Genomic DNA, 57,671 nt, shown 5'->3' on the forward strand with positions numbered 1-57,671 from the left:
GACGGATCGTTGATTCGGTGGTGCACGAAAGAAATCGAAGGTCTCGGATTGCAGGTCACAAATAACCCTGTGCACGGGGACACCGACGCACTGATGGACGCCTGGATTGAAGATTTTCACCAAACGCCGAAGAAGACCAAATGGAGGATGGGCCGGTCTCGGTCGCACGACGGCAGTTGAGGGAAGTCACGACCATCGCGTAGACGCGCGCCGGCGTTGCAGCTGCCCGCAGGCCCTCGACCAGTCCTTTTCCGGTGCCCCCAGTCGGACTCGAACCGACACTGTGCGGATTTTAAGTCCGCTGCCTCTGCCAATTGGGCTATGGGGGCCTCGCATGATCGTAGAGACAAGCATCGCCGTGTCGAACCTGAGCTTGTGATCGAGATTTGGGCCGAAAGTCGCACACAAGACTCAGATTCGGCGCCGGATTCCGTAAAGACCCGGGCCGTCCCCGTCAAGAAACCGCTAAGGCCGGCATAACCACCCTGAGCTGGGGCGATTCTCCATTAGGCCCTCGAAATCCGGCGGCCGTAAACGTTGGAGACGGCAATGATCATCGTGGTGTTCCTCCTACTGACGCTGGCGATCTTCGCCCTGCTCGGCTTCCTCCAGAGGCTGGTCGAGCACCTGTGATCCAGAACCTCGTCGGCCTCGCGCTGGCCGTTCTCATCGCATTTTTCCTGTTCGCCGCCCTGCTCTTCCCCGAGAGGTTCTAGTGAGTTCTACGACCGCGGGGATCCTGTTCCTCGTCTCGTTGATCGTCGCCCTGGCCGCAGTACACGTGCCGCTCGGCGACTACATGTACCGCGTGTACAGCTCCGACAAGGACTCGCGCGCCGAACGCACCATCTACCGACTCATCGGCGCCGACCCCAAAGCCGAACAGACCTGGGGCGCCTACGCCCGCAGCGTGCTCGCCTTCTCGGCGGTCAGCATCCTGTTCCTCTTCATCTTCCAACTCGTCCAGGGCAAGCTGCCCCTGCACCTCAACGACCCCGGCACCCACATCACGCCCGCCCTCGCCTGGAACACCGCGGTCAGCTTCGTCACCAACACCAACTGGCAGGCCTACTCCGGTGAATCCACCCAAGGCCACCTCGTCCAGATGGCCGGCCTCGGCGTGCAGAACTTCCTCTCCGCCGCCGTCGGCATGGCCGTCGCCATCGCCTTCGTCCGCGGCCTGGCCCGCCGCAACACCGGCGACCTCGGCAACTTCTGGGTCGACCTCGTCCGCGGCAGTATCCGAATCCTGTTGCCGCTCTCCGTCATTGCCGCGATCGTGCTGATCGCCGGCGGCGCCATCCAGAACTTCCACCTCCACGACCAAATCGTCAACACGCTCGCCGGCGGCCGGCAGACCATTCCCGGTGGACCCGTCGCCAGCCAGGAGGCCATCAAGGAACTCGGCACCAACGGCGGCGGCTTCTACAACGCCAATTCCGCGCACCCCTTCGAAAACCCCAACACGTGGACCAACTGGGTCGAGATCTTCCTGCTGCTCGTCATCAGCTTCTCGCTGCCCCGCACCTTCGGCCGCATGGTGGAAAGCAAGAAGCAGGGCTACGCCATCGTCTCCGTCATGGGCGTCATCGCCACCGTCAGCGTCAGCCTCATGCTCCTCTTCCAGCTCCAGCATCACGGCACCGTCCCGACCGCGGTCGGCTCGGCCATGGAAGGCGTCGAACAGCGCTTCGGCGTGGCCAATTCGGCCGTCTTCGCCGACGCGACGACGCTGACCTCCACCGGCGCAGTCAACTCGTTCCACGACTCGTATACCAGCCTCGGCGGCCTGATCACGCTGTTCAACATGCAGCTCGGCGAGGTCGCGCCCGGCGGCACCGGCTCGGGCCTCTACGGCATGCTCGTGCTCGCAATCATCACCGTATTCGTCGCCGGCCTGATGGTCGGCCGCACACCGGAGTACCTCGGCAAGAAGATCACGCCGCGTGAAATCAAGCTCGCCGCAGCCTATTTCCTCATCACCCCGCTGATTGTGCTCACCGGCACCGCCGCGGCCATGGCGATGCCTGGACAGCGTGCCGGCATGCTCAACACCGGCCCGCACGGCCTGTCTGAAGTGCTCTACGCGTTCACGTCCGCGGGCAACAACAACGGCTCGGCCTTCGCCGGCATCAGCGTCAACACCGACTGGTACAACACAGCACTCGGCATGGCCATGGTGTTCGGCCGCTTCCTGCCGATCATCTTCGTGCTCGCCCTCGCCGGCTCGTTGGCCAAACAAGGCAAGACACCCGAATCGATCGGCACGCTGCCCACCCATCGTCCGCAGTTCGTCGGCATGGTCGCCGGAGTGACGCTGATCCTGGTCGCCCTGACCTTCCTGCCCGTGCTGGCGCTCGGCCCCCTCGCTGAAGGAATCCATCGATGACCACTGCCACACTCGAGCCCGCTCCCCCGAAACCCGCCAGCACCAAGAAGATCCAGGGTGGCCTGCTGGACCCCACGATGCTGTGGAGGTCGATGCCCGACGCGCTGCGCAAGCTCGACCCGCGCACCCTGTGGCGCAACCCGGTCATGTTCATCGTCGAGATCGGCGCCGCGTGGAGCACGGTGCTCGCCGTCATCGACCCGTCCTGGTTCGCCTGGCTCATCGTCGTATGGCTCTGGCTGACAGTCATTTTCGCCAATCTTGCCGAGGCCGTCGCCGAGGGCCGCGGCAAGGCGCAGGCCGAGACGCTACGCAAGACCAAGACGTCCACCGTGGCCCGTCGGCTCGTCGGCTGGCAGCCCGGAACACCCGGACGAGAAGAGGAAGTCGGCGCGCCGCTTCTGCAGCGGGGCGACATCGTCGTCGTCGAAGCCGGTCAAGTCATCCCCGGCGATGGCGACGTCGTGGAAGGCATTGCGTCGGTGGATGAATCGGCCATCACTGGCGAATCGGCGCCCGTCATTCGCGAATCCGGCGGCGACCGCTCGGCGGTCACCGGCGGCACCACCGTGCTGTCGGACCGCATCGTCGTCCAGATCACCCAGAAGCCTGGCGAAAGCTTCATCGACCGGATGATCGCGCTCGTCGAAGGCGCCAACCGGCAGAAGACGCCCAACGAGATCGCGCTCAACATCCTGCTTGCGTCGCTCACGATCATCTTCGTGTTCGCCGTCGCGACCCTGCAGCCGCTGGCCATCTTCTCCAAGATCAACAACCCCGGCGTCCCAGACAGTCAGGCGCTCACCAACAATGGCGTCACGGGCATCGTGATGGTGTCGCTGCTCGTCTGCCTGATCCCGACGACCATCGGCGCGCTGCTGTCCGCCATCGGCATCGCCGGTATGGACCGGTTGGTGCAGCGCAACGTGCTGGCCATGTCCGGTCGCGCCGTCGAGGCCGCCGGTGACGTCAACACCCTGCTGCTCGACAAGACCGGCACCATCACCCTCGGCAACCGCCAAGCCGCGGCTTTCGTTCCGCTGCAAGGCGTCACACCCGATCAGCTCGCCGACGCCGCCCAGCTGTCCAGCCTCGCCGACGAAACGCCCGAAGGCCGCTCGATCGTCGTCTTCGCCAAACAGGAATACGGCTTACGGGCACGCACCCCCGGCGAGCTGGCCCACGCCCACTGGGTCGAGTTCAGCGCCACGACACGAATGTCCGGCGTCGACCTCGACAACGGCCACCGGCTACGCAAGGGCGCCGCCGCGGCGGTCGCCGACTGGGTCCGGTCCGAAGGTGGCTCGGTGCCAACCGAACTGGGCGACATCGTCGACGGGATATCGGCGGCCGGCGGCACTCCCCTGGTCGTCGGCCAGGTCATCCAGGAGAACGGGGCCGGGACTGCCTCAATTCTCGGCGTCATCCACCTCAAGGACGTCGTGAAGCAGGGCATGCGCGAGCGGTTCGACGAGATGCGCCGGATGGGCATCCGCACGGTGATGATCACCGGCGACAACCCGTTGACCGCCAAGGCCATTGCCGACGAGGCCGGCGTGGACGACTTTCTCGCCGAGGCCACCCCCGAAGACAAGATGGCGCTGATCAAGCGCGAACAGGCCGGCGGCAAGCTGGTCGCGATGACCGGCGACGGCACCAACGACGCGCCAGCGCTGGCGCAGGCCGACGTCGGCGTCGCGATGAACACCGGCACGTCGGCGGCCAAAGAGGCCGGCAACATGGTCGATCTCGACTCCGACCCGACCAAGCTGATCGAGATCGTCGAGATCGGCAAGCAGCTGTTGATCACCCGTGGCGCGCTGACGACGTTCTCGATCGCCAACGACATCGCGAAGTATTTCGCGATCATCCCCGCGATGTTCGTCGTGCTATTCCCCGGCCTGGACCTGCTCAACGTGATGCGGCTGCACAGCCCGCAGTCGGCGATCCTGTCCGCCGTCATCTTCAACGCGATCATCATCGTCGCGCTCATCCCGTTGTCGCTACGGGGTGTGCGCTATACGCCGAGCAGCGCCTCAAAGCTGTTGAGCCGCAACCTCTATGTCTACGGCCTCGGCGGCATCATCGCACCGTTCATCGGCATCAAGCTGATCGATCTGGTCATCCAACTCCTCCCGGGAATGTGACATGAGACTTTCCACCATTGTTCGCCAACACTGGGCCGCCTTCCGGGCGCTGCTCGTGCTCACGGTCATCGTGGGTATCGCGTACCCGCTCGTCATCTGGCTGATCGCCCAACTTCCCGGCCTGCACGACAAGGCCAACGGGTCGACCATCGAGGTGAACGGAAAACCAGTCGGCAGCAGCCTGATTGGGCAGTCGTTCACAGACAAAGGCGGCAACCCGCTGCCGAAGTACTTCCAGAGCAGGCCATCCGCCGCGGGCGACGGCTACGACCCGCTGGCCACCAGCGCGAGCAACCTCGGTCCCGAGAGCATCGTCGACACTCCCGACAAGCCAAGCCTGCTCACACTCGTCTGTCAGCGCAGCGCAGCCGTCGGCAAGCTCGACGGCGTGAACGGGGCCCGCCCGTTCTGCACCGGCGACGGGGTCGGTGCGGTGTTGTCCGTCATCGGTCCACGCGACGCCACCGGCAACGTCGTCCACCCCACGCGGGTTATCAGCGTCAACGAACCCTGCGACACGGTGCCGACGCCGTTCCTCAACACCTACGGGGGCGTGCGCGTCGAGTGCGCCAAGGACGGCGAGGACTACAGCATCGGTCAGATCCTCCCGATCCGCGGCAGTGCACCCGCCGAGCCTCAGGTACCCGCCGACGCCGTCACCGCCAGCGGCAGCGGCCTGGACCCGCACATCTCGCTCGCCTACGCCGACCTGCAGGCGAACCGGGTGGCGAAGGCGCGCGGCGTCGGCGCAGGTCAGATCCGCCAGGCCGTGGCGGACAACACCGAGGGGCGGGGCCTGGGCTTCCTCGGCGAACCACGGGTCAACGTCCTGGCGCTGAATATCGAGCTCGATGAGAAGTTCCCGGGTGGATGATGATCATGTGAGCCCGGATCGGCCCGACTACAAGAAGAAGCGCGGCGAGCTGCGCATCTACTTGGGCGCGGCTCCCGGCGTAGGCAAGACGTTCGCGATGCTCGGCGAGGCGCATCGCCGGCTGGAACGCGGCACCGATCTGGTCGCGGCGATCGTCGAGACGCACGGCCGTCAGAAGACCGCCGACCTGATCGACGGCATCGAGATGGTGGCGCCCAAATACATCGAGTACCGCGGCAAGCGCTTCGGTGAGCTCGACGTCGACGCCGTGCTGCGACGCAAGCCGCAAGTGGTCCTGGTCGACGAGCTCGCCCACACCAACACGCCCGGCAGCAAGAATCCCAAACGCTGGCAGGACGTCCAGGAACTGCTCGACGCCGGCATCACGGTCATCTCGACCGTCAACGTCCAGCACCTGGAAAGCCTCAATGACGTCGTCACCCAGATCACCGGCATCGAGCAGCAGGAGAAGGTCCCCGACGAGGTCGTGCGCGCGGCCGACCAGATCGAGCTGGTCGACATCACACCGGAAGCGTTGCGGCGCAGACTTGCCCACGGCAACGTCTACGCCCCCGACCGCGTCGACGCGGCGCTGTCCAACTACTTTCGCCGTGGAAACCTGACGGCGTTAAGGGAACTGGCGCTGCTATGGCTCGCCGACCAAGTCGACGCAGCGCTGGAGAAGTACCGCGAAGAAAACAAGATCACCGATACCTGGGAAGCGCGCGAACGCGTCGTCGTCGCCGTCACTGGTGGGCCAGAATCGGAAACGTTGGTGCGCAGGGCATCTCGTATCGCGTCGAAGGCGAGCGCCGAACTGATGGTGGTTCACGTCGTTCGCGGTGACGGACTCGCCGGTGTTTCCGCGCCAGAGATGGGGAAGGTACGCGAGCTGGCCGTCAGCCTGGGCGCCACTGTGCATACGGTGGTGGGCGACGACGTGCCAAGCGCTCTACTGGATTTCGCGCGGGAGATCAATGCCACGCAGCTGGTGCTCGGCACGTCGCGACGGTCACGCTGGGCGCGCATATTCGACGAGGGCATCGGCGTCTCGGTCGTTCAGCAGTCCGGGAAGATCGACGTCCACATGGTCACCCACGAGGAAGCCGGGCGCGGCTCCGCGTGGTTGCGGTTCACGACGCGGCAGCAGCGCGTGACGTCCTGGCTCGCCGCAATCGTGGTGCCGTCCGCAATCTGTGCGCTAGTCGCGCTTCTGCTCGACCCGTACCTCGGCATCGGCGGCGAAAGCGCGATCTTTTTCATCGGTGTCGTGGTCGTGGCGCTTCTCGGCGGCGTCGCCCCGGCCATTTTGTCGGCCCTGCTGTCCGGGCTCCTGCTGAATTACTTCCTGATTGAACCGCGCTACACCTTCACCATCGCCGAACCGGACAGTGCCGTCACCATCGTCGTGCTGCTGCTGGTCGCCATCGCCGTCGCGGTACTCGTCGACGGTGCGGCGATCCGCGCGCGCGAAGCCAAACAGGCATCGCAGGAAGCCGAACTGCTCGCGCTGTTCGCCGGCTCGGTCCTGCGCGGTGCGGACCTCGACACGTTGTTGGAACGTGTCCGTGAAACCTATTCACAGCGCGCCGTCAGCCTGCTGCGGGAGGGGTCAGGCATCGTCGGGTGCGTGGGCAAGGACCCCTGCGTCGACGTCGATACCGCCGACACCGCCATAGAGGTCGGCGATGACGAATTCTGGCTGTTGATGGCCGGCGGCAAGCTGGCCGCCCGTGACCGACGAGTGCTTGGTGCGGTCGCCAAGCAAGCGGCGGGTCTGGTCAAGCAACGCGAGTTGACCGAAGAAGCCGGAAAGGCCGAAGCCATCGCGCAGGCCGACGAATTGCGGCGCTCACTATTATCGGCCGTCAGCCACGACCTGCGCACCCCGCTGGCCGCCGCCAAAGCCGCGGTATCGAGCCTGCGCAGCACCGACGTCGACTTCTCTGCAGAAGACACCGCCGAGTTGCTGGCCACCATCGAGGAGTCAATCGACGCACTCACCGCGCTCGTCGGTAACCTGCTCGACTCGTCGCGGCTGGCCGCTGGAGTGCTGCGGCCAGAACTGCGGCGGGTGTACCTGGAGGAGGCGGTACAGCGCGCGCTGCTTGGAATTAGCAAGGGGATCACCGGTTTTCGCCGTCAGGGCATCGACCGTGTCAAGGTCGACGTGGACGACGCCGTGGTCTTGGCTGACAGCGGCCTGCTCGAGCGGGTGCTCGCCAACCTCATCGACAACGCCCTGCGCTATGCACCGGACGGCCCGGTGCGGGTCACCGCGGGCCGCGTCGGCGATCGTGTGCTCATTGCGGTGGTCGACGAGGGACCCGGAATACCGCGCGGCGCAGAAGAACAGATGTTCGCACCGTTCCAGCGCCTCGGTGACCACGACACCAGCATCGGCGTCGGCCTCGGCCTTTCGGTCGCCCGCGGATTCGTCGAAGCGATGGGCGGCACCATCTCCGCGACCGATACTCCCGGCGGCGGACTCACCGTCGAAATCGACCTCGCCGCACCGAAGGACGGGTCGGCATGAACGCCTCGAAAACCAGGGTGCTCGTCATCGACGACGAACCGCAGATCCTGCGGGCATTGCGGATCAACCTGTCGGTGCGCGGCTACGAGGTGTTCACCGCCGCCAGCGGCGCCGAGGCTCTCCGAATCGCCGCCGACCACCGCCCGGACGTCATCGTGCTCGACCTGGGACTGCCCGACATGTCCGGCATCGAAGTCCTTGCCGGCCTTCGTGGCTGGTTGACCGCACCCGTGATCGTGCTGTCGGCGCGCACGGACTCGTCGGACAAGGTCGAAGCACTGGACGCCGGCGCGGACGACTATGTCACCAAACCCTTTGGGATGGATGAATTCCTGGCCCGCCTGCGGGCCGCCGTGCGCCGAGGAGCCGCGGCATCCGACACCGACGAACCGGTCATCGAAACATCGTCGTTCACCGTCGATCTGGCCGCCAAGAAGGTGACGAAGAACGGCACCGAGGTGCATCTGACGCCGACCGAATGGGGCATGCTGGAGATGCTGGTGCGCAACCGCGGCAAGCTCGTCGGCCGTGAAGAGTTGCTCAAGGAGGTGTGGGGGCCCGCCTACGCCAAGGAAACTCACTATCTACGGGTGTATTTGGCGCAGCTGCGGCGCAAGCTCGAAAACGACCCGTCACGCCCGGTTCACCTACTGACCGAAGCCGGGATGGGCTACCGATTCCAGGAATGATCCTTGGTCTTGTCGGTGTGGTCGTACATCGCAGTCCAGAGCGAGTAGCACGACAGGGCCTCGACAACCACGCGACCGAGGTCCGTGTGATGGTAGACGGTGCCAACCGGCCCGTCGATGTCCCAGCTTCCGTTGTCGTTCCTCGTTATCAGTCCACGCGCGCCGACAAGCCGCAACGCCGCGGCCAGTCCACGCCGGCCGGCGTGGATGTGAGTGGTCAAGTCAGCAAGGGTCATTGGCCCGCGGCTGAGCGCGTCGAGTATTTCCAGCACGTACGCGTGGCTGACTAGCTCGACCAGGTTCGGCACCGAGTCCGATTCACCGATAGCGGGCATTCGGGCACCGTAAGTGGCGAGGTCGCACCGCTAAAGGGCCGCTTACGGTATTCATACAACGGCTAGCTGGACTTTTACGAAATCTATACGGCCTGCGACGAGCGCTGCCGGGGATATCGAAACTAGGCTTCGGCCGTGTCGTCACCGACGTCGTTGGTTAAACGCCTGGTCGTCGGGCGGCCGTTCCGAAGCGACCGACTCGGCCATACCCTGCTGCCGAAACGGATCGCACTGCCGATCTTCGCCAGTGACCCGCTGTCCTCTGTCGCCTATGCGACTCAAGAAATCCTGCTGATCCTGACACTCGGCGGTCTGGCCTACCTCTACCTCACGCCGTGGATCGCTGCAGCCGTCGTGCTGCTGTTGGCGGTGGTCGTGCTGTCGTATCGGCAGGTGGTGCAGGCCTATCCGAGTGGCGGTGGTTCCTACGAAGTCGTTTCGCAGAACCTCGGGCCACGTGCCGGCCTAGTGGTCGCCGCGGCGCTGCTTGTCGATTACGTGATGACGGTGGCGGTTTCGGTCGCAGCGGGTGTGGACAACATCATCTCGGCGGTGCCCGAGCTGAACCCGTATCGTGTCGTGGTCAACATCGCCTTCGTCGTGCTGCTGACCGCGATGAACCTGCGCGGCGTGCGCGAATCCGGGCGAGCCTTCGCCGTCCCGACGTACGCCTTCATCGCCGGCGTGATGCTGATGATCGCAATCGGCTTGTTCCGCGCGCTCGTTGGTGATGCGCCACAAGCCGAGAGCGCTCACTACGGAATCCACGCCGAGCAGGCCGGACTGAACACCTTGGCGATCGCCTTGCTGGCGCTGCGCGCCTTCTCGTCGGGATGCACAGCGCTCACCGGCGTGGAAGCCATCTCGAACGGAGTGCCGGCATTCCGGAAACCCAAGGCGCTCAACGCCGCCCGGACGATGTCGGCGATGGGCGCGCTGGCGATCACGATGTTCGCCGGGGTCACCGCACTTGCGTTGATATCCCACGTCCGCGTCGTCGAACATGCCTGTGACCTGATTGGATTCCCCGGCGACTGCAACAACGACGCCCAGCGCACGGTCATCGCCCAGATCGCCGCCGCGGTGTTCGGCAACAACAGCATCCTGTTCTATTACATCCAAGCCGCGACCGCGCTGATCCTGATCCTGGCGGCGAACACCGCCTACAACGGATTCCCGCTTCTCAGCTCGATTCTCGCGCAAGACCGCTATCTGCCCCGGCAGCTGCATACCCGCGGCGACCGGCTGGCCTACTCGAACGGCATCATCCTGCTTGCCGTGATCGCCGGCGCGTTGATCTACGCGTTCGAGGGTTCGACGACCCGGTTGATCCAGCTGTACATCCTCGGCGTGTTCACGTCCTTCACGCTGTGTCAGATGGGCATGGTGGTGCACTGGAATCGGGCGTTGCAGGGTGCTGCGACTCCCGCAGAACGGATACGGATCCACCGCGCCCGGGCCATCAACGCGTTCGGCGCGTGTTTCACCGGCGTGGTGCTGGTGGTCGTCATGGTCACGAAGTTCACCCATGGCGCGTACTTGGTGGTCATCGCGATTCCAGTGCTCTGCATTCTCATGCAGGGCATTCACCGGCACTACGCGTCGGTGCGTGCCGAACTCCGAACCGAAGAGGACGAGCCGACGCTGCCTGCCAGGATTCACGCCATTGTGCTGATCTCGGGCTGGCACAAGGCAACTCAACGCGCACTGATGTTCGCCAAGGCGAACAGACCCGACACCCTCACCGCACTGACGGTCAACGTCGACGATGCCGAGACGCGGGCCCTGGTGCGCGAATGGGAGGAACTCGACATCAACATCCCGCTCAAGGTGATCGAGTCGCCGTACCGCGAGATCACCCGTCCGGTCGTCAACTACATCAAGAAACAACGACAGCGCGGTCCGCGCGATGCGGTCAACGTCTACATCCCGGAATATGTTGTCGGCCGGTGGTGGGAGAACGCACTGCACAACCAAAGTTCGTTGCGGCTCAAGGGCCGACTGCTGTTCGAGCCCGGCGTGATGGTCACCAGCGTGCCGTGGCAGCTGCACTCGTCGTCGCACCGCGACCTTGGCCGCGTGGAACACGTTCCCGGCGAGGTCCGTAGAGGCATCGACCACCCGGCAGCGAGCTGATTCGGCCCCGACTAGCCACTGCGTCGGAGTCGCGGTCGCAACCGCTCGGCGGATATGTCGGTACCCCGCTCCAGATCGTCAACGAGCGCACCTGCGAGCGCGATCAGCCCGTCGACATCGACATCATGCGGCGCGCTGTCGCGCCGTTCGCCGAGCCGGTCTGCCGCCCGCCGCACAACGGCGGCCGCGCCCGCAGCGTTGCCACGCTGGATGTGGGTGATCCCGACTGCGAGCTGCGCCAATCCCTGCCACATCCTGCGCTCATCATCGGGCGCATTCTTCCACGCCGCCTCGAGCACCTCGTGCGCGTTGAACGCCAGTCCGCGGTCCAGCAGCTCCTGCGCGTATCTCAGTGAATCCGCCGGAGGCAGATCCAAATCGTCGGGAATACGCGGAACTCCCTGGCTGCCGCGGGGTAGCGGGCGTCCGAGCGCGTCGCGCGGTCGACTGCTGCGCGCCTTACCCGACTCGTCGCGATCGCGTTCGGCCACATATCCATCCTGACAGGCTCCGCGGGGCGGCCGCTAGCGCGAGGTCTCCTCGGCGAGGGCAATCAGCTTCGCGCGCACCAGATCCGGTCGCTCGTCGATGATGAAGTGCGTCGTGTCCGCCGTCTCCAGCGTGTAGTCGTCGGCGTTCGCAGTTTCGGGCGCCGCCAGTGAGTGGTGAACGGCGTTGTCGCGCATTCCGAACAACGCGCGGATCGGCACCGTCGCCCGGCGCATCTCGGGATTCCTTGCACTGCGCGGTATCTCGCGCACCCAGAACGTCCGGTACGTGTCCCGACCGGCGCGTGCACACACCGGGTCGCGGAAGCGGTCGGCGTACACCCGGTAGGTCGCGCGATCCATTTCCGATCCGATCCGGAAGCCCAGGTTCAAGAACGGTGTATGCCGCTGCAGAAACACTCCGACCGCGGCCATCTGCGGCTGATACGTCAGCAGCCGCCAGAAGTGCGGCAGCAGTACGCGCGGGGTCACCCACGGATGGGACATGTTCAGCGGGATGAACCCGTCGAACCGCTCCGGTGCCCGCAAGACCATCAAATACCCGACGAACCCGCCCCAGTCGTGGCCGATCAGCAGGACGCGGCCGAGCCCAAGCGCATCAAAGAGCGCCAGCAGGTCGCTCGCGACGTCCTCCTTGGCCCATTTGTGCGGCGGCGGACCCGACCAGCCGTAGCCGGGCAGGTCGGGCGCAATGATGCGCAAACCCGGCGGCGGATCGGCGAGCAGATCGCGGTACGCCCAATGGTGCTGCGGCCATCCATGCAGCGCGACGACGGGACGCCCGTCTGGCGGGCCGGACTCCGTCACGTGAAACCGCACGCCGCGCGCCTCGACGAACCTGCGGCGCACACCGGCGATCGGCAGCGGATCGGCTGACATGAATCGGACTATAGGAACGTCTCGCGCGCTACCGTGCGGATATGGCTGGATATCGCGACCTGTTCACCGCCAGCATCGCCGATCCCGAGGCGTTCTGGGCCGACGCCGCGGGGGCGGTGACCTGGACCCGGGAACCGCAGCGCATCCTCGACGACTCCAATCCGCCCTTCTATCGCTGGTTCCCCGACGGGGAGATGAACACCTGCGCCAACGCGCTGGACCGCCACGTCGACAGCGGTCGCGGTGAGCAGCCTGCACTGATCTACGACTCACCCGTGACCGGCACGCAGCGCACCTACACGTATCGCGAATTGCTCGATGAAACAGCGCGATTCGCAGGCGTGCTTCGCGCGCTCGGTGTGGCCAAGGGCGACCGCGTCATCATCTACATGCCCATGATTCCCGAGGCCGTGATCGCGATGCTGGCGTGCGCCCGCCTTGGCGCTGTGCACTCGGTGGTGTTCGGGGGGTTCGCCGCACACGAGCTCGCCACCCGCATCGATGACGCCCAACCGACCGTCATCGTCTCGGCCTCATGCGGGATCGAGCCGTCACGGACCGTCGACTACAAGCCCATGCTCGACGCCGCCATCGAGGCGGCGTCGCACCCGCCGCGCTCCTGCGTCATCGTGCAGCGGGAGCGAAGCCGCTGCGAGCTGGCGCCCGACCGGGACCTGGACTGGGATGAGCTGATGGCCAACGCGGGGCCTGTCGGTCCGGTGCCCGTTGCGGCCACAGACCCGCTGTACGTCCTCTACACCTCGGGCACGACCGGGAAACCCAAGGGCATCGTCCGCGACAACGGCGGGCATGCCGTCGCGCTGCTGTGGAGCATGCGCAACATCTACGACATCGCTCCCGGTGAGGTGTTCTGGGCCGCGTCCGACGTCGGTTGGGTGGTCGGCCACTCATACATCGTTTACGGACCGCTGCTGCTCGGCGCCACGACAGTGCTCTACGAGGGCAAGCCGATCGGCACACCGGATCCCGGCGCGTTCTGGCGGGTGGCCTCCGACCATGACGTGAAGGCGCTCTTCACCGCTCCGACGGCTCTGCGAGCGATCCGCAAGGAGGACCCGGATGCCACATATCTGGCCAAGTACGACCTGTCCGGCCTGAAGTATCTGTTCCAGGCCGGTGAGCGCCTCGACCCGGACACCTACGCCTGGGCGTCGGAGAAGCTGGGCATCCCGGTGGTCGATCACTGGTGGCAGACCGAGACGGGTTGGGCGATCGCCGCCAATCCCATGGGAGTGCAACCCATGCCGATCAAACCCGGCTCACCAACGGTGCCGATGCCCGGCTACGACGTACGCATCATGCACATCGACGGAACGGGATGCGGACCCGGCGAGGAGGGTGCGATCTGCATCCGCTTGCCGCTGCCGCCCGGCACATTGCCCACGCTCTGGCACGACGACGACCGCTACGAGGCGTCCTATCTGTGCGAGCACCCCGGTTACTACCTCACCGGCGACGGCGGACACATCGACGAAGACGGCTACCTGTTTGTGATGGGCCGCATCGACGACGTCATCAACGTTGCAGGACACCGGCTTTCGACGGGCTCGATCGAGGAGGTGCTGGCCGCACATCCCGCCGTCGCCGAGTGTGCGGTCATCGGCGTCGCCGATGAGATCAGGGGACAGGTGCCCCGCGGCTTCGTCGTTCTCAAGGCCGGCGCTTCGGCGGAAGGCTTGGCCGACGAGCTTATTGCGTTGGTGCGCGACGAGATTGGGGCGGTGGCCTGCTTCAAACTGGTCGACGTCGTCCAGGCGCTGCCCAAGACGCGATCGGGCAAGATTCTGCGTAAGACGATGCGTGGCATCGCACACGGCAAGGACGAACCGCTGCCGTCGACGATCGAAGATCCGGCGGTGCTGGACGCGCTGAAACCGATTCTGCGCGGCTGAGACCCGCGCGAGCAGACGGAAAGTGCTCCAAAATCTCGGCGTGTCGGGGCCTTTTGCGTCTGCTCGCGCGTGGGCCCAGCTCGCGCGTCAGCGGAAGGCGGTGTTCAGTAGTTGTTTGAACACTTCGTCGAAACGGCGGTAGGCGTTGCGCAGCTCGGCGCCCGGCCACTCCCGCGGGACGAATTCCGCGGGTAAGACTGGATCGAGTTGAAGGTGCCTGACCACCGCGACGGAGAGTGCGAACCGATAGGCGAAGTCGTCGGCGCCGGACGCTTCGGCGCCGAGCTCGTCGCGCATGGCAAGGCTGAGTCTGCGCGCATCGGCGGCCCAATCATCAAGATTGAAAAGCGATCTCACGGTCTCGGTGGGGATGTCGGTCGCGGCGTCGTGGAAGTGAACACACTGTCGATCCAGGATGGCCCGTAACCCAGGCAAGCGGTCCGGGTCCAGATTGTCGGGCCGGATCCACACGCCTTCTCGAAGTTCGGCCAGATGCAACGCCGTCGCGGCTTTCCGTAGCGCGAGCCGGTCGGCCGCCGACCGGCGTTCCAGGGAGACGATCGCCAATTCCCATGTGCCATCCCACGGCCGAGCAGCGGCTGTCCTCGAAGCCTCGTCGACCCGTTCACGGCGTTCGAGCAAGCCTCCCGCAAGCGCATAGGTTCCGTCGTCGGCGGTGAGTTCGCCGTTGGAGACCATCCGCCATAGGCAGGTGCGGGCCGCGCCGTCGCTGATGCCGAACAGCGAGGCCATCGCCACGAGTTCACCCACCGTCAAGTGAGGTTGGTCGGCGCCCAGTAATGCCGTCGCGAGGACCGACCGCGCACTCAGCGGGCGGTCGCCGATCAAGTCTGCGACGCGGGCGCGTCTATCCGTGTTCTCACGAGACTGTTGACGCGTGACGACCATAGTGTGATACTCGCACAGTATGAGCATTCCGACAACGTCGTCGGTCGCCGACGACGTGGAGATCGTTCGCCGCATCTTTGCGCATATCGACTCGGGCACGACCGATGAAGGCGACGCCTGGCGCGAACCAGTCGAGAACTATTTGGAACCAGCACGATTCACCAAAGAACTCGAGGTTCTGCGCTCGTATCCGAGCGTGTTCTTACCGTCTGCGGCGATCCCCAAGGCCGGCGACCACGCCGAACGCGTCACCTTCGACGTTCCCTTGTTCGCGGTACGCGACCACGACGGCCGCGCTCGGGTGTTTCGCAACTCGTGCCGGCACCGCGGGATGGCCCTCGTCGAAGGGCCGGGCTGCACGCACGCGCTGGTATGCCGCTATCACGGCTGGACCTACCGTCTCGACGGCGCACTCTCGCATGTGCCGCACGCCGACGCATTTCCCGACCTCGACATGTCCACCCGCGGCCTGGTCGAGGTCGACAGCCGCGAAGTCGACGGGCTGATCGTCATCGGGCCCCTGGATGCACCTGATCCGCGCCGCGTCGACGCGGCGATGGCCTCCCTGGCCGACGGCAGCCCCTGGCGTGACAAGCTGCTGCCCGCTGATCGGCTGTTCACCGTGAGACCCGCTGCACGCGAGATGAACTGGAAGGTTCTGGTCGAGCAGTTCCTGGAGGGCTACCACATCCGCACGACGCACAAGAACACCTTCTATCCGATCCAATACGACGACCTCAACGTCATCGAGGCGTTTGGTCCGAACACCCGAATCACGTTCCCCTACCAAAACATTGAACGACTGCGCGACCGCCCCGAATCCACCTGGAACGTCGGCCACCGGGTGACCTACGTGTATCACCTGTTCCCGAACGTCATGGTTGCGACGTTCCCCAATCAAGTGCTGGTGATCACGATCGACCCGATCGACGTCGACCACACCACCGTCACGATCTACGCCATGGTCACGCCCGACGTGGCCAAGCGCGTGTCGGCCAACCCCGAAGACGCCACGGGGGCGCGCAACCTTCTCAACGAGGGCGGCGTCGAAGACAACGAGATGTCGGAAGGGGTCCAGCGCGGTCTGCATGCGGGGGCGAACACGTTTGTGGAGTTCGGCAGGCACGAAAGCGCGATCGGGCGCTTCCACGCCACGCTCGACGAGCGGTTGGCATGCGCCCGATGAGCGACTACGAACATCTGATCTACGAGCAGCGCGGCCTCGTCACGATCATCACGATCAACCGGCCCGAACGCATGAATGCCATTGGGCCGTAGACGCATCGGGAGCTGGTCGACGCGTGGGACCGTTTCCGCGCCGACGACGACGCGCTCGTCGGAGTCCCGACCGGAGCGGGCGATCATGCCTTCTGCGCAGGCGGTGACCTGAAGGCGGCATTCGCCGGCGAGCTCGAGGTCGACGCCAGCCCGGCCGACGGCGTGCTGGGCCCGTCGCGATGGATCGACATCTACAAACCCACCATCGCGGCGATCAATGGCGTCGCGTACGCAGGCGGGTTGGAGTGGGCGTGCTGGACCGACCTGGCCATCGCTGACGAGCGTGCGACCTTCGGGGTGACATGCCGACGGTGGAACATCGGCCTCGTCAACGACGTCGTACCCGAAGGCACCTGCCTACCGCGGGCGGTCGAGCTCGCGCAAACCATCGCCCAACTCCCCCAGCCGGCGCTGCGCACCGACATCGAAGCCGCCCGCACCGGCCAGGGCCGGCCACTGGAGGACGGGCTGCGCATCGAAGCGCAATGCTTCAACCGGTCGATCGCCGCGTCGGAAACCTTCGAAGGCCTACGCCAGTTCAACGAGCGCGACCACCCGGACCGTCGCGCCGATGCAGAGCCGCTCACTCCAGGCCTCGCCCGCTCGGTCTGAGCCGCCCGAGGGCACCTCCGGTCGTCCTAGCATCGAGATTGCACACACGGTCGTTCAGCGACGAACAGCCCTGTACGCAATCTCGCTCCTAGCTACTCGGCAATGGCTTTCCTCCGACCGGCGACACCACTTCCCAGCGAGTCGTCGTTACGCGATGGACGCGTAGCGTTCGTTTGCTGCTCGCCTGCCGGTGGTAGTTGCTCTGACACGCTTGACCCGTCGAAAGGGTCTGCTGTGAGCGATAATTCGCGTGCATATAACAGTGTCTGGCAATTGCGGAGCGACGCCTGGTGCAGGCTGGAGGAGGCCGCCGACCGGCTCACCAAGCCGACGACGAACGCCGAGCTCAAGGAAACCTACGCCGCGATCTGCAGGGATCTGCTGGCCAGCCTGACGCCGCTCGAACCGTATTGGGCGTATCCGGGCACGCCGCAGTTCTCGCGCGTGTCACGACTTTTCTCTGCGGGCAGCTACGACAAGTTCGCCAACGCGGTCACGCGGATCAATCGCGCGCTGACCGCCGAGTCCTACCGCACGGGTGATGTCCAGAATGCGGGCCTCGACGACCACGACATGTTCGGAACCGACCCGCGCCAACTCGAACACCAGCCGGTGACCCAGCGCGATCAGCCGTACTTCGAGGTGCTGGTCGTCGAGTCGATGACCGAAGCCCAGGAACGCGCGCTGCGCAAGGAAGTTCGCAGCTGGCGACGCCCCGACGACGAGTTCGTCTACGAGCTGGTTGTGGTGTCCAGCGGCGACGAGGCGCTGATCGCCGCGCGCCTGAATGTCAACCTTCAGGCCGTCGTCATCCGCCGCCGCTTCTCCCATCAGTCCACCCGCGACCTTTCGACGCTGGCGGAGTTCGTCGACACCAAGATCTCCGACGAACTCGACGACCACAAGTCACCCGACGAGCGCGCGGAGATCCTCGCGACATCTTTGGCGCAGCTGCGGCCCGAGTTGGACCTGTATCTGATGACCGAGATCGAGGTCGAGGACATCGCGGGCCGGCTGGGTCAGCAGTTCCGCCGGGTATTCCATGCGCGCGAGGGCGTGCTCGAGCTGCACCTGTCGATCCTGCACGGTGTGGCGGCGCGCTACCGCACCCCGTTCTTCAGTGCGCTCAAGCAGTACAGCCACCGCCCGACCGGTGTCTTCCACGCGCTGCCGATCTCGCAGGGCAAATCGATCGTCAATTCGCACTGGATCAAGGACATGGTCGGCTTCTACGGCCTCGACGTGTTCATGGCCGAGACGTCGGCCACCTGCGGTGGTTTGGACTCCCTGCTCGAACCGACCGGACCGTTACGCGAGGCCCAAGACCTGGCCGCCGAGGCGTACGGGTCAAGGCACACGTACTTCGTCACCAATGGGACCTCGACGGCCAACAAGATCGTCACCCAGTCTCTGGTGGCACCCGGCGACATCGTGCTGCTCGACCGCAACTGCCATCAGTCCCACCACTACGGAATGATGCTGGCGGGCGCACAGGTCATCTACCTCGAGGCCTATCCGCTGCCCAACTACTCCATGTACGGCGCGGTTCCGCTGCAGGAGATCAAGTCAAAGCTGTTGGCGCTCAAGCGCGCAGGGAAGCTTGACCGCGTCAAGATGATCTCGCTGACCAACTGCACGTTCGACGGCATCGTCTACGACGTCAGCCGGGTGATGGAAGAGTGCCTGGCCATCAAACCCGATCTGGTCTTCCTGTGGGATGAGGCATGGTTCGCGTTCGCACGCTTCCATCCGGTGTACCGCAACCGGACCGCGATGGCAGCGGCGCGGGCGCTACGAGAGAAGTTGGCCGACAAGGATTACAAGCAACAGTTCGAGGCGACGCTCGAGGCCGACGCGAACCGACCGCCGACCGACGACGAGCTGATGAACCGCCGGCTGATGCCGGACCCGGCCAAGGCGCGCGTGCGCGTCTACGCCACCCAGTCGACGCACAAGACGCTGACGTCGCTGCGGCAGGGCTCGATGATCCACGTCTTCGACCAGGACTTCGACCAGAAGGTCGCCGAGCCGTTCCACGAGGCCTACATGGCACACACGTCGACTTCGCCGAACTACCAGATCCTGGCCTCCCTCGACCTTGGCCGCCGACAGGTCGCCCTGGAAGGCGTCGAATTGGTGCAGCGGCAGATCGAGAACGCGATGCAACTGCGGGACGCGATCGACAACCACCCGCTGCTGAGCCGCTACATGACCTGCCTGCGCACCTCGGACCTGATCCCCGACGAGTTCCGGCCGTCGGGCATCGCACAGCCGCTGCGGTCCGGTCTGCGCAACATGATGGCGGCGTGGGACCGCGACGAGTTCGTACTCGATCCGTCGCGGATCACATTGTCGATCGGCCGCACTGGTTACGACGGGGATACCTTCAAGCGCGAGCAGTTGATGGACCGCCACGGCGTGCAGATCAACAAGACGTCACGCAACACCGTGCTGTTCATGACGAACATCGGGACCACCCGCAGCTCGGTGGCGTTCCTGGTGGAGGTGCTGGTCAAGATCGCCCGTGAGCTCGACGAACACATCTCGGAGATGGGGCTGGGCGAACGGGGCCGGTTCGAGCAGCGGGTGCGGCGACTGACCGCCTCGTCGGCGTCACAACCAGACTTCAGCGGATTCCACGATGTGTTCCGGGACCACACCGGTGCCGAGGCCACGCCCGAGGGCGATGTGCGGCGCGCCTTCTACCTGTCGTACAACGACGCCAACTGTGAGTACCTGACCGGCGACGAGATCTTCGACAAACTCGACGCCGGGATCGACGTGGTGTCGGCGACGTTCGTGACTCCGTATCCGCCCGGCTTCCCGGTGCTGGTGCCCGGTCAGGTGTTCAGCCGCGAGATCCTGACATTCCTCCGCGATCTGGACACGCCAGAAATCCACGGCTACCAACCGGATTTCGGCTTCCGGGTGTACACCGAAAAGGCGATCGAAGCGTGCATGCCCGTCAGCGCTCTCGTCATCAATGGGCATCACCCGCTGCCCGCAGAACCGCCGGAGCCTGCACCGGTCCAGACATAGCCCCCGAGTCGCCCGCCGCCGGTAGCTCGGTTACCGTGTTCGCGATGGCAACTCTCAGCGTTTCCACAGACGATGCGTCCGCGCGAGCGTCCGACGCGCTGCAGGCCGCGTATTTCCGCAGCGCACTCGCCGACTACCGCGCGGTGCTCGTCGCCAAGATTTCACGGCAAGGCGCCAAGCTGAACGCGATGTCAGGCAAGGCCGACCCAATGGCGATCAGCCGGATGCGGCGTCAGATGCGGGAAAACGAAGCCGAACATCAGCGCCTCGACAGCATGATCGCGGCCATCGATCGCCGCTTCTCGGCATCGTGGGCTAGCCGGTAAGAGCGCCGAGCCGGTCAAGCTCGAGCTTGGCGTGGCGTTCGACCAGCAACGGAATGAAGTCGCGCAGCGGCCTGCCCTCGAATTTGGAGTGCACGTCTTGGACCACTGCCGCCACCGTGGTCTCCGAAATCGTCGGATAACGATTCGTCAGACGCACGACAACTTGGTCAATGATCGTCTGTTCGCTCAACTCGATCACCCCAGTAGTTTCTCGCCCGTTCACCAAACCGTCAACTTATGCAGACGACGCCAAATGGCAGCGGCAGACATCAAGCCTGTCGCGGTGATCGGGTGGGGCCCAAGCGATTCCGAATCGCCAGTAACTTAGGGCGTGCCCGGCGAACAGTCTTTATTTCCAAAGTGAATGGAACCATCGTCATGCGGGCATATGTTGATATGCGTCCAGTCGGGCGGTCAGAGCAACAGAGGGAGTTGATCTGAGATGCGAGTTTCAGAAGCCAAGGCGGGTTCGGGTTGTACCTGTCATTGCAATGCCTGCGATAACGGTCACCACTGCGGAAACCCGCCCAACTGCAACGTTAAGAAGTAACTGCGCGGCGGCACGGCCGCCTGTCAGCAGCAAATAGCACCGCGGGCCTTGGCGCCGCGGGTTCAGTCGTGTTTACGCACCGTTCTCTTGGGTACTTGATCGTCCCGTACTCGAGAAGGGGCGACGATGGCAACCGCCGACAACTGGCTGCAATTCGGCCACGCCACGACGCCGGTGTCGGTGACCCGGAACACGGCCCGACGACCGCCAGCCCGGTTAACCGCGCGACGGCCGGGGTATTTCTCTTGCGTCAATAGGCCAGGGAGGTGAGGCGAAGGTGACAGCTCCCAAGTACATGGCGGTGCAGGGCGCCGCGATGATCGTCGGTGCCGGCTTCATCCTGGTCGGCATCCTCGGTTTCATCCCGGGTGTGACGACCGACTTCGACCACCTGGACTGGGCCGGACACCATTCCGGCGCCATGCTGTTCGGGGTCTTCGCCGTCTCCGGCCTCCACAACGTGATGCATTTGGCCCTCGGCGTCCTGGGACTCGCGATGGCCCGAACGTATGCGGCTGCACGTGCATACTTCCTCGGCGGAGGGCTGCTCTACCTGGGTCTATGGGTGTACGGCATCGTCATCGACGGCGGCAGCAGCGCCAACTTCATGCCTGTCAACGCGGCCGACAACTGGCTGCATTTCGGCCTTGGTGCGGGCATGGTGCTGCTGGGCGTGACCCTTGCCGGACAGCACGACCCGACGAAGCGGCGCGCGAAGGTGCGGACCTAGGCGATCGACAGCGCGATGCCGTCGAGGATGTCGTGCTCGCTGACCACCAGCCGATCGATCCCGGCCCGCTGGCCCAGCGCATACGCCAGCTCCTCGACGATGATCGCGCCGCCACCGATGACGTCGACGCGCCCCTCATGCATCGGCCCGAGCGCCGCGCGTTGTTGCCGCGTCATCCCGATCAGCTCGTCGCATACCCGCAACAGGTCGTCGAACCCGACCTTCGACAGGTGGATCGCCTCCGAGTCGTAGGTCGTCATCTGCTGCGCCAGGGCAGAAATCGTGGTCATCGTGCCGGCCACCCCCACCCACGTGTGAGCCCGCTCGACGGGCACCGTACGCAGCGCCTCCCCCAGCCGTTCCCGGACGACCTCACGCGCGGCGGCGATCTCGACCGCGGTCGGCGGGTCGGAATGCAGGCATCGCTCGGTCAGCCGCACGCAGCCGATGTCGGCGGAGAAACTGGCCTGCACATCGCGCTCGCCGAGCACCACTTCGGTCGAGCCGCCGCCGAGGTCCACGACCACGAAAGGCGCTGACGCAGGGTCTAGTTCGTCGACCGCGCCGTGGAAGGACAGCGCCGCCTCCTCGGTGCCGGTGATCACCTCGGCCACCGTGCCCGCGATGACGGTGCCGAGCACCTCTGCCGTCATCGCGAAGAACTCGTCGCGGTTACCGGCGTCCCGGGCGGCCGACGTCGCCACCATCCGCACCTTGGACACCTCATAACTGCGCATCAACTCCGCGTAATCGCACAGCGCCGACTTTGTGCGCGCGATCGCATCGGGCGCGAATTGCCCTGTGGCGTCGACACCTTGGCCCAACCGGACGATGCGCATTTCGCGATGTACGTCGCCCAGCCGGCCGTCGACCTTGTCGGCGATCAACAGCCGGATCGAGTTCGTTCCACAATCGACGGCGCCGACCCTGCTCACGTCCACCTCTTTCTGTCCAAGATGCCCGCCATCGCCGGCTCTTCCGCCAACACCGCCAGCGCCTCGTCCCCCAAAGGATTCACACCCGGCCCCTTGGCCAGCGAATGCGCGATCAGCACATGCAGACACTTGACCCGGTCGGGCATGCCGCCGCCGGAAAACGTTGTGCCAAGCGGTTCTATCGCGTCGCGCTCGGCCAGATACGACTCGTGCGCCCGCCGATATGCCGCGGCCAGTTCCTGGTCCTGACCCAGCCGTTCGGTCATGTCGCGCATCAGACCTTCCGATTCCAGTCTGCTGGCCGCTGCGGTGAGCCCCGGATGGGTCAGGTAGTACAGCGTCGGAAACGGTGTTCCGTCGGGCAGTCTCGGCGCCGTCTTCACGACGCCGGGCTGGCCGTTCGGGCACCGGTAAGCGATCTCGAGCACGCCGCGGGGCTCGCGACCCAATTGCCGCGCCACGGCGTCCAGATCGGCCGCGTCAACCACCGGGGGCAGGCGCACTTGGCGGCACAGCGGGTGGCGCGTCGGGCGCGATGGTGGGCGAAACACCATGCGGCGCATCGGCGATCGTGTGCCACAGCGACGTGTACCACGGCTCGTCGGGGTTCTTCGCCGGTGCATCGGCGCCTGGCGTACCCGGTATCGCGCCGTTGGCCGGCAGCTGGACCTGGTACGGAATGTCGCCGGGCATCACGAAGCCCAGCCGCTCCCGTGCCTGCGCCGCGATGAACACCGGATCGCCGAGCTTGACCTTCTGCTGTTCGAGATCGGCGATCTGCCCGCGCAGCTGCGCCTCGGTGGCCTCGAGCTGCTTCATCTCCGTACGCTGCGCGAAATACGTGCGCACCGGACCTGCGATGGTCAGGGTCAGCACACAGATGAGTGCGGCAAGGATCGCGGCCCGCCGCGCCGCCGAGCCGAATCGCTGCTCGGACTGCTGCTCGGCCGACACCACGATCGATTCCCGGATGGCGTCCGGCGTCCTGGTCTCCTGGGTCTCCTGCGTCGGCTTCGACTCGGCCGCGCGCGGCTGCCGACGCGCCGGTGCCGCTCCTCGCGGCCGGGGCGCCGGGGACCGTCGCTTCGGATCGGGCCGTTTCGCTTCGGGCACAGGCTATTTGGCCTCGCTGTCCGCTCTTCGCGCAAGCGGCTCATCGCCGACCGAAAAGCGCGGGAACGCCAGGTCGCCCGCGTACCGGGCGGCGTCACCGAGGGTCTCCTCGATGCGCAGCAGCTGGTTGTACTTGGCTACCCGCTCGCTACGAGCCGGTGCGCCGGTCTTGATCTGGCCGCTGCCCACCGCGACGGCAAGGTCGGCGATCGTGGTGTCCTCGGTCTCGCCGCTGCGGTGGCTCATCATCGTGCGGTAGCCGCTGTTGTGCGCCAGGGCCACCGCGTCCAGTGTCTCGGTGAGCGTGCCGATCTGGTTTACCTTCACCAAAAGTGCGTTGGCGGCGCCCTTGTCGATGCCCTCTTCGAGACGCTCAGGGTTCGTGACGAACAGGTCGTCGCCGACCAGCTGGACGCGGTCACCGATCGCGGTCGTCAGCGCCACCCAGCCGTCCCAGTCGTCCTCCGAGAGTGGGTCCTCGATCGACACCAGCGGATACGAATCGATCAAGCCGGCGTAGAACTCCGACATCTGCTCGGCGGTGCGGGTCTCCTGCTCGAAGCTGTAACCCGTTCCCGCGGTGAAGAATTCGGTGGCGGCGACGTCGAGCGCCAGGGCGACGTCGGAGCCCGGCTTCAAACCGGTGGCCTCGATGGCGCTCAGGATCAGGTCCAATGCGGCCTTGGTGCCGGCAACGTCGGGCGCGAACCCTCCCTCGTCGCCAAGTCCGGTGGCCAGCCCCTGCTGCTTGAGCACCGACTTCAGCGAGTGATACACCTCGGCGCCCCACCGCAGCGACTCCTTGAAGTTGGGCGCACCGATCGGCGCGACCATGAACTCCTGTACGTCGACGCCGGTGTCGGCGTGCGCGCCGCCGTTGAGGATGTTCAGCATCGGCACCGGCAGGATGTGGGCGTTGGGCCCGCCGAGGTAGCGGAACAACGGCAGCGCGGCCGACTCCGCGGCGGCCTTGGCCACCGCGAGCGAAACTCCGAGGATCGAGTTGGCGCCCAGCCGAGACTTGTCCGGGGTGCCGTCGAGGTCGACGAGCGCCTGGTCGACCAGCCGCTGATCATCGGCGCTGAGCCCGATGACGGCCGGCGCGATCTCGTCGAGCACGGCCTGCACAGCCTTGTCGACGCCCTTGCCGCCGTAGCGGGCCCCGCCGTCGCGCAGTTCGACGGCCTCATGCTCGCCGGTGGACGCGCCCGACGGCACGGCGGCGCGCGCGAATGTGCCGTCCAGCAGGGCCACCTCGACCTCGACCGTCGGGTTGCCACGCGAGTCGAGGATCTCTCGGGCTCCGACCTGCTCGATGATGGGCACTGGCGCCTCCTTGGTCTTGAACTGCACGGGCCTGGGACTCGACGTTGAGCCTAGAGCGTGGGCGTAGGCGCGGCGTGTTTAGAGGGGGTGTCCGTCGGCGTAGGCCGTCGCCCAGTCCCGCACGGTGCGGGCGTACTGGTCGGACAGGTTGTAGGCGCGCAGCGCGTTCATCCAGCCGCGCGGTGTGGCCATGTCCTTGCCGCGCCAGCACAGATAGCCGGCAGCCGACAGCGCCGCGTCGTCGAAATTGTCCGGGCTGATGATGCCGTCGTTGTTGGCGTCGACGCCGTAGAGCCGCCACGTCTCGGGGATGAACTGCATCGGCCCCATCGCGCGGGCGTACTCCGGGTCGCCGTCGAGGTGGCCGCCGTCGTTGTCGACGATCTCCAGGTTGCCGTTCGTACCGTCGAGGCGAACTCCGCGGATGGGCGGGGTCACGTCGCCATTCCGGGCGATGACCGCGCCGCGATAGGTGCCACTGTGGCTTTCCACCTGACCGATTCCGGCCAGCGTTGTCCACGCGAGATGACAGTTCGGGTTCTCCACCTCGGCGACGCGCGCAGCGTACGCGTAGGCCTCCAGCGCCTCGACTGGCATGCCGAGCGCCGGCGCGCGTTCAGCGGCCCATTCGTGCAGCTGATCGGCGGGCCTGCCCTTGGCGTGGGTGTCGATCTTGGGCACCGGAGCGCCCGCGGGCGGCGGCACACCGTCAGGGATCGGGGTGCCCAATTGCCACGAACAACTCGAAGCCATCAGCAGCGCTGTCGCCCCGATCACCGCGACAGCCCGCAGCCAACGCACTGGCGACACCGGACTCCCTCAAACCCACTCTGGTCATTGCCATCGTCCCACGCGTTTCGACTGGATCGACAACCTCCGCCGGGCGTGTACCGTGCCGACCCGAGCACTGCTAAGGTGAGCCACACCTTGGTTTGGCAAGCCAAAGCAAACAGTGCAGATCTGGCGTAGCGAGGACAAGTTGATGACTACCGGTACGGACTTCGGTGTCAGCGTTCAGGCCGCTGCACCCAACGTGACGTCGCAGCTGTTCGGGAGCGGTTTGATTGGTCTGCGCGAGGGCCTCGAGGCGGCCATCGTCGTCACGATCCTGGTGGCCTTTCTGGTCAAGGCGCAGCGCCGCGATGCACTCAAGTGGGTCTGGCTCGGGGTCGCCGCAGCAATCGTCATGACGGTCGCGGTGTTCCTCACAATTCAATTTTCCGCCTACACGATCAGCGGGCTGGGCGCCGAAGCCATCGCCGGTATTGCGTCTGTGATTGCCGTGGCGATCGTGACGACGATGGTGCTCTGGATGAGGACGGCCGCCGCGGGGTTGTCCGGCGAACTGCGCACCGGCATGGCGCGCGCACTGGAGACCGGCTCGCTGGCCGTACTGGCCCTGGCGTTTCTTGCGGTCGGACGCGAGGGCGTGGAGACCGCGCTGTTCATGGTCGGCTACGCCGAGGCCGAAACCGCTTGGCCCTTGGTCGGTTTGGTGATCGGTGTGCTGGTGGCCGCGGCGATCGCCTACGGCATGTACGTCGGCGCAGTGCGGATCAACCTGGGCAAGTTCTTCAAGTACACCGGGATCTTCCTCATCGTCGTCGCCGCGGGAATCCTCTCCTACGGCGTCGGCGCGCTGCAGACCGTCGGCTGGTTGCCGGGGCTGGGCAGCAAGGCATTCGACCTCAGCTCGTGGTTCAACTGGTCGTCCTGGTACGGCCAGATCATCCAGGGCGCTTTCAACGTCACGCCCACTCCGACAGTGCTGCAGCTGACGGTATGGCTCGCGTACCTCGTCATCGTGCTGGCGATCTTCGTGCGCCCGATCAAGGCGCCGGCCAAACCCGAGACTTCACCCGAACCCACCACCACACCCGAAAGGTCCACTACGTGAAGTTCCATACCTCGCTCGCCGCGCTGACGGCCGCGCTGGCCGCGTTCGCGCTGACGAGCTGTCAGGCCAAAGAAGACAAGTCCGCCGGCGACAGCAAGGGCCCCGCGGAGATCACCGTCAACGCGTCGGACAACGCGTGCGAGCTGTCGGGCACCGAAAACTCCACGGGACCAGCCACTTTCGTGATTACCAACAATGGCACCAAGGTCACGGAGTTCTACGTCTACGGCGAGGGCGAGCGGGTGATGGGCGAGGTGGAGAACATCTCCCCCGGCCTGCAGCGCAAGCTGATCGTGCAGCTGGCCGAGCCCGGCACGTACCAGACCGCGTGCAAGCCGGGCATGGTCGGCGACGGCATCCGCTCGGACTTCAAGGTCACCGGCGAAGCCGTGAAGGTCGACGACGAGGGCAAATTCAAAGAGGCGTCCGACAGCTACAAGCGCTACGTGAACAGCCAGACCGACACGCTCATCGCGGCGACCCAGGTGTTCGTCGATGCGGTCAAGAAGGGCGACGTCGCCGGCGCAAAGGCGCAGTACCCGATCGCCCGCACCTACTACGAGCGCATTGAGCCGGTGGCCGAGTCGTTCCCCAATGACCTCGATCCCCGTATCGACCAGCGCGAGGCCGACCTGGAGCCCGGGCAGAAGTGGACCGGCTTCCACCGGTTGGAGAAAGACCTGTGGGTCACGGGACTGCAGCCCGACAGCAACGCGATGGCCGACCAGCTGATGGCCGATGTCAAAGAACTGAACGACGGCGTAAAGGCCCCCGACTACAAGATCGACTCCACCCAGATCGCCGGCGGTGCGCAGGGCCTGCTCGACGAGGTCTCGTCCAGCAAGATCAGCGGCGAAGAGGACATCTTCAGCCACACCGACCTGTGGGACTTCAAGGCCAACGTCGAGGGTTCGCAGACGGCGGTCGCCTCGGTGCGGCCGATCCTCGATGAGCGCAACGCCGAACTCGGCAAGAAGGTGGACCAGCGGTTCGCCGAGGTCGAGGCGCTGCTCGAAAAATACCGTCAGGGTGACGGTTTCGTGTCCTATGACAAGGTGACCGAGCCGCAGCGCCAGGAGCTGTCGCGTGCCATCGACGGCCTGTCGAAGGAAGTAAGTCAGGTGCAAGGTGTCATCGCTCCCCAATGATCCTGTGACGGAACCGGATCCGCCGCGCGCAGGCCTGTCGCGTCGCAAGCTGTTCGGCGCGGCGGGAGTGACCGCCGCGGTGGTCGGTGCTGCGGGTGCGGGCGCACTTGCCGGCCGGGCGTCGGCGGCCAGCGCGGAGTTCGGCGGACTGGACCAACCGGTTCCGTTCCGCGGCGAGCGCCAGGCGGGCATCACTACGCCGCAGCAGGACCGGATGCACTTCTGCTCCTTCGACGTCACCACTGACAACCGCGACGACGTCATCGCTTTACTCAAGCAGTGGACCGAGATGGCCGAGCGGATGACGCAGGGCCATGATGCGGTGCCGGACGGTGCTATCGGGGGCAATCCCTATGCGCCGCCGGACGATACGGGCGAGGCACTCGGGTTGCCTGCGTCGGCGTTGACGCTGACGATCGGGTTTGGTCCGTCGTTCTTCGTCAAGGACGGCAAGGACAGGTTCGGGATCGCTTCTCAGCGCCCCGCCGGGTTGGCCGATCTGCCGAAGTTCACCAACGAGATCCTCGATCCCGCCAAGTGCGGGGGCGACATCTGCGTGCAGGCGTGCGCGCATGACCCTCAGGTCGCCGTGCACGCCATCCGCAACCTGGCCCGCGTCGGGTTCGGCACAGTCGCGGTGCGGTATTCGCAACTCGGGTTCGGTCGGACATCCTCAACCACACGTGCACAGTCCACCCCGCGAAACATGCTCGGGTTCAAGGACGGAACGAACAACATCAAGGCCGAGGACACCGAAGTCCTGGACAAGAATGTCTGGGTTCAGAAGGGTGACGGGCCTGACTGGCTGGCCGGCGGTACCTACCTGGTGACGCGGCGCATCCGAAATCGCATCGAGGCGTGGGACCGCACCACGCTGCTCGAGCAGGAGCGGGTGATCGGCAGGCACAAGGGCAGCGGCGCGCCCAACGGTTACGACGATGAGTTCGCACAAGTGGACTTCGATATCAAGGACGCCAAGGGCACACCGCTGGTCGATGTCGACGCGCATATCCGGTTGGTGGCACCCGAACATGTCGGCGGGGTGAAGATGCTGCGCCGCGGCTACAACTTCACCGACGGTTCCGACGGCTTCGGGCACCTCGATGCCGGGCTGTTCTTCATCGCGTTCGTGCGGAGCCCCACCACGAACTTCATTCCGGTGCTTGCGCAGATGTCGGGCGACGCGCTCAACGAGTACATCTTCCATACGGGCACAGCTGTTTTCGCGTGCCCGCCGGGGCTGCGGGAGGGTGACTCGTCGGCCTACTGGGGTTCGACGCTGTTCGACTGAGGGTGTTTCCGCTGCCTAAGCGGTGAACTTCGCGTCGGGCGTCTCGCGCGACTCGCCCTCGGCGTCCTCGACCGAATCCTCTTCGGTCGAGGCCTCCCCGGTCGAATCGTCTTCGGGCGACTGCTCGGGCACTTCGACCGGCGAGGGTTCGGGCACGTCCACCGGACCTGGCTCCGGAACATCAGCCGGCGTCGGCTCCGGGATGCGATCGGGCGCAGGCGCGGTGTCTTCGGCCTGGGCATCGTCGGCTTCGGGCGCGGCGGCAGACGGCCAGTACGCTCGCCACTCATCCTCGGTGACCTGACCGAGCTGCGCGACGTCCAGTTCCTCGGGGACGTCCTCGCCGCGACGTCCCGCCGCGATCACATGCTCGACGCGACGCACGGTGTCCATGAACTCCAAAACCGATGACCGCAAGGCATTCTCCGCGTCAAAGTGCGCGGCCACACTGACCGACGTCATCGATTCCGGGATCAGATCCGCCGGCAACCCGGCAGCCGACACTCGCTCAATAACCTTCTGCGCCAATGCCAATGCGGGCTGCGCGGTCGGTACATCGTCGATCGACGAGTTCCTCGACTTCTCTAAGGCCTTGCGCTCCTCCCACTGAGCCAGCTGCTCATCCAGTGAGATCGGCTCCCCCGCAAGCACGGCGGGCACCCTGTTACCGAGCTTTCGCACCAGCGAGTCGGCGACGTCGTCAATGGTGAACGGGTGCTGCGGCGCGTCCTCGGCGATGCGCGCGTGAAACAGCACCTGCAGCAACACGTCTCCGAGCTCCTCACGCAGCTCGTCGGCGTTCCCGCTGTGCACGGCGTCGAACACCTCGTAGGTCTCCTCCAGCAGATAGCGGCGCAGCGAGTCATGCGTTTGCTCGCTTTCCCACGGCCCAGAGGTACGCAGCTTGTCCATCATCGCCACCGCGTCGACCAGTCGCTCGCCCGGCGCAGCCTCGGGCGCCGCGATCAGTCGGTCGCCGGCGGCCAGACGTGACTTCACTGCAGGATGATCAGGATCGGACGACAGCAACACCGGGGCGTCATCACCGTCATATGCCGGGCGGGCCGCGGGTAGCGACCACGGCACCTTGACTGGCATCTCCTCGGTGTATTGAACGTCACCGGTCAGCAAGTCAATCGCCTCGACGGGAACCAGCGAAGGGCGGCGAGGATCGACCAGGACGACTGTCATGTCGCCCGTCGCTTGTCACTCATTTCCCCACCTCCGAATTTCGTTATATCAACACCTTCCAGGGGTTTCCCATCGAGGGCCAACACCAACCCGGCCACCATTGCCAGGAGTTCAAGATCACGAATCCGCGGTGCCCCAACGCCGGAACCCGCGCGAGGGATCGGCACCTGTACCGTCGTCGTCGTCGCCCGGTAGTTCGCACCCGGGTACATCCGCTTGAGGCGTAGTTGCTGCGAATCGGCCAACGGCAGCGGCGACAGCCGCAGTGTCGACTCGGATATCGCGCTGATTTCGGTGATCCCGTAGTGGCGGAGCAGCAATCGCAGCCGCGCTACAGCAACCAATCGCTGCGCCGCCGAAGGCAGCGGCCCATATCGGTCGATCAGCTCTTCGATGACGGCGTCCACCGCGGCGTCGTCCGCAGCCGCGGCCAACCGCCGATACCCCTCCAGCCGCAGCCGGTCGCTGGCAATGTAGTCCGGTGGCAGATGCGCGTCGACCGGAAGGTCGATTCGTACATCCTTCGGTTCCTCAACGGACGTAACGGTTTTCCCGTCGGCCGCCGCGCGATACGCCTCGACGGCCTCGCCGACCAGCCGGACGTACAGGTCGAATCCGACGCCTGCGACGTGGCCGGATTGCTCAGCGCCGAGGACGTTGCCTGCGCCTCGGATCTCGAGATCTTTCATCGCGACGGCCATGCCCGCGCCGAGCTCGTTGTTTTGGGCGATCGTCGCGAGCCGGTCGTAAGCCGTCTCTGTCAACGGCGCCTCGGGTGGATACAGGAAATAGGCGTAGCCACGCTCGCGGCTGCGGCCGACGCGGCCACGCAACTGATGTAGCTGCGAGAGGCCGAAGGTGTCGGCGCGCTCGACGATCAACGTGTTCGCGTTGGAGATGTCCAGACCCGTCTCGACGATCGTCGTGCACACCAAAATGTCGTATTCACGGTTCCAGAAGCCCTCGACCGTGCGCTCCAGCTGCTCCTCGGGCATCTGCCCGTGCGCGACGACGACGCGCGCCTCCGGCACCAGCTGGCGCACCTTGGCGGCGGCCTGGTCGATCGACCGCACCCGGTTGTGGATGTAGAAGGCCTGCCCGTCGCGCAGCATTTCCCGTCGCAAGGCCGCTGCGACCTGCTTGTCGTCGTGCGGCCCGACGTAGGTGAGCACCGGGTAGCGCTCCTCGGGCGGAGTCAGGATCGTCGACATCTCGCGAATCCCGGCCAGGCTCATCTCCAGCGTGCGCGGAATCGGGGTGGCGCTCATCGTCAGCACGTCGACATGGGTGCGCATCGACTTGATGTGCTCCTTGTGCTCGACGCCGAACCGCTGCTCCTCGTCGACCACGACCAGGCCGAGGTCTTTCCAGGTCACACCGGTCTGCAGCAGCCGGTGCGTGCCGATCACGATGTCGACGCTGCCATCCTTCATGCCGTCGAGCGCGGCACGCGACTCGGCCGGGTCGGTGAACCGCGAGAGCCCCTTGACCGTGATCGGGAAGCCGGCCATCCGCTCGGAGAAGGTTTGCAGATGCTGGTCGGCCAGCAGTGTCGTCGGCACCAGCACCGCCACCTGTTTGCCGTCCTGCACCGCCTTGAACGCCGCCCGCACCGCGATCTCGGTCTTGCCGTAGCCGACGTCGCCGCAGATCACCCGGTCCATCGGGACCGGCTTTTCCATGTCGGACTTGACCTCGGTGATCGCGGTCATCTGGTCGACGGTCTCGGTGAAGCCGAACGCGTCCTCCATCTCGGCCTGCCACGGGGTGTCGGGGCCGAACGCGTGGCCCGCCGACGCCTGCCGCTTGGCGTACAGCGACACCAGCTCCGCGGCGATCTCCCTGACGGCACTGCGCGCGCGGCTTTTCGTGTTGGTCCAGTCGCTGCCGCCGAGGCGGCTCAAGGTCGGTGACTCACCGCCGACATATCGGGACAGCTGGTCCAGGGAGTCCATCGGGACGTAGAGCCGGTCCGACCCGCCGCCGCGTTTGGCCGACGCGTATTCCAGCACCAGGTATTCGCGGCGGGCACCGCCGACCACCCGCTCGGTCATTTCGACGAACCGGCCGATGCCGTGCTGGTCGTGCACCACCAGATCGCCCGCGGTCAGCGCCAGCGGGTCGACGACGTTGCGGCGCTTGGCGGCCAGCCGCTTGCCTTCAGTGGCGGTGGCACGATTGCCGGTCAGGTCGGTTTCGGTGATCACGACGAGGTTGGCTCCACCGATCACCACGCCGTCGTGCAGCGGGCCCTTGAGCACACCGACGACGCCCTCCTTAGGCGTTGCGCCGCCCTCCAAAAAGGTTGCGGGAATGTCGGATTCACCCAGTTGCTCGATGACGCGGTGCGCGGTGCCGGTGCCGGGGGTGACGACGGCGGCATAGCCACCGGTAGCGACGTGGGCGCGCAGCATCGCGAAGATCTCGGCTTGAAAGTCTGGGTTGGGCTGCGCCCTGCGCGCCGACGGCGCGGGCCGGATGTTCAGCTCCAGCGCCGACTCATCGCTCAACTGCGACAGCGTCCACCACGGGTGACCGCCCTCGCGGGCCGAGGCGCGGGCGTCGTCGAGGTCGACGAATCCTGACGCGCCAAGCGCCTCGATGTCGATCGGCACGTCGCCACCGACTGCCGCCGTCGACCACGAGGCTTCGAGGAATTCACGGCCGGTCTTGATCAGGTCGGCGGCGCGGGTGCGGACCTTCTCCGGGTCGCAGATCAGCAGCGGGGTTCCGTCAGGCAGGTGGGCCGACAGGGTCGTCAAGTCGGTGGGCCGAAGCAGCGGCAGCAGGGCCTCCATACCGTCGACCGGGATGCCCTCGGCCAGCTTGGCCAGCATGTCGGGCACGCTGCCCGGCACGCTGTTCTCCTGCACCGGGTGCTCGGCGGCCAGCTTGGCGGCCACGTCGCGGACGTCGTCGGTGAGCAGCACTTCGCGGCACGGCACCGCAATAAGATGGTCGACGGCGATCTCGGCGATGGAGCGCTGATCGGCCACGGAGAACATCCGCATTTCGGAGACTTCGTCGCCCCAGAACTCGACGCGCACCGGATGCTCGGCGGTCGGGGGGAAGACATCGAGGATGCCGCCGCGGACCGCGAATTCGCCGCGCTTGCCGACCATATCGACGCGGGTGTAGGCCAGATGGACGAGCCGCGCGATGACGGCATCGAATGTCGCCTCCGCGCCGAGGGCCAGTGTCACCGGCTCGATATCCGCCACGTCGGGGGCCATCGGCTGCAGCAGCGACCGCGTCGTCGTGACCACGACCCGCAGTGGCGGCCCGAGGCGTTCGTCGTCGGGTTGGGCGAGCCGGCGCAGCAGCATCAGCCGTGCGCCAACGGTGTCGACGCCTGGCGAGAGCCGCTCGTGCGGCAGCGTCTCCCACGACGGGAACATCGCGACGGCGTCCCCGAACACGCCGCGCAATTCGGCGGTCAGGTCGTCGGCTTCGCGCCCGGTCGCGGTGACCACGAGCAGCGGACCGGCCTGCGCCAGCGCGGCCGCGACGAAGACCCGGGCGGCAGCCGGGCCGACGAGGGCAAGGTCGACGAGTCTGTCGGCGGCCCGGCGCGCGGCGTCTTGTAAAGAGGGATCTCGCAGCGCCAGGTCAACCAGCCCCGCGATCGGGGTCTGGACATGGGCGATCCCCGATGCGGTCATGATGCGTCCATCCTAGGCAGGAGACGAATCGGCGGCTCGCCGCCGGCTACCGAAGTGGTTGTCGGAGCGGGCAAATCACTCGTCGAGCAGCTGCGGGTCGTCCTCGAGGTGCATCAGCCCGTTCCAACACAGATTCACCAGATGCGCGGCCACCACTTCTTTCTTCGGCTCGCGCACGTCGAGCCACCACTGTGCGGTCATCGACACCGAACCCACGAGCGCCTGGGCGTACAGCGGCGCCATATCGGGGTCGAGGCCGCGGCGGGAGAAGTCACCGGCCAGGATCGACGACACCTGGTTGACGGCCTCGTTGAGCAGCGTGGAGTAGGTGCTGCCCGACGTGATGGCCGCCGGGGAGTCACGAATAAGGATGCGGAAACCGTCGGTGCGTTCATCGACGTAGGTCAGCAGCGCCAGCGCGACCCGCTCGATACGCAGCCGCGACCGATTGTTGGTCATCCTGGTCAGCGAGGATGTGATGCCGTCGAGCAACGCCGACATCTCGCGGTCGACCACGACGGCGTAGAGCCCTTCCTTGCCGCCGAAATGCTCGTAGACGACGGGTTTGGACACATTGGCGCGCTGGGCGATCTCCTCGATCGACGTGCCCTCGTATCCGCGCTCCGCGAACAGCGTCCGTGCGACGTCGATGAGCTGGTGGCGCCGCTCCGTGCCGGTCATCCTGGCTCGGGGCGCACGCACTTCCTTCTCGGGCGCTGGCACGCCCTTCAGCGTATCTTTCGGCGTTGCCGCTGCGGTGGCGGCGCGAAGTACTCGCACTTTTGCGCCCAGGGCGCAGAGTGAACGGCGGATCGGGCCCATCGGCGCATTCGACTAGCATCACGAGTTGATCAGTCCGTCGTGGTGTAATCGGCAGCACCTCTGATTTTGGTTCAGATAGTTCAGGTTCGAGTCCTGGCGACGGAGCGTGACCAACCAGCGTGGCGAGGCCGCGGTCCTGGTCCTGGCGGCCGGGGCCGGCACCCGCATGCGATCGGATACCCCCAAGGTGCTGCACACCTTGGCGGGGCGCAGCATGCTGGCGCACGCACTGCACGCGGTCGCCGAAGTGGCGCCGCAGCACCTTGTCGTGATCGTCGGTAAGGACCGGGAACGCGTCGCTCCGGCGGTCGAGCAGCTGGCCGGTGACCTTGGCCGCAGCATCGACATCGCGGTGCAGGACCAACAGCTCGGCACCGGGCACGCCGTCGGCTGCGGACTGTCGGCCCTGCCCGACGACTTTGCCGGCCTTGTCGTCGTGACCTCGGGCGACGTCCCGCTGCTGGACGCCGACACGCTGGCCGACCTGATCGCCACCCATGCCGCCGCGCCGGCCGCAGCGACCGTGCTCACCACCACGCTGGCCGACCCGACCGGCTACGGCCGCGTCCTACGCACCCAGGACGGTGAGGTCATCGGCATCGTCGAGCAGGCCGACGCCAGCCCGTCGCAGCAGGCCATCACAGAGGTCAACGCTGGTGTCTACGCGTTCGACATCGCGGCGCTGCGCTCGGCGCTGAGCCGGCTGCGGTCGGACAACGCCCAGCAGGAGCTCTACCTCACCGACGTGATCGCGATCGTGCGCTCCGACGGCCACATCGTGCGGGCACAGCACGTCGACGACTCCGCACTGGTCGCCGGTGTCAACGACCGGGTCCAGCTGGCCGAGTTGGGCGCCGAGCTCAACCGCCGCATCGTCGCCGCGCATCAGCGGGCCGGTGTGACGATCACCGACCCGGCGACTACCTGGATCGACGTCGACGTGACCATCGGGCGCGACACCGTCGTCCATCCCGGCACGCAGCTGCTGGGCACCACTGCGGTCGGGAGACGCTGCCAGATCGGCCCGGACACCACGCTGACCGACGTCGTCGTCGGCGACGAGGCGGCGGTGGTACGCACCCACGGCGGCCAGTCGACGATCGGTGACGGCGCGGCCGTCGGGCCGTTCGCTTATCTGCGCCCGGGCACCGTGCTGGGCGCCGACGGCAAGCTCGGCGCGTTCGTCGAGACGAAGAACTCCACCATCGGCACCGGCACGAAGGTGCCGCACCTGACCTACGTCGGCGACGCGGATATCGGCGAGCACAGCAACATCGGCGCGTCGAGCGTGTTCGTCAACTACGACGGAGAGAACAAGAGCCGCACCACGATCGGCTCGCATGTGCGAACCGGGTCCGACACCATGTTCGTCGCGCCGGTCAATGTCGGCGACGGCGCGTATACCGGCGCGGGCACAGTGGTGCGTGAGGACGTGCCGCCGGGAGCGTTGGCCGTATCGGCGGGGCCGCAGCGCAACGTCGAGGGCTGGGTTTCGCGCAAGCGGCCCGGATCCGAAGCCGATAAAGCTGCCCGCCGCGCCGCTGGCGAACAAGCGGAGTCCGAAGACGATCGCAAGTCGTGAGCCGGTTGCCCGTTGTTGGCATTCCGGCAACCCGTACGATTAGGCCGTATCGATCCCCGAGCAATGAGGGCACCGTGGGCACCGAGTGGACCGACAACCGCAAGAATTTGATGCTCTTCTCGGGTCGCGCGCACCCTGAGTTGGCCGAGCAGGTGGCCAAGGAGCTCGACGTCCCGGTCACCGCGCAAACCGCTCGCGACTTTGCGAACGGCGAGATCTTCGTCCGTTTCGATGAATCGGTCCGTGGCTGCGACGCTTTCGTGCTGCAGTCGCATCCTTGGCCACTGAACCAGTGGCTGATGGAACAGCTGATCATGATCGACGCGCTCAAACGCGGCAGCGCCAAGCGGATCACCGCGATCCTGCCGTTCTATCCGTATGCCCGGCAGGACAAGAAGCACCGCGGCCGCGAGCCGATCTCGGCGCGGCTGGTCGCCGACCTGCTCAAGACCGCCGGCGTCGACCGCATCGTGACGGTGGACCTGCACACCGACCAGATCCAGGGCTTCTTCGACGGGCCGGTGGATCACATGCGGGCGCAGAACCTGCTGTGCGGCCACATCGCCGAGAACTACGCCGACCACGACATGGTCGTCGTCTCCCCCGACTCCGGCCGTGTCCGGGTCGCCGAGAAGTGGGCCGACGCGTTGGGCGGAGTACCGCTGGCCTTCATCCACAAGACGCGTGACCCGCTGGTGCCCAACCAGGTGAAGTCCAACCGTGTCGTCGGCGACGTCAAGGGCAAGACCTGCATCCTCACCGACGACATGATCGACACCGGCGGCACGATTGCGGGCGCGGTCAAGTTGCTGAAGGACGACGGTGCGGGCGACGTCATCATCGCCGCGACACACGGTGTGCTGTCGGACCCGGCCCCGCAGCGGCTGGCCGAGTGCGGTGCGCGCGAGGTCATCGTCACGAACACCCTGCCGATCGGTGAGGACAAGCAGTTCCCGCAGCTGACCGTGCTGTCGATTGCGCCGCTGCTGGCCAGCACGATTCGTGCCGTGTTCGAAAACGGCTCGGTGACAGGCCTTTTCGACGGGTCGGCGTAGTGGCGGACAGCGTCATCTATCACAATCCGCGCTGTTCGACGTCGCGTAAGACGCTGGACTTGTTGCGGGACAACGGCATCGAACCCACCGTCATCCAGTACTTGAAGACGCCGCCATCGCGCGATGAGCTGGTCAAGATGATCAAGGACGCCGGTATCGATGTCCGCACCGCGGTGCGCAAGCGTGAGCCGCTGTACGCAGAACTGAACCTCGCCGACGCCGGCGACGACGAACTGCTCGATGCGATGGCCGAGAATCCAATCCTGATCGAGCGACCGTTCGTCGTGACCCCCAAAGGCACCCGGCTGGCCCGGCCGATAGACGCGGTCCGAGAGATTTTGTGAGATTGCGCCGAGGCGCGGTGGTCGCGCTGGTGCTTCTCGCCGCGACGGGTTGCGGCGCGGAAAGCCCTGACTACCAATCAGTTTGGTCGACGTCGGCGACCACGACGGCTCCCTCGACGAGCGCCGAGGCGCCGGTGCCCATCGCGCAGTACCTCGAGAGCGTCGGCGTCACCGGTGACCCCATCGCACCCGACAAGCTCACCGATCTGACGGTGACGATGCCGCAGCCGAAGGGCTGGCAGGGTTACAGCAACCCGAATCTGTCGCCGGGCACGCGCGTGGTCGCCAAGGGCGACACCTACCCCACCGCGATGCTGATGGTGTTCAAACTGAACGGCAACTTCGACGTGAACGAGGCCATCAAGCATGGCTACGCCGACGCCGAACTATCGCAGAACTTCAAGCGGCTCAACGCCTCGACTGACAACTGGCACGGCTTCCCGTCATCGATGATCGAGGGCAGCTACGACCTCAATGGCCGTCGCATGCACAGCTACAACCGCGTCGTCATCCCGACGGGCGCGCCGCCGGCGAATCAGCGGTATCTCGTTCAGTTCACGGTGACGGGGTATGCGGAGAAGGCCGCCGAGGAGGCGTCCGACATCGAAGCCGTCATCGGCGGATTCAACGTCGCGCTGCCAGGCGCACCGCCCAAGTAGTTATGCCGAGCAGACGCAAAACTGCCCATTTTCCGGCGGATTGGGTCAGTTTTGCGTCTGCTCGCGGTCATCTAGGGTAAGCGTCATGAGCGAGTGGACCGCTGCCGATCTGCCGTCGTTCGCCGGACGCACCGTCGTCGTCACCGGCGCCAACAGCGGCCTGGGCTTGGTGACCGCGAGCGAACTGGCCCGCGTCGGTGCCAAGACAATCCTCGCGGTGCGCAACGTGGACAAGGGAACCCAAGCCGCCGCCACCATGACCGGCGACGTCGAGGTCCGCAAGCTCGACCTACAGGACCTGTCCTCGGTGCGTGAATTCGCGGCCGGCGTCGACGGTCTCGACGTGCTTGTCAACAACGCCGGCATCATGGCCGTGCCGTACGCACAAACGGTCGACGGGTTCGAAAGCCAGATCGGCACCAACCACCTCGGCCACTTCGCGCTGACCAATCTGCTGCTGCCGAAGATCACCGACCGGGTGGTGACGGTGTCGTCGATGATGCACCTGCTGGGCTACATCAGCCTCAACGACCTGAACTGGAAGTCGCGGCCGTATTTCGCCTGGCCGGCCTACGGGCAGTCGAAGCTGGCCAACCTGTTGTTCACCAGCGAGCTGCAGCGCCGGCTGAACGCGGCCGGCTCGAAGATCAGGGCACTCGTCGCCCATCCCGGCTACTCGGCGACCAACCTGCAGGGCCAGACCGGCAACCGGATGGGCACCAAAATCTGGGATGCCGGCAACCAGTTCTTCGCCACCACGGCCGACTTCGGCGCGCGCCAAACGCTGTACGCGGTGTCGCAAGATCTGCCGGGCAACAGCTTCGTCGGCCCGCGGTTCGCCATGCGGGGATCGACGGGGCTCACTGCATTTCGCAGCCCGCTGGCCCGCAGCGCGAAGAAAGCGACCGCGCTGTGGGAACTATCTGAGCAGCTCACGGACACCAAATTTCCGCTGTAGGTGCTGACTGCGCTACCCTTGCGGGCGCGTCACGGCGAGGGTGGTCACAGCCACCGTTATCGACGGGATCCCGCATCTGATGGTTTGCGACCCTGGCCGTGCCCGAAACAACGACCGGCACAGGAGCAACACCCATGGCTAAGACTTCCACCGCGAACAAGCTGACCGCTGCAGTCCGCAGCGAGACCGGCAAGGGCGCGTCGCGCCGCGCCCGCCGCGAGGGCAAGGTCCCCGCTGTCCTCTACGGCCACGGCACCGACCCGCAGCACCTCGAACTCGACGCCCGCGACTTCTCGGCCGTGCTCCGCCACTCCGGCACCAACGCGGTGCTGACCCTCGATATCGAGGGCAAGGAGCAGCTGGCGCTGACCAAGGCGCTCGAAATCCACCCGATCCGCCGCAACATCCAGCACGCCGACCTGCTCGTCGTGCGCCGCGGCGAGAAGGTCACCGTCGAGGTCAACGTCGTCATCGAGGGTGAGGCCGTTTCGGGTTCGCTGGTCACCCAGGACACCAACACCATCACGATCGAGTCGGATGTGCAGTCGATCCCCGAGCAGTTGAGTGTTTCCATCGAGGGCGCCGAGATCGGCACCCAGTTCACCGCGAGCTCGATCCCGCTGCCGAGCGGCGTCTCGCTGGTGTCGGATCCCGAGATGCTGGTGGTCAACGTCGTCTCTGCGCCGACAGCAGAGGACCTGGAGGGCGAGGGTGCAGGCGAGGCCGCAGAGGCCGAGGGCGTAGCGGTTGCCGAGGGCGAAGGCGAGGCTGCCGGAGAGGCACCCGCCGCGGAATCCGAGTAGTTCCGCATGGCCGAACCCGTTTTGGTGGTCGGCCTCGGCAATCCTGGACCGCGATACGCCACGACCCGGCACAACCTCGGTTTCGTCGTCGCCGACATCCTGGCCGCGCGGATCGGGGCCGGCTTCAAGGCGCACAAGAAGTCGGGCGCGGAAACGGCCACCGGAAAACTGGGCGGCCGCTCCGTGGTGTTGGCCAAGCCCCGGTGCTACATGAACGAGTCGGGGCGCCAGGTCGGGCCGCTGGCGAAGTTCTATTCGGTGCCGCCTGCCGATATTGTGGTGATCCACGACGAACTCGACATCGACTTCGGCCGCATCCGGCTGAAGTTCGGTGGCGGCGTCGCGGGCCACAACGGGCTGCGGTCGGTGGCGTCGGGCTTGGGCACCAACGACTTTCAGCGGGTGCGCATCGGTATCGGACGCCCGCCGGGCCGCATGGACGGCGCGGCGTTCGTGCTCGGAAACTTCACCAGCGCCGAGCAGCGGGAGGTGCCCACGATCTGCGAGCAGGCCGCTGACGCCACCGAGCTGCTCGTCAAGGACGGTTTGGAGCCGGCCCAGAACATCGTGCACGCCTGGTAATCGAGCGCGAACAGACGCAAAGGTCCCCGACACGCCGAGGTTTTGGCGCACTTTGCGTCTGCTCGCGAAGGGTCAGCGCCCCCGGATCCCGCTGTCGACGACCTCGACTTGCTTGTGCGGGTAGCGGCGTTCGGCGTGCGCCTTGGCCGCCGAATTCGGTAGCACGTAAAGGGTTTCGCGCTTGTCCTGCAGCGGCTTGAGTACCAGATCCATGAAGCCCTTGCGGTCGTCGAGGTAGGGCTCGATGACGTCCTCACCGGCCGGGCAGACAGCTAGGCAGTAGGCCGCCTTGTAGTTGGCCTTGAACGACAAGCTCTGCCACATCGACGCGTTTTCCGAATCGCTGACCCGCGAACGGAAGTCCTCTGCAGATGCGCTGTCCGCGATGGTCTGCGCCCAGTCGGTGAACCCGCCCATGAACTCGCGATAGTTGTGCACCGAACACGCGATGAAGTCGAAGTCACCATCCTTCTTGATCGCGCCGACCGGACAGGCGGCGACGCACAGCTTGCACTCCAGACACGGCGAATAGTCCAGCGGCTCACCGTAACTGGTGACCTCTGCGGCCACCAGGATCGTGCCGAGCAGGATGAAGTTGCCGAATTTCGGATGGATCACGTTGCGATGGATGCCCATCACGCCGAGGCCGGCAGCGACCGCGACGGGTTTGTGCGCGACCACCCAGATGCGGCCGGGAAACCTGTCCATTTCCATCGGGAAGGACATTGACGGGTTGATCGCGCGGTAGCCGGCGTCCTGCAGAGCGCGGGTGATTCGGTGGGCGGCCTCGTTCATGATCTCGCCGCTGCGGTGGAACTCCTGATTGGCCACGCTGCGCGCGGTCGACCGGACGTTGTCCCGGTTCATCTTCACCACCAGCGAGATGTAGCTCTGCGTCCCGGGCAGCGCGGCGTCGACGTGTTCTCGCTCGGAGGCGAGGTCCGGGTTGTCGACGCTGGCGAAGGCGACGTCGTCGGCACCGGCATCGAGGCACACCTGCCGCAGCCAGTCGGCGTCGATAACGCTCGATTGGACCCTCTTCCGTGACATCACCGCGCGGACCGTCGGGTGGTCGGCGAGCCGCGCGGGAATCTTGTCCATGCTGGGTATAGTACACACAACTCAGCTACGAACCCACACCGGCGTAAAGAATGCGTTCGGAGCCCGCGCTTCGCACAGAAATGCGGGTACACCGGAGTTATGGACGGAACACCGGGCTCCGGCCTGCTGCGCCACAGCTGGCAGCGGCTGCTCGACGGTGACCGTCGATGGGGATCGATCGACATCCGGCTGGATCGCTTCGGCGTCACCCGGTACCGGCTGGTGGTCTATCCGCCGGGCATCACCGAGTCCGAGCGCCGACGTGTGCGCATCGCACGTGGCTGGCCGCTTTGGGGGGCGCTGGCGTGGGTCGTCTGCGAAATCGTGCTCAGCCACGCGACCGCGCCATGGGCTGCATTCGCCATGTCGACGGCCGTGTACATCGGCTTGGGAATGGTGGCGGTTTGGATGGCCGGCGCGCCACGCACCCGCGTGCGCACCATGGCCGCGATGGTGATGGCCGGTCACCATGATCCGGCCTCGGGCGCAGTGCGTGACCGGCTGGAAGACCTCGCGGGCACGCTGATAACCGCCGATGAACGCCTTGCGGCAGGGCAGATCTCGCCGGCCGAGCACGAGATGGTGTGGTGGCGGATCTACGACCGGTTGGACTCCGGCCAGTCCACCACCACGACCTAGCCTGCGGTTCGGCGGGCGTAGGCGCGCAGGGCGAACGGTGCGAATACGGCCGTCAACGCCAGCGACCACAAAATGGTCGCCAGCACCGGGTGATGCAGCGGCAGCTGGGCGCTCTCCGGCGCGGGTCCGCCGTTGCCCCACAGCTCACGCATCGCCTGCGCCAGCGACGACACCGGGTTCCACTCCGCCATCACTCGCAGCCAATGCTGCATCGGCTCGGTAGGCGCAAAGGTGTTGGCCAGGAACGTGATCGGGAACAGGACGGTGAACATTACTCCATTGACGGCTTCAACAGACCGCATCACCGAACCGATGAGGATGCCGAACCAGATCATCGCGAAGCCGAACAGAAGGATCAAAGCGAATGCGAGCACGGCCTCGGCGACGCTGCCGCGAATCCGCCAGCCGATGGCCAGCCCCGTCACCGCCATCACCACCACACCGATCGTCGAGTGCAGCAGGCTGGCCACACTGCGGCCGATCAACACCGACGAGCGGGAGATCGGCAGCGACCGGAAGCGATCGATGATGCCCTTCTCCACGTCGGCGGTGATCCCCGACGCCACCACGAACGCGGTGAACACAATGGTCTGCGCCTGGATGCCCGGCAGCAGGAACTCCCGGTACGACGCGCCGCCCCCGGTGGCGATCGAGGCACCGAACACGAACGCGAACAGCAGCACGAACATGATCGGCTGCACTGTGACGTCGCTGAGCATCTCGGGCATGCGCTTGGTGTGGATCATGTTGCGTTTCACCATGATCCACGACTGCTGCGCGATATTGGTGCGGTGGGTCCGCGCAGGTTGCAGCTTGACGTGCGGCGTGGTCTCGACGGCCGTCACGCTTTCACCTCTTCCTCTTCGGTGCGGTGGCCGGTGAGCGATAGAAACACATCGTCGAGGCTGGGCCGGGACAGCCCGATGTCGTCGACGTCGATATCGCTGTCGCGCAGCCAGCCCGCGACCCGGACCATGTCGGCCAGCCCGTCGGCGGCCGCTGTCAGCTGGCGGGCGGCCGTGTCCACGAACACTTCGGCACCAGTCTTGCCCAGCAGCGCCTGCGCGGCAGGCAGATCGTCGGCGTTGGTGACGGTGACGATCAGGCTGGCGTTGCCCGCCTGCTGCTTGAGCTGCAGCGGCGAGCCCTCGGCGATGATCCGGCCCTTGTCGATCACCACGATGTTGTCGGCAAGCTGGTCGGCTTCCTCGAGATACTGCGTGGTCAACAACAGCGTCGTGCCCTGCTCGACCAGCCCGCGCAGCACGTCCCACAGATCGCTGCGGCTGCGGGGATCCAGGCCCGTGGTCGGCTCGTCGAGGAACAGCACCGGCGGCGACGCGAGCAGGCTGACGGCCAGGTCGAGCCGACGGCGCATACCGCCCGAATACGACTTGACCACCCGATCGGCGGCGTCGGCGATCGAAAACTGTTCCAGCAGTTGATTTCCCAGCCGCGCGAGCTCCTTGCGGCGGATACCGTATAGACCGCCGATCATCCGGATGTTCTCGCGGCCGGTGAGCAGTTCGTCGACGGTGGCCACCTGGCCGGTGAGGCCCATGCTGCGCCGCACCTTGTCAGGCTCGCGGCAGACGTCGTACCCGGCCACCCGCGCGGTGCCGCTGGTGGGCTCGGTGAGCGTGGCCATCATCCGCACCGTGGTGGTCTTGCCTGCGCCGTTGGGGCCAAGCAAGCCCAGCACGGTGCCTGGAGGGACCGCGAAGCTGACATGGTCGACGGCGGCGGTGTCGCCGAAGCGCTTCACGAGGTCGATCGCCTCGATCGCCGGTGTGGACATGGCACCGACCGTATCGGCGCCGACCGACATCAAGCCACCGAATTCTGCCGACGCAGACTAAACGGCCCGCGTGCGGGGTACAACCGGTGGTATGTCGATCCATCGTCCGAGGAGTTACGGGCATGGAATGGTTTGCCGCACCCGATTATTGGCTGGCTAGAGAAGTCCTGCAGCGCGGCGTCGCGGCGATTTATCTGGTCGCGTTTGTCGCGGCAGCCCGCCAATTCCGGGCGCTGATGGGTGAACACGGGATGCTGCCCATCCCGCGGTTTGTGGCGCGGCAGAAATTCGGGACGACGCCAAGCATCTTCCATTTCCACTACTCCGACCGGTTCTTCGCGGCGGTCTGTTGGTTCGGAGCTGCGCTGTCGGCGGCCATCCTTGCCGGTGCAATCGATCTGGTACCGCTGTGGGCGGCGATGCTCGCATGGCTGGCGCTCTGGGTCCTGTACCTGTCGATCGTCAACGTCGGGCAGAGGTGGTACGGATTCGGCTGGGAGTCTTTGCTGTTGGAAGCAGGCTTTCTGGCGATCTTCCTCGGCAACGACGAGACGGCGCCGCCGCTGCTGGTGCTGTTCCTGGCACGCTGGCTGCTGTTCCGTGTCGAGTTCGGCGCCGGGCTGATCAAATTGCGCGGCGACCGGTGCTGGCGCGACTTGACATGCCTGTACTACCACCACGAGACACAACCGATGCCCGGGCCGCTGAGTTGGTTCTTCCATCACCTGCCCAAGCCGCTGCACCGGGTGGAGGTGGCCGGCAACCACTTCGCGCAACTCGTCGTGCCGTTCGCGTTGTTCGCCCCCCAACCGGTGGCGAGTGTGGCCGCCGCGATCGTCATCGTCACCCAGATGTGGCTGGTGCTGTCCGGCAACTTCGCCTGGCTGAACTGGATCACGATCGTCCTGGCGTTCAGTGCGCTCGACCAGTCGTCATTCGCGTCTGTCCTGCCGGTGCCTGATCCACCGGCCCTCCCCGACCCTCCGCTCTGGTTCGCCGCCGTCGTGATGGCCTGCACGGTGTTCATGGTCGTCTTGAGCTACTGGCCGGTGCGCAACATGATCTCGAGCCATCAGCGCATGAATGCCTCGTTCAACCCGTATCACTTGGTCAACACGTTTGGGGCCTTCGGCACCGTCGGCCGTATCCGCTACGAGGTCGTGATCGAGGGCACCGACGAGCAGGACATCACCGACCACACGGTGTGGCGGGAATACGGATTCAAAGGCAAGCCGGGCGATCCGCGCCGGCTGCCGCGACAGTGGGCGCCCTACCATCTGCGCCTCGACTGGCTGATGTGGTTCGCCGCGCTTTCACCGGCCTACGCGCTGGACTGGCTCGGCCCGTTCGTCGCGCGGCTGCTGCGAAACGATGCGCCGACACTGCGCCTGCTTCGGCACAATCCATTTCCGGACTCGCCGCCGCATTATGTGCGGGCACAGCTGTATCAGTACCGGTTCACCACATGGCGAGAACTGCTGCACGAGCACGCATGGTGGGAGCGCGCCCTGGTCGGTGAGTACTTGCCGCCCGTCGCGCTCGGGACGGGGGCGGCTCGCGGAATTGGGTGACTTGCGTCATCGGTTGCATCGACGAATTCAAGTAGTCCGCTACTCGCGCCTCGCCATAAACCCCACGCCACGATGTCAATCAGCGATTTCCGATGCAACGTAAGGAGAGGACACATGGCTGACAGCAGGACTGGTGAGAGTAACGATCCACCGCCACCGCCCCCGACAAGGGATCTACTAGCCGCGCTCGCACGCGGCGACAGCACTACCCACGAGACGATCGTGTGCTTGAAAGACCACCACGCTGACTGTCTCGACGTCCTGGTTACGGCGATTGGTACCGCGGCCGCTGGTTCTCCGGAGCGCCAACGCGCCGCGCGATCCTTCCTTGATCCGAAACTCTTCGCCAACGCACCGGGCGACGACGCGCCCAGCCGACACAAAGCGCCCGGGCTTCCTGTCCTGCTCAATGGCACGTTGTACGACCCGTGCGACATCAAGCGGTTCGACGGAACTGCGTTGCATTTCGTTCCGGCCGCCGACCATATCGTTGCCATCGACGACCGTCGGGTGATAGCGGAGTACTGGCGGCAGTCCTTCATTTCTTCGGCGCTAGCCGACTCTCGGTATGGGGGCTATGGCGTTTTCCCTGCGAAGTTTGAATTCCCGCCGCTTGATACCGGTGTCCCCGATGCCCCGTACAGCCCGAATCCGGGGTTCGCTACGCCGGCGCCAACTTACGGGCGCTACGACGTCGGGACCACCTATTTCTACGACGACGACCGATGCCAGGGCGAAAGCCTGGCCTTGACAAGCAACCGTGGCTACGTGCGGCTCAGCAAGGTGGGCAGGGGCTTTCTCGGCCTTGGTGATTGGAACGATGTCATTTCTTCGGTGTCGACGATGAATCGGATTGTCGTTCTGTATGAGCACAAGAACTACGGCGGCTCGACCCTAACGTTGGAACGAGGCGATCGGACTTCTCGCAATGAATGGCTTGAATTGAATTCGCAAGGATGGAACGACCGCGCATCGTCGCTCGGGACCTGGTGACGCTCAGCCCGGCCACAGGCCATCGTCAAGCTGTGGGCCCACGCGGCAGTCGGGCTGCTAGGTGACGAGCGAGACGGAGTTGGAGCGGCGCAGCTTGCCCGACGGTGTCTTCGGGATGGTGCCCGGCCCCAGCACAACGACGTTGCGGGGACGAACGTCGACCTCGGCCACCACTTCGTGGGCGACCTGATGTTCGATGCGGCGCACCTCGACCGGGTCCTGCCAGGCGTTGGATTCCACCGCGACGGCGAACGTCTCGCGGGAGTGCCCGGCGTCGAGCCTCACCGCGACGGCGCAGCCCGGGCGAACCCCCTCGACGCGGCCGGCGGCGCGCTCGATGTCGGTCGGGTAGATGTTGCGGCCGGCCATGATGATCACGTCCTTCACGCGACCGCACACGATGATGTTTCCTGCCTCGGTGACATAGCCGAGGTCACCCGTGTCGTACCAGCCGTGCTCGTCCTGGGCTGGGATGAAGCCACCCATGGTGATGTAGCCGGGGGTCAGCGACTCGCCACGCAGTTCGATCACCCCGACGCCACGCGGCGGCATCACGTTGCCGTGCTCGTCGATGATGCGAGCTTCCAGGTCCTTCAGCAGCGGGCCCAGCGAGGCCAGCCGGCGAGTGTTGCCCTTGGTGGCGGGCACGGCGCGGCGCAGCGCGGCCAGCAGGTCGGCATCGACCTCGTCAACCACCAGGCCCGCCCCGCACGGAGAGAACGACACCGCCAGCGTCGTCTCGGCCATGCCGTAGGCAGGAAGGATGGCGTCGGGCTGCAGGCCGAACGGCTTACCCGCGTCCAGCAGGTCCTCCACATCGGCCGCCTCAACCGGCTCGGCGCCCGATAGGGCGAACCGCAGCGTGGACAGGTCGAACTGGCCGGGCTGGGCCTGCTTGCGCAACCGCTTGGCGAACAGCGAGTAGGCGAAGTTGGGCGCCGCGGTCATGGTGCCCTTGTACTTGTCGATGAGCTTGGCCCACAGCAGCGTGTCGCGCAGGAAGTCCATCGGGGTGACCTTGACCAGCTCAGCGCCGAAGTACATCGGGATCGTCAGGAAGCCGACCATGCCCATGTCGTGGAAGCAGGGCAGCCAGCTGACCATGACGTCCTTGTCGACGTCGTACTCGGCGCCGATGAACATCGCTTCGGCGTTGGAGTAGATGTTGCGGTGCGTGATCTGGACCGCCTTCGGCGACCCCGTCGAACCGGACGTCAGCTGCATCAGCGCCAGGTCGTCCTCGCCGACCTCGATCGGATCGATCGGATCCGATGCCAGCAGATCGGCGACCGTCAGAACCGAGATGCCCTTCTCCTCGAGCACAGGGATGGCAACCGTGAAAGGTTCGGAGACGATGACGGCCTTGGCTTCGATCATGCCGATGACGGTCAGCGTGTCCTCGGCCCACATCGCCAGGTCGGTGCGTGGCGTGGGCTGGTGCAGCATGGTCAGGCTGGCGCCGCGCATCCACAGGCCCTGGGCCGTCGGGGCGATCTCCACCGGGAAGCCGGCGAGCACGCCGACCGCGTCGCCGTGGCCGACGCCCGCGTTGGCCAGACCACCCGCGATGCAGCGGGCGCGCTCGTGAACCTCACCCCAGGTGTGCCGAACGGGCTCGTACGGTTCACCGGTGACCATGCCCGTCGCGACCGTGCGGGCGTTGCGATACATCTTCTCGGTGAATCGGCTCACGACGACCTCCTCGGTTCCGGCGCAAACGTCCGGGTGTAATGCTCCCGCTGATAGAAGGCGTTTCCGCGTAGGCGCGCACACATTTGGGGAGCGGTTATGTCTCGAATCGGTGATGCACCGGTTTGTCCTATATATCTGGAAAACCACCCGCCGGAGTTACCGGCGGGAGAAAGAGACGCGTCCGATGCCTGACCGCTAGCTTTCACCGCCGATCATCTTAAGCAACTCTTAAGTAGCCGCCAAACTGTAGCGAGAAATGAGGCCTGGGTCACACTTGGTTGTGATCAAACTGATGTCGACGGTGCTGGCACCACTCGGGCGCCGTGCACTGGGCCGCTGGCCACCCTGACGGTGCGGCATACGCCCGCGCCTGCGAGCTGCGCACCGACGTCGATCGCCGCGGCCGCAGACGAGCACAGGAACGCGCAGGTCGGGCCGGAGCCCGAGACGATTCCGGCGAGGGCGCCGGCGTCCGCGCCTGCCCGAAGGGTGCGACGCAGCCCCGGGTGAAGGCTCAGCGCCGCCGGCTGCAGGTCGTTGCCGAGCAGCGGCGCCAGCTCAGTTGGGTCGCCCGACGCCAGCGCGGCCAGCACCGGCTCAGGGTCCTCAAGCCGCGGCGGCTGCTCCCGGCCCGCCTCGCGTAACCGGTCGATTTCGCTGAACACCGCGGGCGTCGACAACCCGCCCTCGGCGAAGGCCAGCACCCAGTGGAACGTGTTGCGGGCCAGCACGGTGGCCAGCTCCTCGCCGCGACCCGTCCCCAAAGCCGTGCCGCCGTGCAGCGCGAACGGCACGTCGCTGCCGAGCTGGGCGGCCAGTGCGTGCAGGTCGCGCCGTGGCACGCCGAGCTCCCACAGCGTGTTGATGGCCACCAGCACCGCCGCGGCGTCGGCGCTGCCGCCCGCCATACCCCCCGCGACCGGGATGGACTTCTCGATGGAGATCGCGACGTCGGGTGCCCGCCCGACGTGCTCGGCCATCAATTCGGCCGCTTGCCAGGCAAGGTTGCGCTCGTCGGTGGGCAGCGACTCCACACCTTCGCCGGACATGTCCAGCGACAACACATCGGCGTTGCGCACGGTGACCTCGTCGAGCAGCGACACCGCGTGGAAGACGGTCGTCAGCTCGTGATAGCCGTCGTCGCGACGGTCACCGACGGCCAGGTAGAGATTGACCTTGCCCGGGACCCGCACGGTCACCGACCCGGTGGGCACCCACTCGGAGGCGGTGTTTCCGTCGGATGCAGACACGGCACGACCCTAGCGCCGCGACGCGCAAGGCAGGAGCCGAAGCATCGAGATAGGAGGCCGTTCCGGGCCAGTGCAGACCGACAGCAAACCCTAGGCTGTGAGGATGCTTGCGCCCGGCGACCGGTTCGAGGGTTACGTCGTGGACGCGGCTCTGGGCCACGGCGGATACGCGACGGTGTACCGGGCGCACGACGCCTCGGGCCCGGACCGCGCGGTTGCCCTGAAGGTTCTCGACGAGCAGCATCGGCATCTGGCGCAACTCGCCCGTCTGCGCCGGGAATTCGGGTTCGCCCATCAGCTCGATCACCCCCACATCGTCACCGTGTATGAACGCGGGCCGGGTTGGCTCTCCATGGAGCTCATCTCCGGGGGCACCGTCGCCACGCTGCCAGCGACGCCGGATCGTCTTGCCGCACTGGCGCAGATCGCCGACGCGCTGGACTACATACACAACCGGCAAATCGTGCACTGCGACGTCAAGCCGTCGAATATTCTTGTGCACCAGGACTTCCCACGCGACGGCGCAGTTCTCATCGACTTCGGAGTGGCGCTTTCGATCACCGATGACATCGGCTATCACGCCACCCACGTCGAGGCATCGCTGCCATATTCAGCGCCGGAATTGCTCACCGGGCATGCACCCAGCGAAGCCACTGACGAGTACGCGCTGGCATGCACGATGGTTGAACTGCTCACGGGTACACCACCATTCACAGCCAACACACAAATGGGACTGATCAACGCTCACCTGCACAGTCCGCCGCCGCGCCGCTCCCGCGAGATCGACTGGCTGCCACGCGTTTTCGACTCGATTTTGGCCAAGGCCATGGCGAAGAATCCTCACGACCGCTACCAATCCTGCCGCGAGTTTACTTCATTGATCGCACGGGCGCTGCGGTAACGTCGGCCAAACCCTTTTGTAACGCACCTTTTACGGCTGCCGAGTTTCCGCATGGACTGCACAGAGCTAACGTCGCTCAAATGTCATCTGCCACCGATTACGACACATCAGCGCTGGCCCATGAGGACGAGGGTTACCACAAGGGCCTCAAGCCACGACAGCTGCAGATGATCGCCATCGGCGGCGCGATCGGCACCGGCCTTTTCATGGGCGCAGGTGGGCGCTTGCACAGCGCAGGACCAGGGCTGTTCATCGTGTATGCGGTGTGCGGAGTGTTCGTCTTCTTCATCCTGCGGGCACTGGGTGAGCTTGTGCTGCACCGCCCTTCGTCGGGTTCGTTCGTCTCGTATGCGCGCGAATTCCTCGGCGAGAAGGCCGCCTACGTCGCGGGCTGGATGTATTTCTTCAACTGGGCCTGCACATCGATCGTCGACGTCACCGCGATCGCGCTGTACATGCACTACTGGGGCGCGTTCAAGGCCGTTCCGCAATGGACAATCGCGCTGATCGCGTTGGTCATCGTGCTGACGATCAACATGATCTCGGTGAAACTCTTTGGCGAGATGGAGTTTTGGGCCGCCTTGATCAAGGTCATCGCGCTGGTCACGTTCCTGGTCGTCGGGATCATCTTCCTCGCGGGCCGGTTCACCATCGGTGGGCAGGCCACCGGAGTCTCGGTCATCGCCGACAACGGAGGCATCCTGCCCAGCGGGCTCCTGCAACTGGTGATCATCACGTCTGGAGTGATATTCGCTTATGCCGCAGTCGAATTGGTGGGAACCGCAGCAGGTGAGACGGAGAACCCAGCCGAGGTGATGCCGCGGGCAATCAACTCGGTGGTGTTCCGCATCGCCGTGTTCTACGTCGGGTCCCTGATCCTGTTGGCGCTGCTACTGCCGTACACCGCCTACAAATCTGGCACCAGTCCGTTCGTCACGTTCTTCTCGTCCATCGGCGTCCCGGCCGCCGGCGACATCATGAACTTCGTCGTGCTCACCGCCGCACTGTCCAGCCTCAACGCCGGGCTGTACTCGACCGGCCGGATCTTGCGCTCTATGGCGATGAACGGCAGCGCGCCGCAGTTCACCGCCAAGATGACGAGAAAGGGCGTGCCGTTCGCGGGCATCGCGCTGACCGCCTGCTTCACCGTGGTTGGCGTGTTCCTCAACCTGGTGGTGCCGGCCGAGGCGTTCAACATCGCGCTCGACCTGTCGGCGCTGGGCATCATCGCCTCGTGGGGCACCATCGTCATCTGCCAGATCCAGCTGTACCGCTGGTCCAAGCGCGGAATCCTGCAGCGCCCTGCGTTTCAGCTGTTCGGCACGCCCTACACCAGCTATGCCACGCTCGTGTTCCTCGTGGCCGTGACCGGGCTGATGTGCTACGAGAACTACTGGAATCTGGCGGCGATGGTCGTCATCGTGCCAGCGCTCATCGGCGGCTGGTACGCCGTGCGCGGGCGTGTGATGGAAATGGCACGCGAACGCGTCGGATACACCGGCAACTACCCGGTGGTCGCCGAGACGCCGCTGATGGACGAGCTGCTCGACAAGGACAACCGCGACGGCTGAGCGCTACAGCGTTGTCCCGACGCCTGACTCTTCCGAAGCTGACCGTGACTCTGACCGCTCCCGCCGCTGCGACAGCGCCTGCCGGCCCCTGGGCTCCTCCCATTCGCCGGAGCGCTGCAGCAGCCGCACGAAGTCCGCAACCGACAGCGTCTCGCCGCGGCGGGACGGGTCGATGCTGGCGGCCAGCAGCCGGCGTGCCGATTCGTTGCCCGAACCGGCCCACTCCGCGAACGCATTGCGCGAAGTCTTCCTGCGCTGGGCGAACGCCACGTCGATCAGCCCGAACACCTGGTCACGGAATTCGGCGTCGGTGGGCCATGGTGTCGATTCGTAGCGGTCGATGCGGACCAGCCCGGAGTACACCCTAGGAATCGGCCAGAACACCGTCGGTGACACCATGCCGTAGCGCCGCACGTTGCCGAAGAACCGCACCTTGACGCTGGGCACGCCGTAGTCCTTGCCACCAGGTTCGGCGGCCAGTCGCTCGGCGACCTCGGCCTGCACCATCACCATCACCGTCCGGATGGACGGGAACTCGGCGAGCAGATGCAGCAGCGCGGGGACCGCGACGTTGTAGGGCAGGTTCGCCACCAGCGCCGTCGGCTCATCGGCCAGGTCAGGCCGGTGCAGCGTGAGGATGTCCCGGTTGAGCACCGTCAGCCGGTTGATCTCGCTGTGCGAATGATCAGCGATCGTCTTGGGCAGCTGGCGCGCGAGTATCGGGTCGATCTCGACGGCCGTGACCCTGGCACCCCGGTCGAGCAGGGCCAGCGTCAAAGAGCCGAGACCGGGACCGACCTCGAGAACATGGTCATGACGATTGACGCCGGACGCCGAAACGATGCGGCGAACGGTGTTCGCGTCATGGACGAAGTTCTGGCCGAACGACTTGCGTGGCCGGAAATCAATCTCTTTAGCGAGATGTCGTATCTCGGTTCGACCGAGTAGCCGGATTGTCAGGACGCCCCCACTCTCCCACTGCACACGGGCCACGCGCCCCATCCTTGCCGCGCCCGAGTGACTTCAGCAATCGCAATCTGTTCTTCTCTTGTCGCCAAATCTGCCCTCGCAGCATACCTCAGACCGCCGTTTCGCTCCCATGTGTTTTGATCAAATTGGACACCACCGTAAAAACCGTTACCGGTGTTGATGGCCCAATTACCTCCGGCTTCGCACCGGGAAAGAGCATCCCATTGGCCTCCGTTAGTGACCGGAGGGACCTCAGTGCCAGGCTTGGCACCTACCCGCAGCACCCCGTCCCTTGCGGGCACAACCACGACATTGGCTACTGGCAGCCTGCCAGTTTCTACACCATTCACTTTCGCGATGGCGAATGTTACGTCCTGCGTTCCAGGTGTTCCTGGGTCCTCGACGGCCTGACGACTCATGTTCATCGTCGCGTCGTCGATCCGCGTGTTGTTCGGATTCAGCGGGACACGCTCGGTCACCTTTTCGATCCGGACGCGGGTCACCTGGATCTGCATGCCGTCAAACACCGGCGACGAAGCTGGCGGGTCAACGGTGTCGCGCTGCTGCAGCGGCACACCGGCGGCCTCCAGCAGACTGGCGACATTGGGCGCGGCAAGACGGACGGTACGCACGGCGCCACCGTCGTTGAGCTGCACAGTCTTGGCACTGACCACTGGCAGCGACATGCCGGCAAGCGGGACGCGGCTGCCGCGCGAGGCCGCGGCAGGGGCCTTGTCGGTCATCTGCAGCTGTGCGAGCGCCTCGTCGACCGTCGACGCCGTCGTCCAGACCTGGCGGCTGTTCTCGCCGTCGAGGGAGATCTGCAGCGGGCGACTGCGGCGCAGCACGATCGTGTCGGATTGATGGACGTCCTCGTTGGCTGCCGGGTAGAGGTCGTCGCGATCGCCGACGTCGAATCCGTTCTCCTTGACGACGTCGATCACGCGCGACTTCATCGTCGACACCGTCATGGCGGCGCCGTCCACGGTCAGTGTCACCGACTTTTGGGCAGCAACGGCAAATCCGCCGGCGAAGGTCAGCGCGAGCAACATCGCACCAACCAGAAGGCGCAGTATCGGCGAGCGCTCTTCGTGGAGCTCTTGCAAAGTATTCAAAACGTGGTCTACCCCGACTATCGGACGTGCGCCAAAAGGACCGGTGTCGCTGGGCGCGATGTCGCCGGCCTTCCGGCTCCGTGTTCGATCACAGCACGGTAACGAAAAGGCCTAGGGGCGGCAACTTGCCAGCCCGTAGGCGCGAACGGCCGTCGTAGTACTTTCCCGCGCAAGTTCTTCTGCGGGCCGCTCGACAACATCGGCGAGCGCACGAACCGTGTACGGCAAGCAGTACGGCTCGTTCGGGGCGCCACGATACGGGTGCGGAGTCAAAAACGGCGCATCGGTCTCCACGAGCAGCTGGTCGGGCGGTATGAACGACGCCGCCTCGCGCAGCGCCTTTGCGTTTTTGAAGCTGACGGTGCCCGCCAGGCTCAGCAGCCACCCGTTGGCCACACAGGTGCGGGCCATCTGCGCGTCCGACGAGAAGCAGTGGAAGATCACGGTGTCGGGTGCACCCTCGGCGTTGAGCACGTCGAGAACCTCGGCGTCGGCGTCGCGGTTGTGGATCATCAGCGGCTTGCCCGTGCGTTTGGCGAGGTCGATGTGCCAGGCGAAGGCGTCTCGCTGGGTCGTGAGCTCGGCGCAGCCGTCGAGCTTGCCCGGCCAGTACATGTCGAGGCCGGTCTCGCCGATCGCGACGACGCGCGGGTGTTCTGCCAGCCGTTCGATGACGGTCCTGGCTTCCTCGGTGAGCGCGTCGGCGCGTGTCGGGTGCAGCGCGACGGCCGCGTACACACGAGGGTCCCAATCTGCGGCCTCGGTCACCCACCGCGCGGACTCGAGATCGTCGGCGATGGTGACGACGGCCTGTACACCGACGGCGGCGGCACGGTCGACGATCGCTTTGACGCTTTGGGCGTCGGTGGCCCCGCAGGCATCGAGATGGGTGTGCGCATCGACCAATGGGCTCAGCGGTTCCGGGGCGGGCGGCGCCGGGCGCTTCGAGGTCACCGCAACACAATAAGGTGAGGACAAATGAGCGAGCCGTACTACATCACGACAGCCATCGCCTATCCCAACGGCGACCCCCACGTCGGGCATGCCTACGAATACATCGCCACCGACGCGATCGCGCGGTTCAAGCGACTCGACGGGTACGACGTGCGCTTCCTCACTGGCACCGACGTCCACGGACTCAAGATGGCCGAGACGGCGGCGGCCGAGGGCATTCCGACCGCGGAGCTGGCTCGGCGCAATTCCGACGTGTTCCAGCGGATGCAGGAGCGGCTCAACATCTCGTTCGACCGGTTCATCCGCACCTCGGACGCCGACCACTACGAGGCCTCCAAGGAGATTTGGCGCCGGATGAACGAGACCGGCGACATCTACCTCGACGCATACAAGGGCTGGTACTCGGTGCGCGACGAGCGGTTCTTCACCGAGGCCGAGACGACCGTGGGCGCCGACAATGTGCGGATCGCCACCGAGACCGGCGCACCGGTGACGTGGACCGAGGAGCAGACGTACTTCTTCAAGCTGTCGGCCTATGCGGACAGGCTGCTGGCGCACTACAAGGCTCACCCCGAGTTCATCGAGCCCGACGTGCGCCGCAACGAGGTGGTCAGCTTCGTCTCCGGCGGGCTGCGCGACTTGTCGATCTCGCGGACGACGTTCGACTGGGGTGTGCCGGTGCCCGACCACCCCGACCATGTGATGTATGTGTGGGTCGACGCGCTGACGAACTACCTGACCGGCGTCGGCTTCCCGGACACGTCCTCGGAGTTGTTCAAGCGGTTCTGGCCGGCCGATCTGCACATGATCGGCAAGGACATCATCCGGTTCCACACGGTCTACTGGCCGGCGTTTTTGATGTCAGCGGGAATCGAGTTGCCGCGCAAGGTGTTTGTGCACGGCTTTCTGCTCAACCGTGGCGAAAAGATGAGCAAGTCGGTGGGCAACGTCGTCGACCCGCTGAACCTCATCGACACGTTCGGCGTGGACCAGGTGCGCTACTTCTTCCTGCGCGAGGTGCCGTTCGGACAGGACGGCAGCTACAGCGAAGAAGCGATCATCAGCCGCATCAACGCCGATTTGGCCAACGAGTTGGGCAATCTCGCGCAGCGCTCACTGTCCATGGTGGCCAAGAATCTCGATGGCATCGTCCCCGAGCCAGGCGAATTCACCGCCGACGACAAGGCGCTGGTGGAGGTGGCCGACGGGTTGATGGATCGAGTGCGGGGCCATTACGACTCCACTGCAATGCATCTCGCGCTCGAGGCGATCTGGTCGGTGCTCGGCGCGGCCAACAAGTACTTCTCCGCACAGGAACCGTGGGTGCTCCGCAAGACGGACGCCGAACGCTTCAAGACCGTGCTCTACACGACGTTGGAAACGGTGCGGATCGCGGCGCTGCTGAGCCAGCCTGCGATGCCCGCATCGACGGCGAAGCTGCTCGACCTGCTCGGACAGCCGGACGAGGCGCGGACGTTCGCGGCGATCGACACCCGATTGGTTCCCGGCACGGCATTGCCGGCGCCTGTCGGCGTGTTTCCGCGTTATCAAACGGAGTGAGCGCCTGCGCCGTGGCGCAATCTCAGCGGTACCGCCAGGACACACTGGAGTAACGCCTCACTACTTGTATTAGAGGCATGGGCAACATGTTTCATCTGGGGTGGTTCCTGAACTTCGTCGCCGACGAATGGAACGGGAATTGGGGTGACGGCGGGCGCGACTTCACCGGCGACTTCTACGTCGAAATGGCCAAGGATCTCGAGCGCGCCAAGTTCGACTACGTGCTGATCGAGGACAAGCTCATGGTGTCGACCGCATACGGCGGCACGATGGAGCACGACCTCAAGCACGGGGTTAACCCCAAGCACGATCCGGTTCCGCTCGCTGTGCTGATGGCC

The 57,671-nt window shown here is 65.7% G+C and carries 51 protein-coding genes and 2 tRNA genes (1 of these 53 running past the window's edge); 31 read left to right on the forward strand and 22 right to left on the reverse strand.

Annotated elements, in window-relative coordinates; translation table 11 throughout:
- Window positions 1–255: 255 nt before the first annotated feature.
- A tRNA-Leu gene (locus VJV41_RS05910) sits at window positions 256–329 on the reverse strand.
- A gap of 208 nt (window positions 330–537) precedes the next feature.
- Here VJV41_RS05910 and VJV41_RS05915 point away from each other — a divergent pair.
- The 6 genes from VJV41_RS05915 (at window position 538) to VJV41_RS05940 (ending at window position 8,635) form a co-directional block, all read left to right on the forward strand.
- Entirely contained in the window at window positions 538–633 is a 96-nt protein-coding gene (locus tag VJV41_RS05915) for a potassium-transporting ATPase (RefSeq protein WP_325332086.1), read from the forward strand.
- An 82-nt stretch (window positions 634–715) separates the two neighbouring features.
- Entirely contained in the window at window positions 716–2,389 is a 1,674-nt protein-coding gene (gene kdpA, locus VJV41_RS05920) for a potassium-transporting ATPase subunit KdpA (RefSeq protein ID WP_325332088.1), read from the forward strand.
- Window positions 2,386–4,536: a potassium-transporting ATPase subunit KdpB gene (kdpB, locus tag VJV41_RS05925; RefSeq protein WP_325332090.1), complete on the forward strand. Its 2,151-nt coding sequence runs from the start codon at window positions 2,386–2,388 to the stop codon at window positions 4,534–4,536. The genes kdpA and kdpB overlap by 4 nt, the downstream gene beginning before the upstream one ends.
- A gap of 1 nt (window position 4,537) precedes the next feature.
- On the forward strand, window positions 4,538–5,410 hold the full coding sequence (locus VJV41_RS05930) for a potassium-transporting ATPase subunit C (RefSeq protein WP_325332092.1): 873 nt from the start codon (window positions 4,538–4,540) through the stop codon (window positions 5,408–5,410).
- Window positions 5,388–7,946: a sensor histidine kinase KdpD gene (locus tag VJV41_RS05935; RefSeq protein ID WP_325332094.1), complete on the forward strand. Its 2,559-nt coding sequence runs from the start codon at window positions 5,388–5,390 to the stop codon at window positions 7,944–7,946. Before VJV41_RS05930 ends, VJV41_RS05935 begins: the two co-directional genes overlap by 23 nt.
- Complete coding sequence (locus VJV41_RS05940) at window positions 7,943–8,635, forward strand: response regulator (protein ID WP_325332096.1); 693 nt, start codon at window positions 7,943–7,945, stop codon at window positions 8,633–8,635. Before VJV41_RS05935 ends, VJV41_RS05940 begins: the two co-directional genes overlap by 4 nt.
- On the opposite strand, the gene VJV41_RS05945 is transcribed toward VJV41_RS05940, so the two are convergent.
- Window positions 8,617–8,970 carry a methyltransferase family protein gene (locus tag VJV41_RS05945; protein ID WP_325332098.1) on the reverse strand — a complete coding sequence of 118 codons (354 nt, stop codon included), beginning with the start codon at window positions 8,968–8,970 and terminating at the stop codon, window positions 8,617–8,619. The two genes, VJV41_RS05940 and VJV41_RS05945, sit on opposite strands and share 19 nt — an antisense overlap.
- Before the next feature lie 135 nt (window positions 8,971–9,105).
- On the opposite strand from VJV41_RS05945, the gene VJV41_RS05950 reads away from it, so the two are divergent.
- Window positions 9,106–11,106 carry an APC family permease gene (locus VJV41_RS05950; protein WP_325332100.1) on the forward strand — a complete coding sequence of 667 codons (2,001 nt, stop codon included), beginning with the start codon at window positions 9,106–9,108 and terminating at the stop codon, window positions 11,104–11,106.
- Between the two features lie 11 nt (window positions 11,107–11,117).
- On the opposite strand, the gene VJV41_RS05955 is transcribed toward VJV41_RS05950, so the two are convergent.
- Window positions 11,118–11,597 carry a DUF309 domain-containing protein gene (locus tag VJV41_RS05955; RefSeq protein WP_325332102.1) on the reverse strand — a complete coding sequence of 160 codons (480 nt, stop codon included), beginning with the start codon at window positions 11,595–11,597 and terminating at the stop codon, window positions 11,118–11,120.
- A 33-nt stretch (window positions 11,598–11,630) separates the two neighbouring features.
- Window positions 11,631–12,494, reverse strand: coding sequence for an alpha/beta hydrolase (locus VJV41_RS05960; protein ID WP_325332104.1), 864 nt, complete (start codon window positions 12,492–12,494; stop codon window positions 11,631–11,633).
- Between the two features lie 41 nt (window positions 12,495–12,535).
- Here VJV41_RS05960 and VJV41_RS05965 point away from each other — a divergent pair, with 41 nt between their 5' ends.
- Window positions 12,536–14,407, forward strand: coding sequence for a propionyl-CoA synthetase (locus VJV41_RS05965; protein WP_325332106.1), 1,872 nt, complete (start codon window positions 12,536–12,538; stop codon window positions 14,405–14,407).
- A gap of 87 nt (window positions 14,408–14,494) precedes the next feature.
- On the opposite strand, the gene VJV41_RS05970 is transcribed toward VJV41_RS05965, so the two are convergent.
- Window positions 14,495–15,316 carry a PaaX family transcriptional regulator C-terminal domain-containing protein gene (locus tag VJV41_RS05970; RefSeq protein ID WP_325332108.1) on the reverse strand — a complete coding sequence of 274 codons (822 nt, stop codon included), beginning with the start codon at window positions 15,314–15,316 and terminating at the stop codon, window positions 14,495–14,497.
- Between the two features lie 19 nt (window positions 15,317–15,335).
- Here VJV41_RS05970 and VJV41_RS05975 point away from each other — a divergent pair, with 19 nt between their 5' ends.
- From VJV41_RS05975 to VJV41_RS05990, 4 genes are all read left to right on the forward strand, one after another.
- The gene (locus tag VJV41_RS05975; RefSeq protein WP_325332110.1) at window positions 15,336–16,502 is read left to right on the forward strand and encodes an aromatic ring-hydroxylating oxygenase subunit alpha; all 1,167 of its coding nucleotides are present in this window, start codon (window positions 15,336–15,338) and stop codon (window positions 16,500–16,502) included.
- Window positions 16,503–16,606: 104 nt separating this feature from the next.
- Window positions 16,607–17,206 (forward strand): enoyl-CoA hydratase-related protein, encoded by a 600-nt coding sequence (locus VJV41_RS05980; RefSeq protein WP_325332265.1) that lies wholly within the window; start codon window positions 16,607–16,609, stop codon window positions 17,204–17,206.
- Between the two features lie 234 nt (window positions 17,207–17,440).
- Complete coding sequence (locus VJV41_RS05985) at window positions 17,441–20,245, forward strand: aminotransferase class I/II-fold pyridoxal phosphate-dependent enzyme (RefSeq protein WP_325332112.1); 2,805 nt, start codon at window positions 17,441–17,443, stop codon at window positions 20,243–20,245.
- Window positions 20,246–20,289: 44 nt separating this feature from the next.
- On the forward strand, window positions 20,290–20,571 hold the full coding sequence (locus tag VJV41_RS05990) for a hypothetical protein (protein ID WP_325332114.1): 282 nt from the start codon (window positions 20,290–20,292) through the stop codon (window positions 20,569–20,571).
- Here VJV41_RS05990 and VJV41_RS05995 read toward each other — a convergent pair.
- On the reverse strand, window positions 20,561–20,770 hold the full coding sequence (locus VJV41_RS05995) for a three-helix bundle dimerization domain-containing protein (protein WP_325332116.1): 210 nt from the start codon (window positions 20,768–20,770) through the stop codon (window positions 20,561–20,563). The two genes, VJV41_RS05990 and VJV41_RS05995, sit on opposite strands and share 11 nt — an antisense overlap.
- A 646-nt stretch (window positions 20,771–21,416) precedes the next feature.
- On the opposite strand from VJV41_RS05995, the gene VJV41_RS06000 reads away from it, so the two are divergent.
- On the forward strand, window positions 21,417–21,851 hold the full coding sequence (locus VJV41_RS06000; RefSeq protein WP_325332267.1) for a DUF4383 domain-containing protein: 435 nt from the start codon (window positions 21,417–21,419) through the stop codon (window positions 21,849–21,851).
- On the opposite strand, the gene VJV41_RS06005 is transcribed toward VJV41_RS06000, so the two are convergent.
- From VJV41_RS06005 to VJV41_RS06025, 5 genes are all read right to left on the reverse strand, one after another.
- Entirely contained in the window at window positions 21,848–22,786 is a 939-nt protein-coding gene (locus VJV41_RS06005) for a Ppx/GppA phosphatase family protein (RefSeq protein WP_325332118.1), read from the reverse strand. The two genes, VJV41_RS06000 and VJV41_RS06005, sit on opposite strands and share 4 nt — an antisense overlap.
- Window positions 22,783–23,274: a DUF501 domain-containing protein gene (locus VJV41_RS06010; protein ID WP_325332269.1), complete on the reverse strand. Its 492-nt coding sequence runs from the start codon at window positions 23,272–23,274 to the stop codon at window positions 22,783–22,785. The genes VJV41_RS06005 and VJV41_RS06010 overlap by 4 nt, the downstream gene beginning before the upstream one ends.
- The gene (locus VJV41_RS06015) at window positions 23,267–23,899 is read right to left on the reverse strand and encodes a septum formation initiator family protein (RefSeq protein WP_325332120.1); all 633 of its coding nucleotides are present in this window, start codon (window positions 23,897–23,899) and stop codon (window positions 23,267–23,269) included. Before VJV41_RS06015 ends, VJV41_RS06010 begins: the two co-directional genes overlap by 8 nt.
- 3 nt (window positions 23,900–23,902) lie before the next feature.
- Window positions 23,903–25,225 (reverse strand): phosphopyruvate hydratase, encoded by a 1,323-nt coding sequence (gene eno, locus VJV41_RS06020; protein ID WP_325332122.1) that lies wholly within the window; start codon window positions 25,223–25,225, stop codon window positions 23,903–23,905.
- A gap of 78 nt (window positions 25,226–25,303) precedes the next feature.
- Complete coding sequence (locus VJV41_RS06025; protein ID WP_325332124.1) at window positions 25,304–26,035, reverse strand: lytic transglycosylase domain-containing protein; 732 nt, start codon at window positions 26,033–26,035, stop codon at window positions 25,304–25,306.
- A 172-nt stretch (window positions 26,036–26,207) separates the two neighbouring features.
- On the opposite strand from VJV41_RS06025, the gene efeU reads away from it, so the two are divergent.
- From efeU to efeB, 3 genes are read left to right on the forward strand one after another with little or no spacing between them, the layout of a single operon-like run.
- The gene (efeU, locus tag VJV41_RS06030) at window positions 26,208–27,122 is read left to right on the forward strand and encodes an iron uptake transporter permease EfeU (RefSeq protein WP_325332126.1); all 915 of its coding nucleotides are present in this window, start codon (window positions 26,208–26,210) and stop codon (window positions 27,120–27,122) included.
- Window positions 27,119–28,270, forward strand: a complete 1,152-nt coding sequence (gene efeO / locus VJV41_RS06035) for an iron uptake system protein EfeO (protein ID WP_325332128.1) — start codon at window positions 27,119–27,121, stop codon at window positions 28,268–28,270. Before efeU ends, efeO begins: the two co-directional genes overlap by 4 nt.
- On the forward strand, window positions 28,251–29,561 hold the full coding sequence (gene efeB / locus VJV41_RS06040; RefSeq protein ID WP_414684891.1) for an iron uptake transporter deferrochelatase/peroxidase subunit: 1,311 nt from the start codon (window positions 28,251–28,253) through the stop codon (window positions 29,559–29,561). The genes efeO and efeB overlap by 20 nt, the downstream gene beginning before the upstream one ends.
- Window positions 29,562–29,576: 15 nt before the next feature.
- On the opposite strand, the gene VJV41_RS06045 is transcribed toward efeB, so the two are convergent.
- From VJV41_RS06045 to VJV41_RS06055, 3 genes are all read right to left on the reverse strand, one after another.
- On the reverse strand, window positions 29,577–30,752 hold the full coding sequence (locus tag VJV41_RS06045; RefSeq protein WP_325332132.1) for a nucleoside triphosphate pyrophosphohydrolase: 1,176 nt from the start codon (window positions 30,750–30,752) through the stop codon (window positions 29,577–29,579).
- The gene (gene mfd, locus VJV41_RS06050) at window positions 30,749–34,414 is read right to left on the reverse strand and encodes a transcription-repair coupling factor (protein WP_325332134.1); all 3,666 of its coding nucleotides are present in this window, start codon (window positions 34,412–34,414) and stop codon (window positions 30,749–30,751) included. Before mfd ends, VJV41_RS06045 begins: the two co-directional genes overlap by 4 nt.
- 75 nt (window positions 34,415–34,489) lie before the next feature.
- Window positions 34,490–35,095 (reverse strand): TetR/AcrR family transcriptional regulator, encoded by a 606-nt coding sequence (locus VJV41_RS06055; protein WP_325332271.1) that lies wholly within the window; start codon window positions 35,093–35,095, stop codon window positions 34,490–34,492.
- A 174-nt stretch (window positions 35,096–35,269) separates the two neighbouring features.
- On the opposite strand from VJV41_RS06055, the gene VJV41_RS06060 reads away from it, so the two are divergent.
- From VJV41_RS06060 to pth, 8 genes are all read left to right on the forward strand, one after another.
- A tRNA-Gln gene (locus VJV41_RS06060) sits at window positions 35,270–35,341 on the forward strand.
- Between the two features lies 1 nt (window position 35,342).
- Complete coding sequence (gene glmU, locus VJV41_RS06065) at window positions 35,343–36,818, forward strand: bifunctional UDP-N-acetylglucosamine diphosphorylase/glucosamine-1-phosphate N-acetyltransferase GlmU (RefSeq protein ID WP_325332136.1); 1,476 nt, start codon at window positions 35,343–35,345, stop codon at window positions 36,816–36,818.
- A gap of 74 nt (window positions 36,819–36,892) precedes the next feature.
- Window positions 36,893–37,873, forward strand: a complete 981-nt coding sequence (locus VJV41_RS06070) for a ribose-phosphate diphosphokinase (RefSeq protein ID WP_325332138.1) — start codon at window positions 36,893–36,895, stop codon at window positions 37,871–37,873.
- A complete protein-coding gene (gene arsC, locus VJV41_RS06075) occupies window positions 37,873–38,217 on the forward strand; it encodes an arsenate reductase (glutaredoxin) (RefSeq protein ID WP_325332140.1) in 345 nt (114 codons plus the stop codon). Before VJV41_RS06070 ends, arsC begins: the two co-directional genes overlap by 1 nt.
- Entirely contained in the window at window positions 38,214–38,876 is a 663-nt protein-coding gene (locus VJV41_RS06080) for an LpqN/LpqT family lipoprotein (RefSeq protein ID WP_325332142.1), read from the forward strand. Before arsC ends, VJV41_RS06080 begins: the two co-directional genes overlap by 4 nt.
- Before the next feature lie 85 nt (window positions 38,877–38,961).
- Window positions 38,962–39,834 (forward strand): oxidoreductase, encoded by an 873-nt coding sequence (locus VJV41_RS06085; protein ID WP_325332144.1) that lies wholly within the window; start codon window positions 38,962–38,964, stop codon window positions 39,832–39,834.
- A 134-nt stretch (window positions 39,835–39,968) separates the two neighbouring features.
- Window positions 39,969–40,637: a 50S ribosomal protein L25/general stress protein Ctc gene (locus VJV41_RS06090; RefSeq protein WP_325332146.1), complete on the forward strand. Its 669-nt coding sequence runs from the start codon at window positions 39,969–39,971 to the stop codon at window positions 40,635–40,637.
- 6 nt (window positions 40,638–40,643) lie between these two features.
- The gene (pth, locus tag VJV41_RS06095; protein WP_325332148.1) at window positions 40,644–41,219 is read left to right on the forward strand and encodes an aminoacyl-tRNA hydrolase; all 576 of its coding nucleotides are present in this window, start codon (window positions 40,644–40,646) and stop codon (window positions 41,217–41,219) included.
- A gap of 72 nt (window positions 41,220–41,291) precedes the next feature.
- Here the strand turns inward: pth and VJV41_RS06100 are convergent, their stop codons facing one another.
- Entirely contained in the window at window positions 41,292–42,320 is a 1,029-nt protein-coding gene (locus tag VJV41_RS06100) for an epoxyqueuosine reductase (RefSeq protein ID WP_325332150.1), read from the reverse strand.
- 99 nt (window positions 42,321–42,419) lie between these two features.
- Here VJV41_RS06100 and VJV41_RS06105 point away from each other — a divergent pair, with 99 nt between their 5' ends.
- Window positions 42,420–42,959: a DUF6611 family protein gene (locus VJV41_RS06105; protein WP_325332152.1), complete on the forward strand. Its 540-nt coding sequence runs from the start codon at window positions 42,420–42,422 to the stop codon at window positions 42,957–42,959.
- Here the strand turns inward: VJV41_RS06105 and VJV41_RS06110 are convergent.
- Together VJV41_RS06110 and VJV41_RS06115 are read right to left on the reverse strand one after the other, a co-directional pair.
- Entirely contained in the window at window positions 42,956–43,804 is an 849-nt protein-coding gene (locus tag VJV41_RS06110; protein ID WP_325332154.1) for an ABC transporter permease, read from the reverse strand. The genes VJV41_RS06105 and VJV41_RS06110 overlap by 4 nt on opposite strands.
- Window positions 43,801–44,787, reverse strand: coding sequence for an ATP-binding cassette domain-containing protein (locus VJV41_RS06115; protein ID WP_325332156.1), 987 nt, complete (start codon window positions 44,785–44,787; stop codon window positions 43,801–43,803). Before VJV41_RS06115 ends, VJV41_RS06110 begins: the two co-directional genes overlap by 4 nt.
- Window positions 44,788–44,879: 92 nt before the next feature.
- Here VJV41_RS06115 and VJV41_RS06120 point away from each other — a divergent pair, with 92 nt between their 5' ends.
- Together VJV41_RS06120 and VJV41_RS06125 are read left to right on the forward strand one after the other, a co-directional pair.
- Window positions 44,880–46,328, forward strand: coding sequence for a lipase maturation factor family protein (locus tag VJV41_RS06120; RefSeq protein ID WP_325332158.1), 1,449 nt, complete (start codon window positions 44,880–44,882; stop codon window positions 46,326–46,328).
- Between the two features lie 72 nt (window positions 46,329–46,400).
- Complete coding sequence (locus VJV41_RS06125; RefSeq protein WP_325332160.1) at window positions 46,401–47,321, forward strand: hypothetical protein; 921 nt, start codon at window positions 46,401–46,403, stop codon at window positions 47,319–47,321.
- Window positions 47,322–47,378: 57 nt separating this feature from the next.
- On the opposite strand, the gene VJV41_RS06130 is transcribed toward VJV41_RS06125, so the two are convergent.
- Together VJV41_RS06130 and VJV41_RS06135 are read right to left on the reverse strand one after the other, a co-directional pair.
- A complete protein-coding gene (locus VJV41_RS06130) occupies window positions 47,379–49,013 on the reverse strand; it encodes a fatty acyl-AMP ligase (RefSeq protein ID WP_325332162.1) in 1,635 nt (544 codons plus the stop codon).
- A gap of 284 nt (window positions 49,014–49,297) precedes the next feature.
- Window positions 49,298–50,263: a 4-(cytidine 5'-diphospho)-2-C-methyl-D-erythritol kinase gene (locus tag VJV41_RS06135; protein WP_325332164.1), complete on the reverse strand. Its 966-nt coding sequence runs from the start codon at window positions 50,261–50,263 to the stop codon at window positions 49,298–49,300.
- Window positions 50,264–50,366: 103 nt separating this feature from the next.
- Between VJV41_RS06135 and VJV41_RS06140 the strand changes: the two genes are divergently transcribed.
- Entirely contained in the window at window positions 50,367–51,164 is a 798-nt protein-coding gene (locus tag VJV41_RS06140) for a serine/threonine-protein kinase (protein ID WP_325332166.1), read from the forward strand.
- Between the two features lie 80 nt (window positions 51,165–51,244).
- Window positions 51,245–52,735 carry an amino acid permease gene (locus VJV41_RS06145; RefSeq protein ID WP_325332168.1) on the forward strand — a complete coding sequence of 497 codons (1,491 nt, stop codon included), beginning with the start codon at window positions 51,245–51,247 and terminating at the stop codon, window positions 52,733–52,735.
- 3 nt (window positions 52,736–52,738) lie between these two features.
- Here VJV41_RS06145 and rsmA read toward each other — a convergent pair whose 3' ends face one another.
- The 3 genes from rsmA to VJV41_RS06160 form a co-directional block, all read right to left on the reverse strand.
- Window positions 52,739–53,695 carry a 16S rRNA (adenine(1518)-N(6)/adenine(1519)-N(6))-dimethyltransferase RsmA gene (gene rsmA, locus VJV41_RS06150; protein ID WP_325332273.1) on the reverse strand — a complete coding sequence of 319 codons (957 nt, stop codon included), beginning with the start codon at window positions 53,693–53,695 and terminating at the stop codon, window positions 52,739–52,741.
- The gene (locus VJV41_RS06155) at window positions 53,692–54,756 is read right to left on the reverse strand and encodes a transglycosylase family protein (protein WP_414684893.1); all 1,065 of its coding nucleotides are present in this window, start codon (window positions 54,754–54,756) and stop codon (window positions 53,692–53,694) included. The genes rsmA and VJV41_RS06155 overlap by 4 nt, the downstream gene beginning before the upstream one ends.
- A 174-nt stretch (window positions 54,757–54,930) precedes the next feature.
- On the reverse strand, window positions 54,931–55,773 hold the full coding sequence (locus VJV41_RS06160) for a TatD family hydrolase (RefSeq protein WP_325332172.1): 843 nt from the start codon (window positions 55,771–55,773) through the stop codon (window positions 54,931–54,933).
- A 24-nt stretch (window positions 55,774–55,797) separates the two neighbouring features.
- Between VJV41_RS06160 and metG the strand changes: the two genes are divergently transcribed.
- Window positions 55,798–57,333, forward strand: coding sequence for a methionine--tRNA ligase (metG, locus tag VJV41_RS06165; protein ID WP_325332174.1), 1,536 nt, complete (start codon window positions 55,798–55,800; stop codon window positions 57,331–57,333).
- Between the two features lie 77 nt (window positions 57,334–57,410).
- On the forward strand, window positions 57,411–57,671 hold the start of the coding sequence (locus VJV41_RS06170) for an NtaA/DmoA family FMN-dependent monooxygenase (protein WP_325332176.1). The gene runs 1,038 nt beyond the window's last position; only the first 261 of its 1,299 coding nucleotides appear in the window; its start codon is at window positions 57,411–57,413; its stop codon lies off the right edge, out of view.

Source organism: Mycobacterium sp. (assembly GCF_035274705.1).
Taxonomy (GTDB): Bacteria; Actinomycetota; Actinomycetes; order Mycobacteriales; family Mycobacteriaceae; genus Mycobacterium.

Coding starts and splice junctions, on each gene's coding strand:
- kdpB (WP_325332090.1), top strand. CDS start 2,386: ATGACCACTGCCACACTCGAGCCCGCTCCCCCGAAACCCGCCAGCACC.
- VJV41_RS05930 (WP_325332092.1), top strand. CDS start 4,538: ATGAGACTTTCCACCATTGTTCGCCAACACTGGGCCGCCTTCCGGGCG.
- VJV41_RS05935 (WP_325332094.1), top strand. CDS start 5,388: ATGAGAAGTTCCCGGGTGGATGATGATCATGTGAGCCCGGATCGGCCC.
- VJV41_RS05940 (WP_325332096.1), top strand. CDS start 7,943: ATGAACGCCTCGAAAACCAGGGTGCTCGTCATCGACGACGAACCGCAG.
- VJV41_RS05945 (WP_325332098.1), bottom strand. CDS start 8,970: ATGCCCGCTATCGGTGAATCGGACTCGGTGCCGAACCTGGTCGAGCTA.
- VJV41_RS05960 (WP_325332104.1), bottom strand. CDS start 12,494: ATGTCAGCCGATCCGCTGCCGATCGCCGGTGTGCGCCGCAGGTTCGTC.
- VJV41_RS05965 (WP_325332106.1), top strand. CDS start 12,536: ATGGCTGGATATCGCGACCTGTTCACCGCCAGCATCGCCGATCCCGAG.
- VJV41_RS05970 (WP_325332108.1), bottom strand. CDS start 15,316: ATGGTCGTCACGCGTCAACAGTCTCGTGAGAACACGGATAGACGCGCC.
- VJV41_RS05975 (WP_325332110.1), top strand. CDS start 15,336: ATGAGCATTCCGACAACGTCGTCGGTCGCCGACGACGTGGAGATCGTT.
- VJV41_RS05990 (WP_325332114.1), top strand. CDS start 20,290: ATGGCAACTCTCAGCGTTTCCACAGACGATGCGTCCGCGCGAGCGTCC.
- VJV41_RS06000 (WP_325332267.1), top strand. CDS start 21,417: ATGGCGGTGCAGGGCGCCGCGATGATCGTCGGTGCCGGCTTCATCCTG.
- efeU (WP_325332126.1), top strand. CDS start 26,208: ATGACTACCGGTACGGACTTCGGTGTCAGCGTTCAGGCCGCTGCACCC.
- VJV41_RS06045 (WP_325332132.1), bottom strand. CDS start 30,752: ATGACAGTCGTCCTGGTCGATCCTCGCCGCCCTTCGCTGGTTCCCGTC.
- mfd (WP_325332134.1), bottom strand. CDS start 34,414: ATGACCGCATCGGGGATCGCCCATGTCCAGACCCCGATCGCGGGGCTG.
- VJV41_RS06055 (WP_325332271.1), bottom strand. CDS start 35,095: ATGACCGGCACGGAGCGGCGCCACCAGCTCATCGACGTCGCACGGACG.
- VJV41_RS06085 (WP_325332144.1), top strand. CDS start 38,962: ATGAGCGAGTGGACCGCTGCCGATCTGCCGTCGTTCGCCGGACGCACC.
- VJV41_RS06090 (WP_325332146.1), top strand. CDS start 39,969: ATGGCTAAGACTTCCACCGCGAACAAGCTGACCGCTGCAGTCCGCAGC.
- pth (WP_325332148.1), top strand. CDS start 40,644: ATGGCCGAACCCGTTTTGGTGGTCGGCCTCGGCAATCCTGGACCGCGA.
- VJV41_RS06100 (WP_325332150.1), bottom strand. CDS start 42,320: ATGGACAAGATTCCCGCGCGGCTCGCCGACCACCCGACGGTCCGCGCG.
- VJV41_RS06105 (WP_325332152.1), top strand. CDS start 42,420: ATGGACGGAACACCGGGCTCCGGCCTGCTGCGCCACAGCTGGCAGCGG.
- VJV41_RS06115 (WP_325332156.1), bottom strand. CDS start 44,787: ATGTCGGTCGGCGCCGATACGGTCGGTGCCATGTCCACACCGGCGATC.
- VJV41_RS06120 (WP_325332158.1), top strand. CDS start 44,880: ATGGAATGGTTTGCCGCACCCGATTATTGGCTGGCTAGAGAAGTCCTG.
- VJV41_RS06125 (WP_325332160.1), top strand. CDS start 46,401: ATGTCAATCAGCGATTTCCGATGCAACGTAAGGAGAGGACACATGGCT.
- VJV41_RS06140 (WP_325332166.1), top strand. CDS start 50,367: ATGCTTGCGCCCGGCGACCGGTTCGAGGGTTACGTCGTGGACGCGGCT.
- VJV41_RS06145 (WP_325332168.1), top strand. CDS start 51,245: ATGTCATCTGCCACCGATTACGACACATCAGCGCTGGCCCATGAGGAC.
- VJV41_RS06155 (WP_414684893.1), bottom strand. CDS start 54,756: ATGTTGCTCGCGCTGACCTTCGCCGGCGGATTTGCCGTTGCTGCCCAA.
- metG (WP_325332174.1), top strand. CDS start 55,798: ATGAGCGAGCCGTACTACATCACGACAGCCATCGCCTATCCCAACGGC.